The sequence below is a fragment of the Burkholderia stagnalis genome (assembly GCF_902830275.1).
GTDB lineage: Bacteria > Pseudomonadota > Gammaproteobacteria > Burkholderiales > Burkholderiaceae > Burkholderia > Burkholderia stagnalis.
Map to the genome: position 1 here is coordinate 57,672 of NZ_CADESW010000004.1, position 54,883 is coordinate 112,554.

Annotated in this window: 56 protein-coding genes, 1 pseudogene and 1 riboswitch (2 of these 58 only partly in view); of the genes and pseudogenes, 20 read left to right on the top strand and 37 right to left on the bottom strand. The window is 69.0% G+C overall.

From position 1 onward, the window contains the following. On the bottom strand, positions 1–531 hold the 5' portion of the coding sequence (locus tag HWY45_RS09385) for a LysR family transcriptional regulator (RefSeq protein WP_059885930.1). It extends 405 nt beyond the left edge of the window; the window shows 531 of its 936 coding nt (coding positions 1–531); its start codon is at positions 529–531; the stop codon falls past the left edge of the window. 280 nt (positions 532–811) lie between these two features. On the opposite strand from HWY45_RS09385, the gene HWY45_RS09390 reads away from it, so the two are divergent. The 3 genes from HWY45_RS09390 (at position 812) to HWY45_RS09400 (ending at position 2,308) form a co-directional block, all read left to right on the top strand. Further along, a complete protein-coding gene (locus HWY45_RS09390) occupies positions 812–1,276 on the top strand; it encodes a RidA family protein (RefSeq protein WP_059885932.1) in 465 nt (154 codons plus the stop codon). A 190-nt stretch (positions 1,277–1,466) separates the two neighbouring features. After that, positions 1,467–1,886: an organic hydroperoxide resistance protein gene (locus tag HWY45_RS09395; RefSeq protein WP_059560927.1), complete on the top strand. Its 420-nt coding sequence runs from the start codon at positions 1,467–1,469 to the stop codon at positions 1,884–1,886. 89 nt (positions 1,887–1,975) lie between these two features. Further along, positions 1,976–2,308 (top strand): DUF4148 domain-containing protein, encoded by a 333-nt coding sequence (locus HWY45_RS09400; protein WP_059885934.1) that lies wholly within the window; start codon positions 1,976–1,978, stop codon positions 2,306–2,308. A gap of 144 nt (positions 2,309–2,452) precedes the next feature. On the opposite strand, the gene HWY45_RS09405 is transcribed toward HWY45_RS09400, so the two are convergent. The 3 genes from HWY45_RS09405 to HWY45_RS09415 all read right to left on the bottom strand — a co-directional run bounded on the left by HWY45_RS09405 (position 2,453) and on the right by HWY45_RS09415 (position 3,574). Beyond that, the gene (locus tag HWY45_RS09405) at positions 2,453–2,920 is read right to left on the bottom strand and encodes a MarR family winged helix-turn-helix transcriptional regulator (protein ID WP_059806741.1); all 468 of its coding nucleotides are present in this window, start codon (positions 2,918–2,920) and stop codon (positions 2,453–2,455) included. 139 nt (positions 2,921–3,059) lie between these two features. Beyond that, positions 3,060–3,203, bottom strand: coding sequence for a hypothetical protein (locus HWY45_RS09410; RefSeq protein ID WP_170304057.1), 144 nt, complete (start codon positions 3,201–3,203; stop codon positions 3,060–3,062). Then, positions 3,200–3,574: a GFA family protein gene (locus HWY45_RS09415; protein WP_059885936.1), complete on the bottom strand. Its 375-nt coding sequence runs from the start codon at positions 3,572–3,574 to the stop codon at positions 3,200–3,202. Before HWY45_RS09415 ends, HWY45_RS09410 begins: the two co-directional genes overlap by 4 nt. A 456-nt stretch (positions 3,575–4,030) precedes the next feature. Between HWY45_RS09415 and HWY45_RS09420 the strand changes: the two genes are divergently transcribed. From HWY45_RS09420 to HWY45_RS09430, 3 genes are all read left to right on the top strand, one after another. After that, entirely contained in the window at positions 4,031–5,173 is a 1,143-nt protein-coding gene (locus HWY45_RS09420; RefSeq protein WP_059885938.1) for an RNA ligase RtcB family protein, read from the top strand. Further along, positions 5,173–5,787 carry a peptide chain release factor H gene (gene prfH / locus HWY45_RS09425; RefSeq protein ID WP_081059907.1) on the top strand — a complete coding sequence of 205 codons (615 nt, stop codon included), beginning with the start codon at positions 5,173–5,175 and terminating at the stop codon, positions 5,785–5,787. The genes HWY45_RS09420 and prfH overlap by 1 nt, the downstream gene beginning before the upstream one ends. Positions 5,788–6,082: 295 nt before the next feature. Then, entirely contained in the window at positions 6,083–7,528 is a 1,446-nt protein-coding gene (locus HWY45_RS09430) for an MFS transporter (RefSeq protein ID WP_059885941.1), read from the top strand. Between the two features lie 60 nt (positions 7,529–7,588). On the opposite strand, the gene HWY45_RS09435 is transcribed toward HWY45_RS09430, so the two are convergent. From HWY45_RS09435 to HWY45_RS09455, 5 genes are all read right to left on the bottom strand, one after another. Continuing rightward, complete coding sequence (locus tag HWY45_RS09435; protein ID WP_059560783.1) at positions 7,589–9,172, bottom strand: isocitrate lyase; 1,584 nt, start codon at positions 9,170–9,172, stop codon at positions 7,589–7,591. Positions 9,173–9,460: 288 nt separating this feature from the next. Beyond that, on the bottom strand, positions 9,461–10,357 hold the full coding sequence (locus HWY45_RS09440) for a LysR family transcriptional regulator (RefSeq protein ID WP_059885943.1): 897 nt from the start codon (positions 10,355–10,357) through the stop codon (positions 9,461–9,463). A gap of 170 nt (positions 10,358–10,527) precedes the next feature. Beyond that, positions 10,528–10,911, bottom strand: coding sequence for a VOC family protein (locus HWY45_RS09445; protein WP_059885945.1), 384 nt, complete (start codon positions 10,909–10,911; stop codon positions 10,528–10,530). Positions 10,912–10,952: 41 nt separating this feature from the next. Beyond that, positions 10,953–11,909, bottom strand: coding sequence for a hydroxymethylglutaryl-CoA lyase (locus HWY45_RS09450; protein WP_170304058.1), 957 nt, complete (start codon positions 11,907–11,909; stop codon positions 10,953–10,955). Positions 11,910–11,935: 26 nt separating this feature from the next. Beyond that, positions 11,936–13,126: a CaiB/BaiF CoA transferase family protein gene (locus HWY45_RS09455; RefSeq protein WP_059886209.1), complete on the bottom strand. Its 1,191-nt coding sequence runs from the start codon at positions 13,124–13,126 to the stop codon at positions 11,936–11,938. A gap of 266 nt (positions 13,127–13,392) precedes the next feature. Between HWY45_RS09455 and HWY45_RS09460 the strand changes: the two genes are divergently transcribed. Next, a complete protein-coding gene (locus HWY45_RS09460) occupies positions 13,393–14,373 on the top strand; it encodes a D-2-hydroxyacid dehydrogenase (protein ID WP_059885949.1) in 981 nt (326 codons plus the stop codon). Positions 14,374–14,474: 101 nt separating this feature from the next. Here the strand turns inward: HWY45_RS09460 and HWY45_RS09465 are convergent, their stop codons facing one another. The 13 genes from HWY45_RS09465 to HWY45_RS09525 form a co-directional block, all read right to left on the bottom strand. Continuing rightward, entirely contained in the window at positions 14,475–14,687 is a 213-nt protein-coding gene (locus HWY45_RS09465; RefSeq protein ID WP_059885950.1) for a hypothetical protein, read from the bottom strand. A 159-nt stretch (positions 14,688–14,846) separates the two neighbouring features. Next, positions 14,847–15,293 (bottom strand): hypothetical protein, encoded by a 447-nt coding sequence (locus tag HWY45_RS09470; protein WP_059885952.1) that lies wholly within the window; start codon positions 15,291–15,293, stop codon positions 14,847–14,849. A 177-nt stretch (positions 15,294–15,470) separates the two neighbouring features. Continuing rightward, positions 15,471–16,421 carry an ABC transporter permease gene (locus tag HWY45_RS09475; protein ID WP_059806760.1) on the bottom strand — a complete coding sequence of 317 codons (951 nt, stop codon included), beginning with the start codon at positions 16,419–16,421 and terminating at the stop codon, positions 15,471–15,473. Next, a complete protein-coding gene (locus tag HWY45_RS09480) occupies positions 16,421–17,293 on the bottom strand; it encodes an ABC transporter permease (RefSeq protein WP_059560768.1) in 873 nt (290 codons plus the stop codon). Before HWY45_RS09480 ends, HWY45_RS09475 begins: the two co-directional genes overlap by 1 nt. Further along, positions 17,290–18,369, bottom strand: a complete 1,080-nt coding sequence (locus HWY45_RS09485; protein WP_059885954.1) for an ABC transporter ATP-binding protein — start codon at positions 18,367–18,369, stop codon at positions 17,290–17,292. The genes HWY45_RS09480 and HWY45_RS09485 overlap by 4 nt, the downstream gene beginning before the upstream one ends. Before the next feature lie 125 nt (positions 18,370–18,494). Beyond that, positions 18,495–19,661 carry an ABC transporter substrate-binding protein gene (locus HWY45_RS09490; protein WP_059806768.1) on the bottom strand — a complete coding sequence of 389 codons (1,167 nt, stop codon included), beginning with the start codon at positions 19,659–19,661 and terminating at the stop codon, positions 18,495–18,497. A 275-nt stretch (positions 19,662–19,936) separates the two neighbouring features. Next, on the bottom strand, positions 19,937–22,048 hold the full coding sequence (locus HWY45_RS09495) for a TonB-dependent receptor (protein ID WP_330996074.1): 2,112 nt from the start codon (positions 22,046–22,048) through the stop codon (positions 19,937–19,939). A 305-nt stretch (positions 22,049–22,353) separates the two neighbouring features. Next, positions 22,354–22,929, bottom strand: a complete 576-nt coding sequence (locus HWY45_RS09500; RefSeq protein ID WP_059885956.1) for an RBBP9/YdeN family alpha/beta hydrolase — start codon at positions 22,927–22,929, stop codon at positions 22,354–22,356. A gap of 26 nt (positions 22,930–22,955) precedes the next feature. After that, positions 22,956–24,284: an MFS transporter gene (locus HWY45_RS09505; protein WP_059885958.1), complete on the bottom strand. Its 1,329-nt coding sequence runs from the start codon at positions 24,282–24,284 to the stop codon at positions 22,956–22,958. Between the two features lie 173 nt (positions 24,285–24,457). Continuing rightward, complete coding sequence (locus HWY45_RS09510) at positions 24,458–25,513, bottom strand: beta-keto acid cleavage family enzyme (protein WP_017332050.1); 1,056 nt, start codon at positions 25,511–25,513, stop codon at positions 24,458–24,460. Positions 25,514–25,557: 44 nt separating this feature from the next. After that, complete coding sequence (locus HWY45_RS09515; protein ID WP_059560750.1) at positions 25,558–26,406, bottom strand: TauD/TfdA dioxygenase family protein; 849 nt, start codon at positions 26,404–26,406, stop codon at positions 25,558–25,560. Between the two features lie 10 nt (positions 26,407–26,416). After that, positions 26,417–27,397, bottom strand: a complete 981-nt coding sequence (locus HWY45_RS09520) for a quinone oxidoreductase family protein (protein ID WP_059885960.1) — start codon at positions 27,395–27,397, stop codon at positions 26,417–26,419. A gap of 18 nt (positions 27,398–27,415) precedes the next feature. Further along, complete coding sequence (locus HWY45_RS09525) at positions 27,416–28,315, bottom strand: universal stress protein (RefSeq protein ID WP_059886213.1); 900 nt, start codon at positions 28,313–28,315, stop codon at positions 27,416–27,418. Positions 28,316–28,537: 222 nt separating this feature from the next. Between HWY45_RS09525 and HWY45_RS09530 the strand changes: the two genes are divergently transcribed. Together HWY45_RS09530 and HWY45_RS09535 are read left to right on the top strand one after the other, a co-directional pair. Beyond that, positions 28,538–31,240, top strand: coding sequence for a helix-turn-helix transcriptional regulator (locus HWY45_RS09530; RefSeq protein WP_059885961.1), 2,703 nt, complete (start codon positions 28,538–28,540; stop codon positions 31,238–31,240). Between the two features lie 311 nt (positions 31,241–31,551). Further along, positions 31,552–32,676 carry a porin gene (locus tag HWY45_RS09535; protein WP_059885963.1) on the top strand — a complete coding sequence of 375 codons (1,125 nt, stop codon included), beginning with the start codon at positions 31,552–31,554 and terminating at the stop codon, positions 32,674–32,676. 365 nt (positions 32,677–33,041) lie between these two features. Here HWY45_RS09535 and HWY45_RS09540 read toward each other — a convergent pair whose 3' ends face one another. Beyond that, the gene (locus tag HWY45_RS09540; RefSeq protein WP_196483088.1) at positions 33,042–33,929 is read right to left on the bottom strand and encodes a LysR family transcriptional regulator; all 888 of its coding nucleotides are present in this window, start codon (positions 33,927–33,929) and stop codon (positions 33,042–33,044) included. A gap of 96 nt (positions 33,930–34,025) precedes the next feature. Here HWY45_RS09540 and HWY45_RS09545 point away from each other — a divergent pair, with 96 nt between their 5' ends. From HWY45_RS09545 to HWY45_RS09555, 3 genes are all read left to right on the top strand, one after another. Further along, on the top strand, positions 34,026–34,634 hold the full coding sequence (locus tag HWY45_RS09545) for a short chain dehydrogenase (protein ID WP_059885965.1): 609 nt from the start codon (positions 34,026–34,028) through the stop codon (positions 34,632–34,634). A 132-nt stretch (positions 34,635–34,766) separates the two neighbouring features. Further along, a complete protein-coding gene (locus HWY45_RS09550) occupies positions 34,767–35,261 on the top strand; it encodes a DUF2199 domain-containing protein (protein ID WP_059885967.1) in 495 nt (164 codons plus the stop codon). 200 nt (positions 35,262–35,461) lie between these two features. After that, positions 35,462–36,166, top strand: a complete 705-nt coding sequence (locus HWY45_RS09555) for a glutathione S-transferase N-terminal domain-containing protein (protein ID WP_059806795.1) — start codon at positions 35,462–35,464, stop codon at positions 36,164–36,166. 67 nt (positions 36,167–36,233) lie between these two features. Here HWY45_RS09555 and HWY45_RS09560 read toward each other — a convergent pair whose 3' ends face one another. Beyond that, a complete protein-coding gene (locus HWY45_RS09560) occupies positions 36,234–36,731 on the bottom strand; it encodes a MarR family winged helix-turn-helix transcriptional regulator (protein ID WP_059806798.1) in 498 nt (165 codons plus the stop codon). A 136-nt stretch (positions 36,732–36,867) separates the two neighbouring features. Between HWY45_RS09560 and HWY45_RS09565 the strand changes: the two genes are divergently transcribed. Further along, on the top strand, positions 36,868–38,040 hold the full coding sequence (locus tag HWY45_RS09565) for an MFS transporter (protein ID WP_059885970.1): 1,173 nt from the start codon (positions 36,868–36,870) through the stop codon (positions 38,038–38,040). 33 nt (positions 38,041–38,073) lie between these two features. Here the strand turns inward: HWY45_RS09565 and cobM are convergent, their stop codons facing one another. The 4 genes from cobM to HWY45_RS09585 are packed head-to-tail and all read right to left on the bottom strand — an operon-like array spanning position 38,074 to position 41,891. Beyond that, on the bottom strand, positions 38,074–38,802 hold the full coding sequence (gene cobM, locus HWY45_RS09570; RefSeq protein ID WP_059560723.1) for a precorrin-4 C(11)-methyltransferase: 729 nt from the start codon (positions 38,800–38,802) through the stop codon (positions 38,074–38,076). Positions 38,803–38,845: 43 nt separating this feature from the next. Beyond that, positions 38,846–39,577, bottom strand: coding sequence for a cobalt-precorrin-6A reductase (locus HWY45_RS09575; protein ID WP_059885972.1), 732 nt, complete (start codon positions 39,575–39,577; stop codon positions 38,846–38,848). After that, positions 39,574–40,662, bottom strand: coding sequence for a cobalt-precorrin-5B (C(1))-methyltransferase (locus HWY45_RS09580; RefSeq protein WP_059886219.1), 1,089 nt, complete (start codon positions 40,660–40,662; stop codon positions 39,574–39,576). Before HWY45_RS09580 ends, HWY45_RS09575 begins: the two co-directional genes overlap by 4 nt. Continuing rightward, a complete protein-coding gene (locus HWY45_RS09585) occupies positions 40,662–41,891 on the bottom strand; it encodes a bifunctional cobalt-precorrin-7 (C(5))-methyltransferase/cobalt-precorrin-6B (C(15))-methyltransferase (protein WP_059886217.1) in 1,230 nt (409 codons plus the stop codon). Before HWY45_RS09585 ends, HWY45_RS09580 begins: the two co-directional genes overlap by 1 nt. 89 nt (positions 41,892–41,980) lie before the next feature. Continuing rightward, positions 41,981–42,172: riboswitch (cobalamin riboswitch) on the top strand. A gap of 107 nt (positions 42,173–42,279) precedes the next feature. On the opposite strand from HWY45_RS09585, the gene cobG reads away from it, so the two are divergent. The 5 genes from cobG (at position 42,280) to HWY45_RS09610 (ending at position 48,260) form a co-directional block, all read left to right on the top strand. Continuing rightward, a complete protein-coding gene (gene cobG / locus HWY45_RS09590; RefSeq protein WP_279607682.1) occupies positions 42,280–43,632 on the top strand; it encodes a precorrin-3B synthase in 1,353 nt (450 codons plus the stop codon). After that, entirely contained in the window at positions 43,625–44,251 is a 627-nt protein-coding gene (locus HWY45_RS09595) for a precorrin-8X methylmutase (RefSeq protein WP_059560717.1), read from the top strand. Before cobG ends, HWY45_RS09595 begins: the two co-directional genes overlap by 8 nt. Beyond that, complete coding sequence (locus HWY45_RS09600) at positions 44,248–44,982, top strand: precorrin-2 C(20)-methyltransferase (RefSeq protein WP_059560714.1); 735 nt, start codon at positions 44,248–44,250, stop codon at positions 44,980–44,982. The genes HWY45_RS09595 and HWY45_RS09600 overlap by 4 nt, the downstream gene beginning before the upstream one ends. Further along, the gene (gene cobJ / locus HWY45_RS09605) at positions 44,979–46,691 is read left to right on the top strand and encodes a precorrin-3B C(17)-methyltransferase (protein WP_059885974.1); all 1,713 of its coding nucleotides are present in this window, start codon (positions 44,979–44,981) and stop codon (positions 46,689–46,691) included. The genes HWY45_RS09600 and cobJ overlap by 4 nt, the downstream gene beginning before the upstream one ends. A 210-nt stretch (positions 46,692–46,901) precedes the next feature. Further along, the gene (locus HWY45_RS09610; protein WP_059807230.1) at positions 46,902–48,260 is read left to right on the top strand and encodes a chitinase; all 1,359 of its coding nucleotides are present in this window, start codon (positions 46,902–46,904) and stop codon (positions 48,258–48,260) included. A gap of 114 nt (positions 48,261–48,374) precedes the next feature. Here HWY45_RS09610 and HWY45_RS09615 read toward each other — a convergent pair. After that, positions 48,375–48,752: pseudogene (locus HWY45_RS09615) on the bottom strand (IclR family transcriptional regulator domain-containing protein); the annotation flags it as partial. Between the two features lie 109 nt (positions 48,753–48,861). Here HWY45_RS09615 and HWY45_RS09620 point away from each other — a divergent pair. Both HWY45_RS09620 and HWY45_RS09625 read left to right on the top strand, forming a co-directional pair. After that, entirely contained in the window at positions 48,862–49,314 is a 453-nt protein-coding gene (locus HWY45_RS09620) for a hypothetical protein (RefSeq protein ID WP_376697692.1), read from the top strand. Positions 49,315–49,824: 510 nt separating this feature from the next. Beyond that, a complete protein-coding gene (locus HWY45_RS09625; RefSeq protein ID WP_059885976.1) occupies positions 49,825–50,091 on the top strand; it encodes a hypothetical protein in 267 nt (88 codons plus the stop codon). Positions 50,092–50,100: 9 nt separating this feature from the next. Here the strand turns inward: HWY45_RS09625 and HWY45_RS09630 are convergent, their stop codons facing one another. The 8 genes from HWY45_RS09630 to cobN all read right to left on the bottom strand — a co-directional run. After that, positions 50,101–50,313, bottom strand: coding sequence for a hypothetical protein (locus HWY45_RS09630; protein WP_230942440.1), 213 nt, complete (start codon positions 50,311–50,313; stop codon positions 50,101–50,103). Positions 50,314–50,494: 181 nt separating this feature from the next. Then, positions 50,495–50,821, bottom strand: a complete 327-nt coding sequence (locus HWY45_RS09635) for a low molecular weight protein tyrosine phosphatase family protein (protein WP_059560687.1) — start codon at positions 50,819–50,821, stop codon at positions 50,495–50,497. Positions 50,822–50,832: 11 nt separating this feature from the next. After that, positions 50,833–51,405 (bottom strand): DUF1993 domain-containing protein, encoded by a 573-nt coding sequence (locus HWY45_RS09640; RefSeq protein ID WP_059806820.1) that lies wholly within the window; start codon positions 51,403–51,405, stop codon positions 50,833–50,835. 108 nt (positions 51,406–51,513) lie between these two features. Further along, positions 51,514–52,038 carry a GNAT family N-acetyltransferase gene (locus HWY45_RS09645; protein ID WP_059885977.1) on the bottom strand — a complete coding sequence of 175 codons (525 nt, stop codon included), beginning with the start codon at positions 52,036–52,038 and terminating at the stop codon, positions 51,514–51,516. A 188-nt stretch (positions 52,039–52,226) separates the two neighbouring features. Beyond that, positions 52,227–52,511 (bottom strand): hypothetical protein, encoded by a 285-nt coding sequence (locus HWY45_RS09650; protein WP_124480333.1) that lies wholly within the window; start codon positions 52,509–52,511, stop codon positions 52,227–52,229. Between the two features lie 119 nt (positions 52,512–52,630). Further along, the gene (locus HWY45_RS09655) at positions 52,631–53,197 is read right to left on the bottom strand and encodes a vWA domain-containing protein (RefSeq protein WP_059885981.1); all 567 of its coding nucleotides are present in this window, start codon (positions 53,195–53,197) and stop codon (positions 52,631–52,633) included. Positions 53,198–53,304: 107 nt separating this feature from the next. After that, a complete protein-coding gene (locus HWY45_RS09660; RefSeq protein ID WP_059885983.1) occupies positions 53,305–54,396 on the bottom strand; it encodes a magnesium chelatase ATPase subunit I in 1,092 nt (363 codons plus the stop codon). Beyond that, a protein-coding gene (gene cobN / locus HWY45_RS09665) for a cobaltochelatase subunit CobN (RefSeq protein ID WP_059885985.1) crosses the window boundary here: on the bottom strand, positions 54,393–54,883 show its 3' portion. Its footprint extends 3,313 nt past the window's final position; the window shows 491 of its 3,804 coding nt (coding positions 3,314–3,804); its start codon lies beyond the right edge, outside the window — the gene reads right to left on this strand; it ends in the stop codon at positions 54,393–54,395. Before cobN ends, HWY45_RS09660 begins: the two co-directional genes overlap by 4 nt.

A 54,883-nucleotide genomic window follows, 5' to 3' on the forward strand; every position in this document is an offset into this window, starting at 1 on the left:
GTAAGCGGGCGTCGCGACCGCGACGAGTTCCGCGTCTTCCAGCTTGCGTGCGATCAGGCTCGAATCGGCGGGCGCGCGGCCGCGAATCGCGAGATCGAATCCTTCTTCCGCGAAGTCGATGTTCCGGTTGCTCAGGTGCACGTCGACTTGCACGTCCGGATAGCGCTCGCGAAACGCCGGCAGCAGCGGCAGCACCCGATAGTGCCCGTACGGCGTCGGCATGCTGATCCGCAGCACGCCGGCGGGCGTGGCCTGCTGGCCCGTCGCCTCGCGTTCCGCGTCGACGAGCTGCGACAGCGCCTGGCGGCACTGCTCGAAGTAGCGCCGCCCCGCGTCGGTCAGGCGGATCTGCCGCGTCGTGCGCACGAAGAGCCGCACGCCGAGCCGCTCCTCGAGCCGCGCAACCGACCGGCTCACCGCCGCCGGCGTGACGCTCGCGGCCGTCGCCGCCTGCGTGAAGCTGCCGAGTTCCGCCGCGAGGCAGAACAGCTCGATGCTGCCGAGCAGCAGGTCGTCGAATTTGCGTTGCATGCGTGTTTTCCTGCGGCTTCCGGTGCGTTGCGGGCGGTGGGCGACGAGGGCGGCCACGCCCGATCGGATGAACGAATCGGATGAACGAGTGTGCACGATTATCGTGCGCGAAACCAGCGCGGCGGCGCGGCCGCCGCATTCGTTACATCGCGTCCGCAGTCATTTGCGCCGATGACATTTACCGCCCGCGCACGCGTGGCTACATTGACTGCAATGCGCGCGGACGTGCAGCAGCCGCTTCACGCGATCGCGCTCGCGATTCCACGGAAAGGAGAACGACATGACCGTCGAACAGAAACTCGCCGCGCTCGGCCTCAGCCTGCCCGAGCCGCCGCAACCGCTGGGCAGCTATACGGCGGTCAGCGAAGCCGGCAACCTGCTGTTCATTTCCGGGCAGGTGCCGCTTGCCGGCGGCTGGATGGTGTTCACCGGGCGGGTCGGCGAACAGCGGACCGTCGACGAAGGCAGGCAGGCGGCCCGGCTGGCCGCGCTGAACGTGCTCGCGCAAATCGACCGGCACCTCGGCGGATTCGACCGGCTGCATCACATCGTGCGCGTCGAGGGGCATGTGAGCTCCGCCGACGGGTTTCATGGCCAGCCGGCGGTGATCGACGGCGCGTCGGACCTGTTTGCGGCCGTGCTGGGCGACAAGGCCGGCCATGCGCGCTCGGCGTTCTCGCACCGCCAGTTGCCCGCCGATGCGTCCGTCGCACTGGTGGTGATCGCCGAGCTGCGGCCGGCGTGAATGCCGCCGGGATGCCCCCTGCCCGGCGGCGGACGGCGATCCGGATTCGAATGGGTTCCGGATCCCGCACAATAAATCGCGCGCGATTTAATCGAAACCGCTTGACATTGTGAGGCGCCTCCCCGAGAATGCATCGCATGCGATCGAATCGCATAAGCCAATACCCGAAACGACCCACGAAGGAGTCACCATGAGCAAGATCGAAAAAGTCCTGTACACCGGCAAGACGCACACGTCGTCGGGCGGCCGCGATGGCGCGGTCCGCAGTTCCGATGGCCGTCTCGACCTGCAGCTTTCGTCGCCCGGCAGCGCCGGCACCGGCACCAACCCCGAGCAGTTGTTCGCCGCCGGCTGGTCGGCCTGTTTCATCGGCGCGATGCAGCTCGCGGCGCGCGCGTCGAAGGTCGCACTGCCGGCGGACCTTGCGGTCGACGCCGAAGTGGATCTGGGCATGGGCGGCAACGCGTACTTCCTGCAGGCGCGCCTGAACGTCAGCCTGCCGGGCCTCGAGCGCGACGTCGCGCAGCGCATCGTCGATGCCGCGCACCAGACCTGCCCGTATTCGAAGGCGACGCGCGGCAACATCGACGTCACGATCAATATCGTCTGAGCACCCGAATCAATGAGTCGACGCGCGCGGCCCGCCGGGCCCGGCAGTCGACGCCCTGATCGTCACAACGTTTCCTGTCGAGGTACACCATGAAGAACCCGCTGATTGCCACCCTGCTCGTCGCCGTTTCGGCTTCCTTCACCGCATCTGCGTTCGCCAGCGACGAAGCGCAGACCGTGACCCGCGCCCAGGTGCGCGCCGAGCTGCGCCAGCTCCAGCGCGCCGGCTACCAGCCGGGCCGCGCGAACGATCCGCACTATCCGGAAGATCTGCAGGCGGCGCTCAAGCGCATTCACGCGAGCGACGCGGTGGCAGGCGACACGTCGGCCGCCGGGTATGGCGCCGAAGGCGAGGCGGCCGCGCAGTCGGGCGGCAAGCGCGTGATCCTCACCGCCGATCGTTCGATCTACTTCGGGCATTGAACGCGTGGAGCGGCCGCTGATGTCACGGCGCTGTCGCTGATGAATTTCGATAAAAATAGCGTATGCGATGTAATCGCATGCGCTATTTGTCTTTGGTGAAAGGGATGGCGAACGTGCGGAATGCCGGCTGGCGCCGGCCTCCCGTCACGCCTGTTCCTGCGCCTCGGTCGCGCGAATCAGGTTGTTGCGCAGCGTCGCGATCCCCTTCTGCATCTTCGCGAACTCGTCGGGCTTCAGCCCGGTCGCCTCGACCAGATCCATGTTGAGCCCCTTCTCGCGCAGGCGCCGGCCGGCCTTCGTCAGGCTGACGAGCACCTGGCGTTCGTCGGCCGGATCGCGCTGCCGCTGCAGGTAGCCCATCGCCTCGAGCTTCTTCAGGATCGGCGTCAGCGTATTGGATTCGAGGAACAGCTTGTCGCCAAGGCTGCCGACCGTCTGGTTGTCCTCTTCCCACAGCGCAATGATCGTGATGTATTGCGTGTACGTGAGGCCCAGCTCTTCGAGGATCGGCTTGTAAGCCTTGCCGAAGGCGAGATTCGCCGAGTAAACGGCAAAACACAGGAAGTCCGACAGCTTCGGCGCTGTGCGGGGATCCGTCTCGGTCGATTTCATCAGTTGCCTCCTTGGCAAAGATCGCGCGCGCGAATGTCGGCATTATATATCGCGTGCGATCTTATCGGAAGCAATAGGGATTGCCGGCGCGCGATGTGAGTCGCGGCCGGCGGGTGCGCGACAGCGCGGGGAGCGGCGATCAGCGGGGCGCGTTGTCGGGGCGGCTCGTTCTCTTGAGGAGCCGCAGCCGCTGTTCCGCGATCAGCGAACACTGGACCGGATGCGCGAGTTCGGTCGCGAATCCGCCTGCGACGAACAGCAGGACGGCAAGCAGGCGCTTCATGCGCCCTCCACCACGGACAGGCTCGCGCCGTCCGACACGGTCGCATCGAGCGCGTACGGGTCGACCCCGTCGAGACAACCGAGATTGACGCGCCAGCACGCCGGATCCCTGCGCGTCTGATGAAACGGATAGATGCCGCAGTGCTTGCAGAAGTAGTGCTTCGCGACGCGCGTGTTGAACTGATAGACCGTCAGTGCGTCCTGCCCTTCGAGGATCGTCAGTTCCTTGCCGTCGAACATCGGGCTCATCAGCGCGCCCCGGCGGCGGCACAGGCTGCAGTTGCAGCGCGCCGCCGGCGTGATGGCGGTGCGGACTTCGAACTTGACGGCCCCGCAATGGCAGGACCCCTTGTACAGCGCGGCTTGTGACATGTGACGCTCCGTTTCCAGGTGGTGGCTGTGTTATAGCCCACCCGGAACATCGCGTTGTATCGCCATGTATCGATGCCGCGCGCCGATACAGGACGTTTCATTTCACCTCCGCTCATGCTGCGCGATGACGACACGCGAACAGCGGACTCTTGCGGCTTCCTTTCACCGCATGCTAGAGTCGCGGCCATTCCATCCACCCACTCACCGCAAGGAGAAACCAAGATGATTGCAAGCCTGCCCTTCTCCCGTCGCGGGTCGTAGTCCGGGTTCATCGCGTCCGTTCGTTTCATCGTTCACGCATCGCAGCTGACTGCATCGTCGTTCCGGCGATGCCGCGGGTCGTCCTGATCCATTCGCGCTGCCGTTCTCCCCGACATTCGATGTCAGGCAGTGCATTCGCACGCGCTGCCCGTGCCATGGCCCGCCGTTCCTTTTTCTCATCGAACGGAATTTTCCATGGGCAATTCCCGGCAAGACCTGGCGGACGGCGTCACCCTGTACGCGTCCGCCGAAACCTGGATCGAAGGTGAAGCGATCCGGCAGCTGAAACTGGCTGCCACCCTTCCGGGCATGCGGCGTGTCGCCGGCATGCCGGATCTCCACCCGGGGCGCGGCTATCCGGTCGGCGCGGCGTTCTTCTCCACCGGCTGCCTGTATCCGGCGCTGATCGGCGGCGACATCGGCTGCGGCATGGCGCTCTGGCAAACCGCGCTCGACGCGCGGCGCGCCAGCGCGGTGCGGCTCGTCGTCCAGCTCGGCTCGATCGACGCGCGCCTCGACGACAGCTGGCAGTCGTCGATCGCCGACGCGGGCCTGGCCGGCCATGCGTTCGCCGCGTCGCTCGGCACGATCGGCAGCGGCAATCACTTCGCCGAGCTGCAGAAGCTCGACCACGTATACGACGAGGACGCCGTGCACGCGCTCGGCCTCGAACGCAACCGCTTGCAGCTGCTCGTGCACAGCGGCTCGCGCGGCTTCGGCCAGTCGATCCTCGAACGGCACATGGACGCGCACGGCTACAACGGCCTCGACGACACGCATGCCGATTGCGCGGCCTACCTGCAGCGTCACGACGAGGCGCTGCGCTACGCGGTGGCCAACCGCGAGCTGATCGCGCGCCGCATGCTCGCGCGCTGGCGCAGCGGCGGCCGGCGCATCCTCGACGTCAACCACAACCTGGTCGGCCGCGCCGCCGTCGACGGCGTGCCGGGCTGGCTGCATCGCAAGGGCGCGACGCCCGCCGACGCGGGGCCGGTCGTGATCCCCGGCTCGCGCGGCGACTACAGCTATCTCGTCGAGCCGTTGCCGCGCGACGACGCGGCGAGCCTTGCATCGCTCGCGCACGGCGCCGGGCGCAAGTGGTCGCGCGGCGACTGCCGGGGCCGGCTCGAACGGCGCTTCGCGCCGTGGCAGCTGACCCGCACGCGGCTCGGCAGCCACGTCGTCTGCGAGAACCGCGAGCTGTTGTATGAAGAAGCGCCGCAGGCGTACAAGCCGATCGACAGCGTCGTCGACGCGCTCGAAGCGGCGGGGTTGCTGCGCAAGCTGGCGCGGCTCGCGCCCGTGTTGACCTACAAGACGTCGGGAGCGTGCTGCTGATGATGCTCCAGATTTCTTCCGCACACGGGCCGGTTGAGTGCCAGCTCGCCGCGGCGAAGGCGCTGCAGCGCCTGCAGGTCGAAGCCGATGCGAGCCGCGTCGCATTGGCGGTGCTCGATCTGCAACCGGGCGATCGCCCGGGCACCGTGCGCTCCGCGCTGCTGGATCTCGACGGAGACGGCGCCGCGGCGCTCGCCGATCGCTGGGCCGGCACGCTGCAATGGATCTGCGCCAGCCCTTACCGCTTGCGTCATCCGCGCAAGAACTGGTTCGTCGGCGTGACCCGCTGCGCCGACGCGCCGCCGTTGCCGGCCGGCGAAGTGAGGTTCGAAGCGATGCGCGCGCGCGGTCCCGGCGGCCAGCACGTCAACAAGACCAGCAGCGCGATCCGGGCGACCCATGTCGCGACCGGCACGTCGGTGCGGGTCGAAAGCGAACGCAGCCAGCATGCGAACAAGCGGCTGGCGCTGCAGCTGCTGCACGCGCGCCTGCAGCAACAGGCCGACCAGCAGGCCGGGCACGCGCGCCAGCAGCGGCGCATGCAGCATTTCGCGCTGGAACGCGGCAATCCGGTGCGGGTGTTTCATGGCGTCGCGTTCACGCCGTCGCGCTGAGCAAGTGCCCATCGGGCCGCACGGGTTCGCTGCCGCACGCGCACAGGCGGCCGGCGGCTCCGCTCGCGCCGGCGTGCCGCCCTCGCCCGTCGCAACCGTTCCCGCATCCCGGGGACGGAACCCCATCCAGCCTTTCTGGCCGGGAAAGGATGCTTGAGACATCCGCAATTATCGCGAGCGCGGAATTCGCCCACTATCTCCCGGACGACCGATCACGCGGCCTGCGCGGCCTGTGATGCATCGGCCGCGAACGACCCGGCCCCGCGCCGCGGCAATCCGATAATCAGGAGACACGATGAACAGCCAATCCCTCGACCTGGGCGGCGACACGGGCCGGCCCGCGCCCGCCCGCGCCGCCGATGCCGACGCGGCCCGCCCTGCCGCCCGCGGCGTCACGCTCGGCGATTTCATGGACGACTTGCCGGTGGGCGCGCTGCACCGCTTCGTCGTCTGGGTGATCGGCGTCGGCCTGTTCTTCGACATGTACGAGATCTTCCTCGTCAGCACGATCGGCACCGCGCTGCAGACCGAATACGGGCTGAACCGCCAGAGCGCCGATTTCAAGCTGCTGCTCGCGTCCGCGTTCATCGGCATGTTCTTCGGCGCGCTGTGCCTCGGCAGCCTCGCCGACCGCATCGGCCGGCGCAAGGCGTTCCTGCTGACGCTGAGCTGGTACAGCGCGTTCTCGCTGGTCGGCGCGTTCTCGGTCAACGCCGACATGCTCGTGATCTGCCGCTTCCTGACCGGCATCGGCGTGGGCGCGATCTATCCGGTGGCGGACAGCTTCCTGTCGGAAATCCTGCCGAAGGCGCGGCGTGGCCGCCTCGCCGCCTGGGCGTACACGACGTCCTACGTCGCGGTGCCGCTGGTCGGCTTCCTCGCGGTCTGGCTCAATCCGCTGCATATCGGCGGCGTGGCCGGCTGGCGCATCATCCTCGCGATCGGCAGCCTCGGCGCCGTGTACGTGCTGCTGGTCCGGCACCGGCTGCCCGAGAGCCCGCGCTGGCTGCTCGCGCAGGGGCGCGCCGACGAGGCCCACGCGATGCTGCGCCGCTTCGCGGACAGCGCCGGCGTGCGCATGCCCGAACGGTTCGCCGCGCCGGCGCAGCCGCAGCGGCCGCTCGCGCTGCGCGAGCGCATCGCGCTGCTGCGCCGCAAGCCGTACGACACGCGCTACCTGATGCTCGCGATCTTCCACCTGTTCCAGGGCTTCGGCTATTACGGCTTCGGCACGCTGGCGGGCGCGGTGGTCAAGAGCCGCGGCTTCGACGTGACCGACAGCACGCTGTTCATCGCGCTGTCGTTTCTCGGCTACCCGATCGGCTCGCTGCTGTCGATTCCGCTGCTCAACTGGATCGAGCGCCGCACGCTGGTGATCGGGGCGATCCTGTCGATCGCCGCGTTCGGCCTGTGCTTCGCGTATTCGGGCAACACCGCGCTGATCGTCTGCTTCGGCGTGTTGACGACCTGCGCGTCGAACGTGTTCAGCAACGCGTACCACGTCTATCAGGCGGAGATCTTCCCGGCGCGCGTGCGCTCGACCGCGATCGGCAGCACCTATGCGCTGTCGCGCATCGTCAGCGGCGCGCTGCCGTTCATCCTGCTGCCGGTGCTCGGCCATTACGGCGCGGGCGCGATGTTCGGCGTGATTTCGGTCGCGCTCGGGATCGTCGCGGTGACGCTGCGCGTGCTCGGGCCGCTGACCACACGACGCAGCCAGGACGAGATCAATCCGGTGTGACTGGACAAAAAAAACGCCAACCCGTGAAGGGTTGGCGTTGTGCCTGCGGGGATGAACGTATCAGGAGAACTGGTTCATCGTGTTGTCCTTGCCCGCCGCCTTCAGGGCCGCTTCGCCGCTGAAGTATTCCTTGTGGTCGTCGCCGATGTCCGAGCCGGACATGTTCTGGTGCTTGACGCACGCGATGCCCTGACGGATTTCCTTGCGCTGCACGCCCGCCACGTAACCGAGCATGCCCTGGTCGCCGAAGTATTCCTTGGCCAGGTTGTCGGTCGACAGCGCGGCGGTGTGGTACGTCGGCAGCGTGATCAGGTGGTGGAAGATGCCGGCTTCGCGCGACGCGTCGGCCTGGAAGGTCCGGATCTTCTCGTCGGCGAGCTTCGCCAGTTCGGTCTCGTCGTATTCCACGCTCATCAGCTGCGCGCGGTCGTATGCCGACACGTCCTTGCCCGCGGCCTTCAGCGCGTCATACGCCTGCTGACGGAAATTCAGCGTCCAGTTGAACGACGGGCTGTTGTTGTACACCAGCTTCGCGTTCGGGATGACCTTGCGAATTTCGCTGACCATGCCGCCGATCTGCGCGATATGCGGTTTTTCGGTTTCGATCCACAGCAGGTCGGCGCCGTTCTGCAGCGACGTGATGCAGTCCAGCACGCAGCGCGCTTCACCCGTGCCGGCGCGGAACTGGAACAGGTTGCTCGGCAGGCGCTTCGGACGCAGCAGCTTGCCGTCGCGCTTGATGATGACGTCACCGTTGCCCAGCTGGTCGGCCGACAGTTCCTCGCAATCGAGGAACGCGTTGTACTGGTCGCCGAGGTCGCCCGGCGCGTTGGTCACGGCGATCTGCTTGGTCAGGCCGGCGCCCAGCGAGTCGGTACGCGCCACGATGATGCCGTCGTCCACGCCCAGTTCCAGGAACGCATAGCGGATCGCGCGGATCTTGGCCAGGAAGTCCTCGTGCGGCACGGTGACCTTGCCGTCCTGGTGGCCGCACTGCTTCTCGTCGGACACCTGGTTTTCGATCTGGATGCAGCAGGCGCCCGCTTCGATGAACTGCTTGGCCAGCAGGTAGGTTGCCTCGGCGTTGCCGAAGCCCGCGTCGATGTCGGCGATGATCGGCACGACGTGGGTGACGTGGTTGTCGATCTTTGCCTGGATGGCGGCCTTGGCCGGGCCTTCGGCCGCGTCCAGCTCGCGGAACAGGCCGCCCAGTTCACGGGCGTCGGCCTGGCGCAGGAAGGTGTACAGCTCGCGGATCAGCGCGCTGACGGAGGTCTTTTCGTGCATCGACTGGTCCGGCAGCGGGCCGAACTCGGAGCGCAGCGCGGCCACCATCCAGCCGGACAGGTACAGGTAGCGGCGTTCGGTGCTGTTGAAGTGCTTCTTGATGGAGATCATCTTCTGCTGGCCGATGAAGCCGTGCCAGCAGCCGAGCGACTGCGTGTACTTCGACGGGTCGGCATCGTAGGCGGCCATGTCGGCGCGCATGATCTTGGCGGTGTACCTGGCGATGTCCAGGCCCGTCTTGAACTTGTTCTGGGCACGCATGCGAGCGGCATACTCGGGATTGATCGCATTCCACGCGCTGCCGTGGGTTTCTTTCAAACCGGCAACTGCCTTGATGTCGTCTTGATACTGGGCCATGTCTATCTCCTGAGAGCAAAGCGCGATTGAGCAAAGGGTTCAGCGTGCCGCCCCGTCTGGCGAAGCGAACTGCATGACCAAATAGTAACGCCGCGCGAATGCGTTTCGGTGATGTCTTATATAAGACATAAGACGTTATTTTCTTTTATTTTTCAATGAGATAGGTCTTGCGTTTTGCGATGCAAAACAAGTTTTCAAGCGGCGAAAAAGAAAGGCGGCGGGAAGTCGATGTGAATTCCGCAATGCGAAACGCGCTTTCGGCTGCTGGAGGCGGCGGGTATCCCGCGCTCAGCGCGCCGACATGAAATCGAACAGCTTCGCGATATCCGTCGTCAGCACGCTGCCGGCCTTCACGCCGACCCACAGCGTGCGCATCGCCCACGCATCGTCGAGCTTCACCACGCACAGCCGCGAGCCGGCGCGCTCGGTGGTCACCGCGTCGCGCGGCAGGATGCCGATGCCGAGCCCCGCCTCGATCATCCGGCTGACCCCATCGAAATTCGACACCTGGATGCGCAGCTTCAGCGAGCGCTCGGCCGAGAACGCGGCGTCGGTCATCCGGGCCAGCAGCGAACTGCCGTCGCTGAGCCCGACGTAGTCGTCGTCCAGCGTATCGGCGAAACGCACCGCCCCGCGATCCGCGAAGCGGTGGCCGCGCGGCACCAGCAGCACGAGTTCGTCGCGACGGTACAGCCGGCGCTCGATGCCGGGCGCGGGCACGTTGTCGGCGAACACGCCGAGATCGGTCTTGCCCGATGCGAGCGCGTCGACGATCTCATGGCTCAGGCGCTCCTCGAGGCTCACTTTGATGCCGGGGTTGGACGTGAGGAACGCGGCGAGATCGACCGGCAGGAACTGGACGATCGCGGACGTGTTCGCCCACACGCGGATATGGCCGCGCACGCCGGCGACGTAGTCGCTCATCTCGTGCGCCATGCGGTTCACCTGGTCGATCACCTTTGCCGCATGGTCGAGCAGCGCGCGGCCGGCGGGCGTCAGCTCGACGCCGCGCGCGTGCCGCACGAACAGCGCGCTGCCGGTCACGCTCTCGAGTTCCGCGATGCGCTTGCTGACCGCGGACAGCGTGAGCTGGCCATGCTCGGCCGCCTTCGTCAGGCTGCCGTGCTCGGCGACCAGCGCGAATACCCGCAGCGACTGCAGATCGAAATGAAGCGGGTTGACCATGGCGAACGTTGTGTGGCGGGTGGGCGGGCAATCGGCGCAATGCGGCGCGGCGCGGCGTGGCCGATTGTCCGTCAATCGGCCGCGCGCCGAAAGTGCGGAAAGCCCGGCCGCGCAGGCGCCGTCGGCGGTCGGACGGCGGCGGGATCGCCCCGCCCGATGCGCGGGTCAGGTCAGATCAGCTCGGAGATCTCGATCAGGTTCAGGTCCGGATCGCGCACGTACACCGAGCGGATCTTCTGCGTCGCGCCGGTGCGCTCGACCGGCCCTTCGACGATCGGCCAGGCCATCCGGTTCAGGTGCGCGATCACGTCGTCGAGCGGCACCGAGGCGATGAAGCACAGATCGAGCGCGCCGGGCGCCGGCAGATGCGCCTTCGGCTCGAACTCCGCGCCGCGCACGTGCAGGTTGATCTTCTGGTTGCCGAAGCGGAACGCGATGCGCCCCGCGCCGAACGATTCGAGCCGCATCTGCAGCACTTCCGTATAGAAGTGCTTCGTCGCGTCGGGGTCGACGCAGGTCAGCACGAGATGATCGAGGTGGTCGATCAACGCCATGTGTGTCTCCTTTTGATGAGGATCGCAAGAGCCGTCGAGGCTCACGAAAACGCCCGTTGCGCCGGCATGCCGTCGGTGGCGAATGCCGGCGCGGGATGAAGATCCGAACGGCGGCCGGCCTTCAGGATCTGGCTCGGCACGTCGTGGCCGACGAGCGCCGGCAGCCGCGCGGCCGCGTCGAGCGCCGCCACGAGGTCGATGCCCGTATCGTAGCCGTCGAGCGCGAGCATGTGCACCAGTTCCTCGGTGCACACGTTGCCGGTCGCGCCGGGCGCGTACGGGCAGCCGCCGAGGCCGCCGAGCGACGCGTCGAAGCGCACGATGCCCGCGTCGAGCGCCGCGAGCGTGTTCGCGAGCGCCATGCCGCGCGTGTTGTGGAAGTGCAGCGTGAGTGCGCGCGCGCCGAAGCGGGCCATCGCGCGTTCGCACAGGTCGCGCACCTGCGACGGATACGCCATGCCCGTCGTGTCGCACAGCGTGAAGCCGTGCACGCCGAGATCCGCGAAGCGCTGCATCCACGCGAGCACGCCTTCGGCCGGCACGTCGCCTTCCATCGGGCAGCCCATCGCCGTCGACAGCGACACGTTGATCGCAACGCCGGTGCCGCGCACCGCGTCGATCACGTCGCGCAACTGCGCGAACGACTGCTCGCGCGTCATCCGCAGGTTGGCGCGGTTGTGGCTCTCGCTGACCGACATCACGAGATTCACTTCGTCGACGCGGCACGACAGCGCGCGTTCGGCGCCGCGCACGTTCGGCACCAGCACCGTATAGACGACGCCCGGTGCGCGCGCGATCCCGTGCATCACGGCCTCGGCGTCGCGCAGCGCCGGAATCGCCTTCGGCGACGTGAACGACGTCACCTCGATCTTCGCGTACCCGCATGCGCTCAGCGCGTCGACGAGCGCGATCTTGTCGTCGGTGTCGACGAAGCGCGCCTCGTTCTGGAAACCGTCGCGCGTCGCGACTTCGTTGAGATAGAGCCGTGTGCCTTTCATCGTCATGTCGTGTTGTCCGCCGGGGTTCAGATCACGCCGCGCGCGCGCCAGCCGTCGCGGGTCGCCGCATCGATGCCGAGCGAATCGAGCACTGCGTCGGTGTGCGCGCCGAGCGCGGGCGCGGCGTGCGCGATGCGCCCCGGCGTCGCGCCGAGCTTCGGCACGATGCCCGGCACGCTCACCGGCGTGCCGTCCGGCAGCGCGGCGTCGACGATCATCTCGCGCGCGCGGTAGTGCGGGTCGGCCGCGATGTCGGCGACGTCGTAGATGCGGCCCGACGGGATCCGCGCGTCGTTAAGCGCGGCCAGCACGTCGTCGAGGTCCTGGCGCGCGCTCCATTCGCCGATCGCCGCATCGATGCGCGCGACCTGCGCGACGCGGCCGTCGTTGTGCGCGAGCGCGGGATCGTTGCCGAGATCGGGCCGCCCGATCAGCTCCATCAGCCGCCGGAAGATGCTGTCGCCGTTGCCGGCGATCAGCGCGTAGCGGCCGTCGCGGCAGCGGTACGCATTGGTCGGCGCGATACCCGGCAGGCTGCTGCCGGCCGCCTCGCGCACCGCGCCGAACACCGAATACTCGGGCAGCAGGCTCTCCATCATGTTGAAGACCGACTCGTACAGCGCGACGTCGACCACCTGCCCTTTGCCGCCCTGCTGGTCGCGATGCCGCAGCGCGAGCAGCACGCCGATCACGCCGTGCAGCGCCGACAGCGAATCGCCGAGCGAGATGCCGACGCGCACCGGCGTGCGGCCCGGTTCGCCGGTCAGGTGCCGCAGGCCGCCCATCGCCTCGGCGATCACGCCGAAGCCCGGCCGGTCGCGATACGGCCCGCTCTGGCCGAAGCCCGACACGCGCAGCATGATCAGCCCGGGGTTGATCGCCGACAGCACGTCCCAGCCGAGCCCCCAGCCTTCGAGCGTGCCGGGGCGGAAGTTCTCGATCAGCACGTCGGCGTCGGCTGCGAGCCGGCGGATCACGTCCTGCCCTTCCGGCGTGCGCAGGTCGAGCGTCAGCGACGTCTTGTTGCGCGATTGCGCGGCCCACCACACCGACGTGCCGTCGTGCAGCATCCGCCACTTGCGCAGCGGGTCGCCGGTGCCCGGCGGTTCCACCTTGATCACGTCGGCACCGAACTCGGCGAGCATCCGGCCCGCGAACGGCCCGGCGATCAGTTGCCCGAGTTCCAGCACGCGGATGCCATCCAGCGGTCTCGTCATCGTCGTCTCCGAAAGCGTGTTGTCGATGACGGCGATCATGACCGGGATCGCGCGGCCGGAATATCGATCGATGCTCAAGCTGCCTTTCCGGAATGGAAAGGCTCGCGCGCTGCGTGGCGCGCCGCGCCGGGCCGACGGTTCGCGGCGGCTTTCCGGATCGGCAAGCAGGGTCGCGCAACGAGCAAGCCGCGCGGCCGCGCGACGCGCACAATCGTGCCCTTCCCGCGTCCGCCGGACGCAGGTCACCGACACCCACAGGCGCTGCCATGTCCCTCGCTTCCCCTCCGCTGAAGATCGTCTTTCTCGATCGCGCGACGCTGTCGCCGCGCACCGTCCTGAAGCCGTTTGCGTTTCCGCATGCGCTGCGCACGTTCGAGCGCACCGCGGCGAGCGAGGTGGCCGAGCGGATTCGCGACGCGGATATCGTGATCACCAACAAGGTGCGGCTCGACGCGGCGGCGCTCGCGGGCGCGCAGCGCCTGCGGCTGGTCGCGATCGCCGCGACCGGCACCGACAACGTCGACCTGCACGCGTGCGCGGCGCGCGGCATCGTCGTGAGCAACATCCGCGGCTACGCGGCGCGCACGGTGCCGGAGCACACGTTCGCGCTGATCTTCGCGCTGCGCCGCAGCCTGGTCGCGTATCGCGACGCGGTGCGCGCGGGCCGCTGGCTCGACAGCGGCCAGTTCTGCTTTTTCGATTTTCCGATCCGCGACCTGGCGGGGGCGACGCTCGGCATCGTCGGCGACGGCGTGCTCGGGCGCGCGGTGGCCGGCATCGCGCGCGCGCTCGACATGCGGGTGCTGTTTGCCGAGCATGGCGAGCGCGGCGATGCGGCGGCCGGCTACGTGCCGCTCGAAGCGCTGCTGCGCGACAGCGACATCCTGACGCTGCACTGCCCGCTCACGTCCGCGACCCGGCATCTGATCGATGCGGCCGCGTTCGCGCGGATGGCGCGCCGGCCGCTCGTGATCAACACCGCGCGCGGCGGGCTCGTCGACGAAGCGGCGCTCGTCGACGCGTTGCAGTCAGGGCAGATTTCGGGTGCGGGGTTCGACGTCGTCACCGAGGAACCGCTGCCGGCCGCGCATCCGTTCCAGGCGATCCTGTCGCATCCGGGGTTCATCCTCACGCCGCATGTCGCATGGGCGAGCGACGAGGCCATGCAGGCGCTCGCGGATCAACTGGTGGAGAACGTGACCGCGTTTCAGGGCGGTGCGCCGCGCAACGTCGTGACGGCCGAGTGAGGTGCGTGAAAACCGCCGGTCGGCGGTCAGGGGTGTTTCGCGGGGGAATCGGGGGCGGGCCAGGCGTGCGGCTGCACGCCGGCATCGATCCGTTGTCCGGCTCAGTACGCGGACATTTCGACGCAAGGATCGGCCGATGTCGGCGCGCAAACGACCGAATACTTCGCGCTTTCGCGCATCAGCGTTTCGCCTTGGTGCAGCGCGTCCTTGATCTCCGGATGCTGGGCGTAGGCGAGGAATGCGGAACACACGACTGCCGACATGCAGATCAGCGAAAAGGCAATTCTTTCAATGGCTTGGAAACGTTCAGGCATGATTCGACCTTTCTTCGAGGTCGACATTATATCTCGAATAAGGGTTTTCCCTGATGCCGGGGCGGTGTGCACGGGCGGCCCGATCCCGTGCACACCCGTGATGACATCAGTAGTCACTCAAACTTGACATTCAACGGAAGGGGCAAGCCCGTCGCCGCCTTACCGCACGGCCGACGCCGCGCTGGCCGGTGCGGCCGGCGGCCATGCCTTGCCGATCCGGTCGATCAGCGATTTCGCGGCGCCCGTCGCGAGCGCCGCGTCGACGCCCGACGTCTGCCATGCGCCGTCCGCGCCCTGCACGAACGTCAGCTCCGCGCGCGACGGCGCGTCGCCGGGGTCCGCGGCGCGCCACGTGAACACGACGTTGCACGTGTAGGTGCGCTCGCCGACCTTCCTGCAATCGCCGTCCGGCTTGACCGACACGACGTCGGCCGACACCGGCAGCGGCTGGCCGAGCAGCGCGTTGAGGCCGCCGTGGTTCTCGGCCTCGAGCGCGCGGCGCACGGCCGCGTCGACGTCGCGCGCGCCGGGGCCGTCATGGAACAGGTTGCAGGCGGCGAGCAATGTCGTCGAAAGGCCGAGCGTCAACAGCGTGGGAAACTTCATGGATATCCGTGGTTCGGTGGTGAGCGTCCGGGCGCGCGCGGCGCGCGCCACGAAGGCGCCGGCCGTGGGCCCGCATGCGACGTAGTCTGCAACGTTCGCGCCCCGTGTACGGTATCCATTTGTAACCAATTGCACGGCGGCCGGCGCATGCACGAGCGGCGTCGAATGCAACACCCCCTACTGCCGCTCCTGCTTCACGCGGCTCACGAGCTGCGTCGGGCTCACGAACTGCAGCGCAATCACGACCCATACGAGCGTGATGGCCATGTAGATCATCGCCATCGCGTCGATCGACTGCGGCGCACGCACGCCGGTCGAGAACACCGCATAGTAGAGCGCGACGACGAGCGTCTGCGTGCTCGGCCCGGCCGTGAAGAACGTCAGCTCGAACATCCCGATCGTGCGCACCAGCACGAGCAGCCCCGCCGCGAGCATGCCCGGCACCAGCAGCGGCAGCAGCACGTAGCGGAAATAGCGCCACGTGTTCGCGCCGAAGATGCGCGCGGCCGCCTCGAGGTTCGGGTCGATCTGCTCGATGAACGGCGTCATCACGAGGATCACGAACGGCAGCGCCGGCACGAGGTTCGCGAGGATCACGCCGGGCAGCGTGCCCGCGAGCCCGACCTTGTACATCACGGTCGCCATCGGGATGCCGTACGTGACGGGCGGCACCATCAGCGGCAGCAGAAACACCAGCAGCGCGAAGCGCTTGCCGGGAAACTGCACGCGCGCGAGCGCATACGCGGCCGGCACGCCCAACGCGATCGACAGCAGCACCACCGCGCCCACCACCTCGACCGTCACCCACAGCACGCTCGCGAGCTGGAAGTCCTCCCACGCCTTCGCGTACCAGTGCAGCGTGAAGCCCTGCGGCAGCGGCGTGCCGAACCAGCGCGTCGCGACGGAGTTCACCGCGACCGTCGCGATCAGCAGCATCACGTTCAGCAGGAACAGCGCCATCACGCCCCACACCAGCGCCTTCCACGCGCGGGCGCCCAGGGTGCCGCGCACCTTCTGCGGTTTCATCGCGTTGACGGGCCGCGTGCCGCCCTCGCGCCGCGCGTCGTGTCCGTCGTGCTCGCCGGGCTGCGCCGGCCACGTCCGCGCGGCATGATCGTCGGTCGCCATCAGCCCTTGCCTCCCGTCGCCGGCCCCGTATAGAAGAAACGGCGCGCGCCGAGCATCGACGCCACCACCACCAGCTGCACGAAGCCCATCACCATCGCGATCGCCGACGCGAGCGAGTAGTCGTAGCTCTCGAACGCGGCCTCGGCCGCGGCGATCGAGATCACGCGCGTCGGGCCGGCCGGCGCGCCGAGCAGCACGGCCGACGGGAACACCGAGAACGCCTGCACGAACGACAGGCACGCGGCCATCGTCAGCCCCGGCACCAGCAGCGGCAGGTAGATCTGCCGGAACTGCTGCCACGGGCTTGCGCCAAGGGTCGCCGCCGCGCGCGCGAGCGTCGGGTCGATGCCGCTGATGTACGACAGCATCAGCAGGAATGCGAACGGAAAGCCCGACACGATCAGCGACAGCAGCACGCCCCAGTAGTTGTGCGTGAGGCGCACCTCGTCCGTGTACAGGTGCAGCCCCTGCAGCGCCTGCGGGAACCAGCCGTTCGGGCCGAAGTACGTGAGCATCCCGTCGGCGATCAGCACCGTGCCTAGCGTGACGGGGATCACCAGCAGCGTCGTCACGACCTTCTGGTAAGGCGAGCTGCGGCGCAGCGCGAACGCGACCGGCACCGACACGCCGACGTTGATCAGCGTCGCCGGCACCGCGAGCTTCAGCGTGACGATCACGGTCGGCCACATCGCGGCGTCGGTGAAGAACTGCAGGTAGTTCGCGAGCGCGCCGCCGCCGCCGGTCGGCTGGAACGACAGCGCGAGGCCGTATGCGAACGGATAGATGAACAGCGCGACGATGAACCCGAGCGCGGGCGTGACGAGCCAGCCCTTCGCGTCGCGCGGCGCGCCGGGCGCGGCGAGCGTGCTCATGGCGTTTCCCTTGGGTAGACGAGCGTGCGCGACGGCGCGACGCGCAGCCGCAGCCGCTCGCCGTCGGCGAACTCGCCGGCCACGCGCGCCCAGATCCGGCCGAACGGCGCGGTGGCGAGGAGCAGCGAATCGCGGCCGCCGTACTCCACCGCGTCGACGGTGACGTCGAACGCGTTGTCGTCGTCGGCTGCGGCCCGCTCGAAATCGTCGGGGCGCAGCGCGACCGCGACGTCCTTGCGCTCGAAGCCGGCCATCGGCACGCCGGTGAGCCGCACGCCCGACGCGGCGAGCGCCACATGCTCGCCCGCCATCCCTTCGAGCGTGAACGGCAGCACGTTGCGATAGCCCATGAAGCGCGCGACGTGCAGGTTGCGCGGCCGCGTGTACACCTCCTTCGGCGACGCGACCTGCTGCACCACGCCCTCCTTCATCACGACGATCCGGTCGGCCATCGACAGCGCCTCGTCCTGGTCGTGCGTCACGTAGATCGTCGCGCGTTCGAGCTGCGTGTGGATGCGGCGGATCTCCGCGCGCATCTCGATGCGCAGCTTGGTGTCGAGGTTCGACAGCGGCTCGTCCATCAGCACGAGCGGCGGCTCGATCACGATCGCGCGCGCGATCGCGACGCGCTGCTGCTGGCCGCCCGACAGCTGGCCGGGCAGCTTGCCTTCATGACCGACGAGCTGCACGAGCTCGAGCGCCGCCTTCGCGCGCCGGCCGGTTTCCTGCCGCGACATGCCGCGCATCTTCAGGCCGAAGCCGACGTTGTCGAGCACCGACATGTGCGGGAACAGCGCGTAGTTCTGGAATACCATCCCGAAGCCGCGGCGCTCGGGCGGCAGCACGTCGATGCGCGCGTCGTCGAGCCAGATGCCGCCGCTCGTCAGCGGCTGCAGGCCTGCGATGCAGTTGAGCGCGGTCGACTTGCCGCAGCCGGACGGGCCGAGCAGCGCGATGAACTCGCCGCGCCGGATGTCGAGATCGAGCCCGCGCAGCGCGGCAACCTGCGCGCCTTCCGCATTGGTGAAGCTGCGGGATACCGCGTCGAGGCGCAGCTGTTCGAAAGTGTGCTTCATCACGTGTTCCTGACTGCCTCCGATGGCGCGGGCGCCGAAGCGCCCGCCTTGTCGTGTCGGACCGGAGTCGCGCTTCGGCGCGTACGCCGGCCCCATGCCGGGCAAGCGGGATCGCGGAGCGTGCGTTACTTCGACTTCTGCGCGCCGATCTCGCGGTCCCACTTCTGGAACGCGGCGACCATCGCCTGCGCGTTGAGCGGCTGCACGTGCGGGCGCTCGGCGAGCAGCTTCGCGTATTCGGGGCGGCCGAACTTTCGGATCACGTCCTGGCTGTGCGCGGGCGCCATCTCGAGCGTCACGCCCTTCACGGCCGGGCCCGGATAGAAGTAGCCGTCGTCGTAGGTCATCGCCTGCTGCGCCGGTTCGAGCAGGAAGCTCATCAGCTTGAACAGCACGTCGAGCTTTTCCTTCGGCACGCCCTTCGGGATCACCATGTAGTGCGCGTCGTTCACCCACGTCATGTTGTCGAACGCCTGCACCCGGAACTCGGCCGGCACGATGCCGAGCGCGCGCGGGTTCAGGTCCCAGCCGGTGACCGTCACCGTCATGTCGCGGGTGCCCTCGCCCAGTTCCTTCATCACCGCCGACGTGCCGCCCGGGTAGTACGGAACGCAGTCGTTCAGGGCCTTCAGGAACGCCCAGGTCTTGTCCCAGCCGTTGATCGGATCCTGCGGGTTCTTGTCGCCGAGCACGTACGGCAGGCCCATCAGGAACGTGCGGCCCGGGCCGGAGTTCGCCGGGCGCGCGTAGATCAGCTTGTTCGGATGCGCCTTGCACCACGCGAGCAGCTGCTCGGGTGTCTTCGGCGGATCGCCGACCTTCGCGGGGTTGTATTCGAGGAGCGGCCCGGCCGGCATGTACGTGACTTCGAGGCCGAAACCCTGCGCGAGGTCCTGCATCTTGCGCGGGCCCGGCGCGTATTTGTCGAGCACGCCGGGGAGCGCGCCGGCGTAGTCCGGCAGGATCTTCAGCCACAGGCTCTGCTCGATGCCGGCCGCGAGCGCGTCGGTGCCGGTCAGCACGAGGTCGATGTCGGCGCGGCCGGCGGCCTGCATCGCCTTGATCTTGCCCGGCAGCTGCGGCGCGGGCGCGTTCGTGAACGTGACGGACGACACGAGGTTCGGGTTCTTCTCGCGGAACGCCTCGATTGCCTTCTGCGTGAGCTGCAGGTTGCCCGCGACGTCGACGACGTTGATCGACACCGGCGCGGCGACGGCCGCCGCGGCGGACAGCGTGAAGCCAAGCGCCAGCGCGATGCGGCGGACACGGCGCGCGATCCTGGATGAGTTCATGTCTCCTCTCTTCTTGCGGTCAGGTGGATGGGACCATTCTTTCGGGAAATCATGACTTTGTTATACGATGTCCGTCAACAAAAAAGCACGGCGGACAGGATGGGAGTTTCCCTGACAAAACGCCTTCTGGATCGTCGTCGTGCCGGCGCGGCCGTACTTTTGTGTTTAGACGTCAGACAACAAAGAATCGAGAGATAGACCCGGTAAGCGCTGGCCGCGCGGCGCGGCGATCAGCGCAGGCAGTCGATCGAGCGCCTGCGCTGACGGCGGCCGTGTCAGAACCGCATCGTCGCGACGAGTTCCGCCGCGCGCGACGGACCGAGCAGCCACTGCTCGCCACCGTTCGACGTCGTCACCGCGTAGGTGCGATTCGCGAGATTGCGCAGGTACAGCGCGAAATCGGTGCGCGACGTCGCCTGCCACCGCAGCGACGCATCGAACACCGTATACGACGGAATCGACACGCGATTCGCGTCGTCGCCATACGTGGGCCCGACATAGCGCACGCCGGCGTTCGCCTGCCAGCGTTCGGCGAACGCCCAGCCGAGCCACAGGTTCGCGGTCTGCTGCGGCACGTTGGACGGCACGTTGCACGCGCGGGAATGCGCGACGCCGCCGATCGTCTGGTTGAATGCGTCGTAACGCGCGCGCAGCAGCGCGACGTTCGCGTCGACCGTCACGCCGCGCGGCAGCCGCGCCCCGCCCGTCAGCTCGACGCCGCGCGACGACTGCCGGCCGACCTGCTGGCGCAGCGCGGGATTGAACGGATCGGTGCTCAGGAGGTTGCGCTTCGTGATGTCGTAGACGGCGAACGTCCAGTACGCGCGGCCGTCGAAGAGCGTCTGCTTGACGCCCGCTTCCCACTGCTCGCCGGTCGCCAGCCGGAAGTTCGCCTGCGACGCGGACAGCGTCACGAGCGAGCCGAGCCCTTCCGCCCCCGTCGTGTACTGCGCATAGGCGGTGAGCGTCGGCGCGATTTCATAGACGAAGCCCGTGCGCCAGCCGAGATGCGCGAAATGCTTGTCGAAGCCGGCGCCGGTTGCCGCCTGCTCGCGGTGGTACGCGATGTGGTCGTAGCGCAGCCCGCTCACCCACGCGACGCGCGGCAGCAGTTCGAGACGGTTCTCGGCAAACACGGCCGCCTGGCGCGTGCGGGTGCGGAACTGCGGCACCGTCGGGTCCGGGCTCGTGAATGCGCCGGGATCGAAGCCGTGCGCGTTCACCGTCGATTCGCCGCCGTACGGCGAATTGTTGATCCCTTCGAACGTGATCTGGTTGAACTCCGTGCCGACGACGAAGCGGTTCGCGCGGCCGAACAGCTGCCCGTCGACGCGCGCGCTCAGCCGGTCGCCCACCTGCCGCTGGTGATGGTGGAGTTCGAGGTAGTCGCCGCGCGTGACGCGGCCGGTCGCGGCATCCAGCGCATACGCTTCCGCGTTGCGCCAGTGGCGATTGGACGTCAGGTAGTAGAACTGGTTGTCGATCGTCACGCCGGCGGCCGGCCGATAGGTGGCGGACAGCCGCGTCCACTGGTCGTAGTACGTGATCGTCGCGTCGCCGACGTTGTAGTTGACCTTGCGCAGCGTCGAATCGAGCACGCCGTTCGGGGCCGGCACGCCGAAGTACGTCGCCGGCATCTGGCGGCCGTAGTCGTAATCGAGCGTCAGCGTGAGGCGCGGGCTCACGTCGAACTTCAGCGCGCCGCCGAACGCGGTCGTGTGCGTATCGGCCCGTTCGGCGAGGCCGTTTGCGCGCGCGTCGCTCACGTAGAAGCGGTACGACAGGCGCGGGCCGAGTGCGCCCGTCGTATCGAATCCGACGCGCTTCGCGCCGTCGGCGCCGATGCCCGCTTGCAGCGTGGTCTCGCGCGTGCGCTGCGGACGCTTCGGCACGACGTTCACGACGCCGCCGATCGCCCCTTCGCCATACAGCACCGACGCCGGGCCGCGCAGCACCTCGATGCGATCGACCGACCACGTATCGAACGGGAACGTGATCGTGCCCGCAGCCGGCAGCAGCCGGACGCCGTCGAGCAGCGTCATCACCGATTCCTGGCCGCCGAAGCCGCGCACGCTGAGCGCGGTGCCGCCGTTGCCGGGCGCGGCCGCGTTGGTGAAACCGGTCGCACGCGTGACGGCGTCGAGAACCGTGCGGTCGCCGCGCGCCTCGATCGCATCGGCCGTGACGGTTTCGACGCTGGCCGGCGTGTCGAGGCTCGCGAGACCGAGCCGCGAGCCGGTTTCGAGCGGTTGCGTGAGCGGATCAAAGGGGACGTTTCGTGCGGTGACGTTGATCGTCGGCAGCGCGTGCGGGTCGTCTCGTGCGGCGGCGGGTTCGGCAGGTTCGACGGCGAGCGCGCCGGACGCCGCCATCGCGCAGGTCAGCATCGTCGTGCATCGGCGTCGGGCTCGCGCGCTCCAGGCGGCGTTGCGCAGGTGCGGCCTCGCCTGCCGCCGTTCGCCCCGTGCCGGCGGTCGTTTCGTTTTCGTCACGTCTGGTCGATCTTCGTGTGGTTACCGTCGCGTGCCAGGGGTGCCACGAGGTCGGGGCACGCCGGGCGGCGACGCGGATCGAGGATGATATTTCATATCATCAGACGTTGTCAGGTGATTGTCAGGTCTCGGGCACGCGTGATCGAGATCGACAGGTCATGGCCGGGCAACCGTTCCTACTCCAGGCCGGCGTCGGCGCATCAATGCCCGCCCGGCGCCAGCAATTCGGCAATCAACGCGGCCGCGCCCGGCCACTCGCCATAACCGGAAGCCGGGTTCAGATGGCCGACCTCGCCAAGATCGACGAGCCGGCTGCCCCACCCGGCCGCCAGCGCTTCCACGCGTTCGAACCGCGCCAGCGGATCGTTGCGGCTCGCGGCGACGAGGCTCGGAAACGGCAGCCGCTGCGTCGGCACGGGCGTCCAGCCGTGTGCGTCGAGCGCCTCCATCGTCGGATAGCCGTCCGGCATCGGCTCATCCAGATCGGCCGGCGTCGCGAGCAGCGCGCCTCGAATCGCGCGCGTCGCCTGCCGCGCCCAGTGCACGGCGATCATCACGCCCGCGCTGTGCGCGACGAGGACCACCGGGCCGTCGATGGCCGCGAGCGCGGCATCGAGCGCCGCGACCCGCGCGGCGCGGCTGAGCTTGTCGCGTTCGAGCGGCGCGACCGAGCGCGCGTTCGGCAGGCGCCGTTCGAGATGGGTCTGCCAGTGGTCTTCGACGTGATCGCGCAAGCCGGGCACGATCAGGATGGTGGGCGTTTTCGCCAGGGTCATGCAGCCTCCAGGGGAACCAACGGAAATCAGGAATGAACGGACGCGCGCCGGCTACGTTCTGCGCGTGCGAGATCGGCCACATAGCTCGCGCGCCCGATCGAGAAGACCGCCGCGGCCGCGAGCGGCACGACGGGAATCCATTGCAGCGCGACACCGAGCCCCACGTGATCGGCGACCCAGCCGGTCAGCAGCGGCCCGGGCGCCATGCCGAGCAGGTTGTTCGCGAGCGTGAGCGTCGCGAATGCCGACGCGTGGATCGCGGCGGGCGTCAGGTTCGCGACCATCGCGCCCGATGCGCCGGACGCGCCCGCGCCGACCAGCATCCCGACGCCGATCAGCGCGAGCTGCAGCGGCCCGGGCGGCAGCCGGAACGCGAGCGCGAGGCTGCCGCACGTCAGCAGGCAATAGGTGATCGCGGTCAGCCACTTGCGTGCGCCGTCGGCCTTGCCGATCCGGTCGGTGACGATCCCGCAGCCGACCATCCCGATGCCGGCGATCAGCACGAAGCCCGCCGCGAGCACCGCGGCCCGGTCGGGCGCCATCGCGTAGTCGCGGTTCAGGTAGCTCGGCAGCCACGCGAACAGCGCGCCCGGCACGAACAGGTGCAGCCCGCTGCCGATGTACGCGCAGATCACCGAGCGCGATGAAAACAGCCCCGTCATCAGCGCGCGCAGGCTGCCGCGCACGTCGCGCGGCGCATCCGGGCCGCGCCGGCACGGCTCGGGCCGGCACGCGGCGAGCCGCCGCTCGGTGACGGCGCAGCGGTACGCGACCAGCAGCACGAGCCCGAGCGCGGCCATCACGCCGAACGACCAGCGCCAGCCGAGGTGCGCGCCGACCACGCCGCCGAGCGCCATCCCGAACACCGAGCCGAACGCACCGCCGGCCATGAACGCGCCGGTCAGCGTCGCGCGCAGATGCACCGGAAAGATGCTCAGGATCAGCGCGATGCCGACGCTGCCGTACGCGGCCTCGCCGAGCCCGACGAACCCGCGCGCGACGAGCATTTCCGTGTAGTGGGTCGACAGCGCGCAGCCGAGCGTCGCGACGCTCCACAGCGCAGCCATCAGCACGATGCTGCGCACGCGTCCGAAGCGGTCGGCGAGCACCGACAGCGGAAACGTCAGCACGCCGACCAGCAGCGCGACGATCCCGCTCAGCGAGCCGAGCTGCGTATCGGTGAGCCCCCACGCGTGCTTCAGCAGCGGAAACACCGCGTTCAGCACCTGACGCGACATGTAATCGGACAGCAACAGGCCGACGGTCAGCCCGAACACGAGCCACGCGAATGCGGGCGCGCGGCCGCGAACCTCGGCCACGCCCTGCATCGACGGCTCGACATGATGGATCAGCATGCGTGTCTCCTCCGGTGCCGGACGCAGTGATGCGCTAGCGCGTCGGCACGGTTTGCGCGGCCCCGCTCCGTTTGCCGGAGTCCGCCCTGCGCGGTGCGCGCAGGGTGGGTGCCGCACGCTGAATGTTCGGCGGACGGCGGCCGCAGCGGCCATCCGCCCGGATGTGCGCCGCGTCAGGCCGCGCGCAGGGGCACGTTCACCTGGCCCGGCCGGCGGTTCGGCGCCATGCCGAGCTGCGCGAGCGTCTCGTCGACGCCGTCGTACTGCACGCCGATCCGGTAGATCGCCTTCGCCTCCCGGCCGGTCGCGATCTCGCGGCCGAGTTCGCGCGCGATCCGCGCGCACTGCTCGACCTGCTGCACCGACGTCATCCGGTTGCCCTTCTGGTCGATGATCGTGTCCTCGATCCCGCAGCGCGGATGCAGCCCCATCGCCATCGCGATCGTGTTGATCGGCAGCACGTTCTTCATCAGCGATTCGAGCGTGATGCACGCGCCGTCCGGGCAGCGCCGCACGAACTCCATGAAGTTGTACGGGTTCGGGCCGTCGAAGCCGCCGCCGATGCCGACCCACGTGACGTTCAGCGGGCCGCGATAGACGCCGCGGCGGATCATCCGCTCGAGCGTTTCCAGCGAATGCATGCCGGTGAGCTGGAAATGCGGCTGGATGCCGGCCGCCTGCAGCCGGCGCAGATGCTCCTCGACCCAGCCGGGGCCGGCCGGCACGGTCATCTCGCGATACGCCTCCCAGTACGCGGCTTCGTTCAGCGACGTGCCGGCGATGTCGCGGCGGTTCATCAGCTCGGTGATGTTCATCTGCACCGTGTTGATCGCGACCGTCACCTGGTCGGGCTTCGGGCTCAGCTCGGCGAGCATGTGGCGCGTGTCGTCGGACAGCCACTTCGCCTCCGCGCCGTCGCCTTCCGGCGCGAACGAGATCGAGCCGCCCACCTGCAGGATCATGTCGGGCACCGCGTCGCGCAGCCGGCCGAGCAGCTCGTTGAACTTCGACAGCCGCTTGCTGCCCTTGCCGTCCGGTTCGCGCACGTGCAGGTGCAGCACGGTGGCGCCCGCGTTGTAGCAGTCCACGGCCTTCTGCACGTGCTCGTCCATCGTCACCGGGATGTCTTCGGGGAAATCCGCCGGCATCCATTCGGGGCCGTACGGCGCGACCGTGATCACCACCTTGTCCTGGTTTTCCGGGTGCAGCGAATCGTCGAGAAATTGCATGTCGTCCTCCAGTTTGAATCGTCGTATGCGGGGGCGTGGCGGGCTCAGAACGGCGCGTCGCCGACGATCCCCGCGCGTTCCATCCTGCGCACGCACGGCGGGTAGTCCATCACCGCGTAGTGCTGGGTGCTGCGGTTGTCCCAGAGCGCGACGCTGTTCTTCCGCCAGCGCCAGCGCACCTGGTATTCGGGGATCTGCGCCTGGCTGACCAGGTACTGCAGCAGCTGGCCCGCGCCCGGGTTCGCGTCCTGCCCGAAGCGCACGCGCTCGGGCGTATGGAAATTCGTGAAGTGCGTCGTGAACGCATTCACGTACAGCACCTTTTCGCCCGTTTCGGGGTGCGTGCGCACGACCGGGTGCTCGGCGTCCGGGTACTGCGCCTTCAGCGCGAGCCGCTTGTCGATCGGCATCGCCGCGCCGAAGCTTGCCTCGATGCTGTGCCGCGCGCGCAGCCCGTCGATCTGCTGCTTCACGTGCGCGGGCAGGTTCTCGTAGGCGAGCACCATGTTCGCCCACAGCGTGTCGCCGCCGACCGGCGGGCACTCGACGCAGCGCAGCACGCAGCCGAACGGCGGCGCCACGCGCCAGCTCGCGTCGCTGTGCCACGCGTTCTCGTAGCGGTCGTTCGGCTGGTCCGGCGACTTGTAGATCCGCACGAGGCCCGGATGCTCGGGATCGCTGCCGGCGACCGGGTGATCCTCCAGCTCGCCGAAGCGCCGCGCGAACGCGACGTGCTCGGCGCGCGTGATGTCCTGGTCGCGCAGGAACAGCACGCGGTGGGTCAGCAGCAGCGCGCGGATCTCGGCGAACAGGCCGTCGTCGTGCACGGCATCGGCGAGGCTGACGCCGTGCAGTTCCGCGCCGATCGCGCAGGTGAGCGGTTCGACTCGCATGGCCGCCTCCTCAGATCTCGAAGACCGACGAACCCGTGGTCCGGCCGCTCTCCAGGTCGCGATGCGCGCGCGCCGCGTCCTCGAGCGCGTAGCGCTGGTTGATCTCGATCCGGATCCGGCCGGCGGCGACATGGCCGAACAGCTCGCCCGCCAGTTCCGCCTTCTCGGCCGGATCGGCGATGTAGTCGGCGAGCGCCGGGCGCGTCAGGTAGAGCGACCCCTTCATCGCGAGCAACTGCGGATTGAACGGCGGAATCGGGCCCGACGCGGTACCGACGCACACCATCAGCCCGCGGCGCTTGAGCGCATTCAGCGACGCGTCGAAGGTGTCCTTGCCGACGCTGTCGAACACGACGTCGACGCCCCTGCCGTCGGTCAGTTCGCGCACGCGCTGCGCGATGTCCTCGCGGCGATGGACGATCACGTGGTCGCAGCCGTGCGCCCGCGCGATATCCGCCTTCGCGTCGCTCGATACCGTGCCGATCACGGTCAGGCCGAGCAGCTTCGCCCATTGCGACACGATCAGGCCGACGCCGCCGGCCGCCGCGTGCAGCAGGATGCTGTCGCCTGCCTTGAACGCGTGGATGCGGCGCAGCAGGTAGGCGGCGGTGAGGCCGCGCATCGTCATCGCGGCCGCCGTGTCGCACGCGATCGCGTCGGGCAGCCGGATCAGCGGCGCGGCCGGCACCAGGCGCTCGGTGCTGTACGCGCCGAGCGTGTCGAGGAAGCCCGTATAGGTCACGCGATCGCCGACCGCCACCTGCGTGACGCCCGCGCCGACGGCCTCGACCACGCCCGCCGCCTCGACGCCGATGCCGGACGGCAGCGGCACCGGATACAGGCCGCTGCGGAAATAGGTGTCGGCGAAATTCAGCCCGACCGCGGCGTGCTTCACGCGCACCTGGCCAGGCCCCGGCTCGCCCACCTCGACGGTTTCCCGGCGCAGCACTTCCGGGCCGCCCGTCTCGTGAAATCGCACTGCATGTGCCATGTCTGTCTCCGTGGTAGATCAGTCGGATGCGCGTCGCGCATCGTCGGTTTCGTTTGTATTCGTGTTCATGTCGGCGGGCGGGCCCGCGTCGAGGGCCGCCCAGTCCGCGTCGCTCAGGTAGCGCCGCGCAGCCGGGAAGATCACGCCCTCCTTGCGTCCCATCTGTTCGAAGACGCCGCGCGCATAGCGCGCGAGCGCCGCGTCGAACGCAGCGGCCCCGGCCTGCGGCGGCACGTCCTCCGCCATGCCCGCCAGTGCATCGAGTGCCTGCGCGTCGCGCCGCTGCTGGCGCGCCAGTTCGTCCAGCTCCGCCGCCACGCACTCGGTGCGCGCGCGCAGCATCGCGAACAACTGCGCCTCCGTGACGTCGCCGCGATCGGGCCGTTGCTTGCCGGCGAGATCCGCGAGCACGCGCCGCATGGCGGCCGCGCGCTGCTCGGGTTCGCCGGTTGCGGCGCCGCATCGCATCAGCGCATGCAGCAGCGCGGCGACCGCGCGATGCGCGTCGAGACAGCGGGCGATCACCCGCGCCGCCGCCGGCGGCGAGGCCGCACACACGAGCACCGGCACGGCGCTCGCCGCGAGCAGGTCGTGTAGTCGCGCGCCCGCCGCCGCGTCGGCGCTGCCCGGCAGTGCGGCCACGCAGATCAGGTCGCAGCCGTGGCGGCCGGCCAGTTCGTCGAGCGTCGCGCCGTCCGCCGACGCAATCGCATGCGACACCCCCTGCGCGCGGGCGGCCGCTTCCACTTTGGCACCCTGCTCCGCGGCCTGCGCTCCGGGTAAATACGGGCCCGGCGCGGCGCCGGCCAGCACGAACGTGATGCGCGCGCCGATCGCGCGGGCCAGTTCGAGCGCATGGCCCACCGCGTCGATGCCGCCGGGCGCGCACTCGACCGTCACGAGCAGGTGGCGATACATCGCGCGGCTCACCCGGCGCGCGGCACGCCGGCCGGCGTGGCGGTGAAGTCTGTCGGCATGGCATGCTCCTCGTGCTTGTGTCGGAACCCATGCTATCGACGCGGCGCGGTACCGGCCCCACTCGCGACGGGGGGGATTGACGCGCGCGGCGGGTTCGGCCGATCCTTCCCCCACGATCCACACCGGACGCCGGCCCTGCCCGGCTGCCGACCTGCTCCCCCGATGGCCCACCCTGCGACCCGCGACGACACCGCCCCCACCGAGCTGGTACTGAAGACGACCGCGCCGCGCGTATCCGCGCAGCTTGTCGCGCGCGCACGGCTGAGCCTGTCGGCGGCAGGTTTCGGCGATCGCCAGGTGACGCTCGTGCAGGCGCCGGCCGGCTACGGCAAGACGTCGCTGCTCGCGCAATGGCGCCGCGAATACCTGGCGCTCGGCCATGCGGTCGTCTGGCTGTCGGCGGACGAGCGCGACGACGCGCCGCGCCTGCTGCAAGGGCTCGTGCAGGCCGTGCGCACCGGCTGCGCGCGCCCCGGCTTCGGCCGCCTGATCGCGAGCGGCGCGCTGGACGCGGCGCGCGCGCTCGAAGGCGTGACCGCGTGGCTCGCCGAGGTCGCGCAGCTGTCGATCGATGCGCTGCTGATCGTCGACGAAGCCGAGCGGCTGCCCGCCGCCGGCCTCGACGCGCTGACCTACGTGCTGCACAACGCGCCGCAGAACCTGCGCGTCGTGGCGGCCGCGCGGCGCGGGCTCGACCAGGCCGCGGGCGACCTGCTCGCGGGCGGGCAATGCACGCTGGTCGGCGCCGACTGGTTGAGGTTCACGCTCGACGAGACGATCGCGCTGGTGACCGGCCGCTTCGCGCAGCGGGTCGACGCCGACGCGTGCGCGCGCCTGTTCGAGCTTGTCGACGGCTGGCCGCTCGGGCTGCAGCTCGCGATGGCGGCGATGGCGCGCGCGGCCGACCCGCGCCAGGCCGTCGATGCGCTCGCCGCGCGCGCGGGCGGCACCCGCGACCGGCTCGTCGAGCTGCTGCTCGCGAACCTGTCGGCGGACGACACGGCGTTCCTCACGCGCATCAGCGTCGTCGACCTGCTGCACCCGGCGTTGTGCGACGCATTGCTCGGCAGCGGCGACGCGCCCGCGCGCCTCGCCCGGCTCGCGCGCGACACGCCGCTGTTCATCGCATCGGACGACAGCGACTGGTGCCGGCTCCATCCGCTCGTGCGCGACGCGCTGCGCGACCGCCTCGCGGCGTGGCCGGACGCGGAGCGCGACGGCCTGCACGCGCGCGCGGCCGACTGGCTCGACGCGCACGGGATGACCGGCGAGGCCGCGCGGCACGCGTATGCGGCCGGCCGGCTCGATACGGCCTATGCGCTGGCGCGGCGCTGCCTCGAGGATGCGCTGAAGGCCGGCCGCATCAACGACGTGCTCGACTGGCTCGAACGCCTGCCCGACGCCGAGCTCGACCAGCGCCCGCCGCTGCGGATCGCCGTGGCGTGGGCGCTCGCGCTCGGCGAGCGGCACGTCGAGGCGCAGCGGCAGATCGACGGCATCCTCGCCGCGCCCGACACGCCGAGCGCGATGCGTTACGAATGCGCGCTGATCCTGAGCGCGGCCGCGTATTACGCGGACGAGATCGACCGCTTCGTCGAGCTGTTCGAGCCGTGGGCCGCATTCGTGCCGCCCGCCGCGTCATGGCTTGCACAGATGCACGCCAACCGGCTGTCGGCGCGCGCGATCATCCTCGGCGAGCCCGCGCAGGCGCGGCGTTTCCAGCAAGGCGCGCCGCGCGGCGAAACCGCGGCCGGGTTCGGCTACGTCGCGCGCTGGGGCGAGCTGATCGCGGGCTTCAGCTACCTGTCCGAAGGGCAGCCGCAGCTGGCCGACGACGTGCTCGCCCCGGCGCTGACCCGCGCCGAAGCGGACCTCGGCCGCCGCCATCCGCTCACCTGCATGTTCGCGGCGCTGTGCGCGGCGATCGCGTACGAGTCGGACCGGGTCGACCAGGCCGCCGCGCTGCTCGCGAACCGGCTCGACGTGCTCGAGCATTCGGGCATTCCGGATACGGTGCTGCTCGGCTACTGCACCGCCGCGCGCATCGCGCTGCTGCGCGGCGTCGAGCATCGCGCGATCGACCTGCTCGAGGCGCTGGACGCGATGGGCGTCGCGCGGCGGCTGCCGCGCCTGTCGGTCGCGAGCCTCGCCGAGCAGGTGCGGATACATGCGGCGCGTTACCGCGAGGCGACCTGCCATGCGCTGGTCGAGCGGATCGACGCGATCGCGGCCGCCGCGTTTCCCGCGCACGGGCCGCTGTGGCGGCGGCCGGTGGTGCTGCTGCAGGCCACCGCGCATGCCGGGGCCGCGCTCGCGGCCCGCCGCTGGGACGACGCCGACGCGGCGCTCGACGAGGCCGCCGTGCTCGCGCGCGAGATGAACGTCGGCCGCGCGCGCATCGAGATCATGGCGCTGAAGGCGTTCGCGCTCGAGCAGTCGGGCCGCGACGGCCGCGCGCTGCTGGTCGAGGCGATCAACCTCGCCGACGTGTTCCGTCTCACGCGCACGCTCGCCGACACGCACCCGGCCGTCGCCGACTGGGTGCGGCGCGTCGGCGACGAGGACGCCGCGCTCGGCGGCCACGCGCAGCATGCGTTGCCGACGCCGCGCATCGTGCCGCCGGCGCCCCGCGCGGCGGCCGGGCCGCGCGCGGTGCCGAGCGTCGTGCTGACGCCGAAGGAGCGCGCGATCCTCGAGCTGCTGGCGCGGAACCTGTCGAACAAGGAGATCGCGGTGGCGCTCGCCGTCGGCGAGGAAACCGTGAAGTGGCACCTGAAGAACCTGTTCGGCAAGCTCGATGCGAGCTCGCGCAAGCACGCGGTGCGCCGCGCGCTCGTGCTCGGGCTGCTGGAAAGCGCGTCCTAGCTCCTCCCCGCCTCATTTCGCTTCTCCGAAACCCTGCCCCCCGCGCGTGGGGGGGAATGCCCGTCCGTCGTTGCGTAGTCTTTCCCGCATGACGCAACAGGATGTCGCCCGCGACGTCCGCCCGACGGAGCCGTTCCATGCCGCACTTCGAGTCCTTCGCTGATTCCGCTGATTCCGCTGATTCCGCTGATTCCGCTGATTCCGTGCGCCGCATCGACGGGTGCCGGTTGCGTGCCGCCTGACACGTTTCATGCATCGCCCCGGGCGGGCTCGATCCCGTCCGGAGATAACACGATCCCTGGAGACTTTCGATGAAGACGAAACTGGCCGCGCTCGCCGCGCTTGCCGCCTGTTCGGCGGGCGCGCACGCGCAATCCTCCGTGACGCTGTACGGCGTGATCGACACCGGCCTGCTGTACCAGAGCACGTCGGCCGCGTCGTTCAGCCCGAACGCGCCGAACACCGGCAAGGTGTTCCGGATGAAGGACGGCGGCATCTATTCGAGCTTCTGGGGAATCAAGGGGCGCGAGGACATCGGCGGCGGCTATGCGATCAACTTCAAGCTGCAGGGCTCGTTCGACAGCGGCACCGGCCGGCTGCAGCTGAGCGACACGCCGGGCGCGGTCGCGATTTTCAACCAGGTGGCGTCGGTGGGCGTGTCGGGGCCGTTCGGCACGTTCAATGCAGGGCGGCAGATCGTGCCGATGATCTATGCGATGGCCGACACGGACGTGCGCAATGCGCAGTTCTTCGGCAGCATCCTGACCGCATGGCTCGGGATCAATACCGCGGCCGGGTGGCCCGGTACGAGCACCAACGGCGCGATCGGCGCGCTGTATGACAGCAATGCGCTCGTTTATCAGTCGCCGACGTTCGGCGGCGTGTCGGTTGCGCTCGAGTTCGCGCCGGGCGGCGTCGCCGGGCAATTTCAGGGCGGCACGCGCGAGTCGGTCGTGGTCAAGTATGCGAATTACGGGCTGAACGTCGCGGCTGTTTACTACAACGGCCATGATGCGAATCCGGCGCCGGGGTCGACGCCGACCGGTGTGAACAACAACCGGTTCGTGTACGTCGGCGCGAAGTACACGCGTGATGCGTTCTCGGTGTCCGCGTCGTATGCGAACGGCAAGAATCCCGCGCATTCGGATCGGGCGAACTTCGACATGATGTCGGCGGGCGTCGGGTATCGCTTCACGCCCGCATTGCAGATGACGTCGGCCGTGTATTACCTGAAGGACCGCAATCGGTCGGCGAACAAGTCGACGTCGATCGTGCTCGGGGCTGATTACAGCCTGTCAAAGCGCACGATGGTCTATGCGCAGGTCGGTCATGTGAACAACCGCGGCACGATGGATCAGATGCTCGTGTATGGGCAGCCGGTTGCGCCTGGGGTGGGGACGACGGCGGGGATGATTGGGTTAAGGCACAACTTTTGACGGAGGTGTCCGGCGGTGACGCGTCGACCGCCGTATTTCGACGCCGGATTGCCGACCATCGATGCAATACCGACACACATGGATGTCGCGCACCGCCCCTTCTCTGCCGCTCACCCAGGGCGCTTCCAGGCTGAAGTGAGAGGAACAATGGCCCTCGATGAGATTCAAAGCCGTTCGTTGAACGTCCAGTGCCTCAAACGCGCTGCTTGCGCGCGCCTGATCCAATTCAAAATGGAGAATCGGCAGAAACGCCGTCCTTGATAAATGAGGCACTGAGCTGCAAGCCGGTTTCAGTTGAATACCACCAAGCGCTCGAAGCGACCCACATGGGCCGCGTCGTTGGACGAAAAATGGCATGCACCGCATCAATTTGAGACAGCATCTGCAATGACGCCTGTCAGCCATTGTCGGGATACGATACCTGCGGCCCTACGATGCCAGCCCACGGCCACATCAAACCGCAGCGGCAGAGCCTTCATGTCGATTACCTGAAAATCGCCAGTCGATGCAATCGCCGAGGGCACAAACGCCACGGCATCGTTGACGGACATGAATGCCTGCAATGACGTATAGCACGGCATTGTCGCAACGACTCGGCGTTTTATATTCCTGGCGTCAAGAAAGTCGCCTATGCGATTTCCAAGGTTTCCGGGGCTGCTCGAAAAATCGACATGCGGGAATCGCGAAGTGTCCTCAAGGCAGCTAATTTTGTCGGTTAGCGATGAATTTCTCCCCACTACGCAGCAATAATGGTCCTGTCTAATTTTTGTGCGAATTAATCCGTCATCAACGTAATCCGAAAACCCAATTACCAGGTCGGCCTCACCATTTGCGAGTGTCTGGAAATGTTGCGACGGATTGAAGTCTATAATGTCAAGCCTGATCTTTGGCGCAAGCCTGGCGAGCTTTAGCGATAGCTTGGGGATGATTGAAAGTTGTGAATACTCGTTGGCTATAATCGTGAAGACCTGTTTGCTTGCAAGCGGGTCAAAAGGAAAATCGCCGAATATGGCGTCAACGTCATCGATGATTTTCTCAATCTTCGCTGCCAACTCGTAGGCGTATTCGGTCGGCTGCAAGCCCGCACTCAGGCGCAGAAATAGTTCTTGAGGGAAAATCTCCCGCATACGTTTCAGGTATGCGCTCACCGCTTGCTGGGAAATATCCAGCTTACGGGCCACCTTTGATACGTTCCTTTCTCGGACTAGATGCAGCAAGACGCGCATGTGCCGGATGTCCAGCTTTTCCACCATGATGCGTTGTATCTCATACAATAAGATGATGATATGAATTGTATCATTGCGCGCCTAGAATTGGGTTTTCGGCAAATCGACGATTAAGGCGACGACATGAAAACGGTCATCCTCATTGGCGCCCAAGGAAAAATGGGCCAAGCTGCACTGACAGGTCTCAAGAGCCACAAGCTCATTACCGCCAGCCGTTCTGGTGAAGGCTGCGACTATATGGTGGATATTACTAGGAAAGATTCGATCAAGGCGCTTTTTGAAGTGGTCGGCCATTTCGACGCCGTCGTCAATACCGTGGGGTATTGCGAATATGCTAATTTCAGCGAAATGACGGATGAACAGTGGGATGCCACCATCCAAAGCAAACTTCTCGGCCAAATCAATCTGGTGAATGTGGGCCTGAACTACATTAACGATGGCGGCTCGTTCACCCTGATCTCCGGCATTCTTAATATGAAGCCTATTCCTCTGGCAATCGCTGATGCGACTACCAGCGGTGCCATTGACACCTTCGTACAATGCGTTGCGCACGAGCTTCCCCGTGGCATCCGCATTAACGTTGTAAATCCGACAGTTCTGGAAGAAGCGTGGGATGTTTACGGCGAAATGATGCCGGGCTTCCAGCCTGTGCCGAGCACGCTGGTTGGTAAGGCATTCGAGCGGTCCGTTGACGGCTTTATCACGGGGAAAGTGCTGGTCGTGGACGCATAATACGGTCCCGGCCTATGATGAAACGCCAGCATCGGCCGGCCTGACGGTCCGGCCGATGCTGGCGAGCGATCTGGATGCGGTCTCGCACATTCAGTGTGAAGCCTACAAAGAGGCTTCTTAGAGCCGGATGAGATGTTGCGCGGTAAAACTCACCACGGCATTCCGAGCTTTGTCGCTCCGGCACCTTTCAGCTATTACCAAATCCCGGACGAAGAAAGAGCGCATCGCTGCTCGCTCGGCAGCGACGACTGCGTGATCGACGAAACCCTGTTCTTCGTCCGCGGCAACATCGAGATACCCGTGCACGGCTTCGCCGAGCCGTTCACGTGGGGCGTATGGCTCTCCGTCAGCGAAGCGAGTTTTCAGGAGTGGGTCAGGACATTCCACGTTGCAAAGCGATCGCACGTGGGTCCGTTCTTCGGCTGGCTCAACACGCAGTTGTCCGTCTATCCGGATACGATCAATCTGAAGACGATGGTGCATCTGCGCAATGACGGCATCCGTCCGTATGTCTCAGTCGAACCCACCGACCACCCGCTGGCATTGGAGCAACGCCACGGCATTTCGCGCGAACGGGTTGCGCAGATCTATCGCGACGTCACGCATCCCGACGACTCGGCGCGATAGCCACGCCACGGCGCGGCACATCGGCCCCGTTTATACCCACCACCAGCAACAATCTCCCGAATCAGCTACAGTGGCCCCTTTGGCGCGCCCCGCCGCGCCCGCCCTCGCGTGCCGCCGCCGCTCCCGCTTCCGCGAACGGCCCGCCACGCGCGGCGGCGCAGCGGATCGCAGATGATTCACCCCGACGAGCGAATCCTGTCATGCCCGATCTGTCCGCCTTCCCGATCACGCAAAAGTGGCCGGCCCAGCATCCCGACCGCCTCCAGCTCTACTCGCTGCCGACGCCGAACGGCGTCAAGGTGTCGATCATGCTCGAGGAAACCGGCCTGCCGTACGAGCCGCACCTGGTGAGCTTCAGCACCGACGACCAGCTGTCGCCGGCGTTCCTGTCGCTGAACCCGAACAACAAGATCCCGGCGATCATCGACCCGAACGGCCCGGACGGCAAGCCGCTGCCGCTGTTCGAATCCGGCGCGATCCTGATCTATCTCGCCGACAAGACCGGCCAGCTGATCCCGAAGGATCTCGCGCGCCGCTACGAGACGATCCAGTGGGTGATGTTCCAGATGGCCGGGATCGGCCCGATCTTCGGGCAGGTGGGCTTCTTCCACAAGTTCGCGGGCCGCGACTACGAGGACAAGCGTCCGCGCGATCGCTACGTCGACGAATCGAAGCGCCTGCTCGCGGTGCTCGACGCCCGCCTCGCCGATCGCCAGTGGGTGATGGGCGATGACTACACGATCGCCGACATCTCGATCTTCCCGTGGGTGCGCAACCTGATCGGCTTCTACGAAGCGGGCGACCTGGTCGGCTTCAGCGAATTCCGCCACGTTGCGCGCGCGCTCGACGCGTTCGTCGCCCGCCCGGCCGTTGCACGCGGCCTCAACATTCCGGCGCGTACCTGACGCGCACGGCCGGCCCCGCGTTCATCGCGGCCGGCAGGATGCCAACCCGCCGCGCGATGCGGCGGGATTAACCCCCTTCCTCGCCCAATCCCCCCAGCAGCTTGCCCAGCAGCCGCGCGAGCTGCGCCTGCTCCGCCGCCGACAGCGCCGCCAGCAGCGCGCGCTGGTTGTCGATGTGTGCGACGACCGCGTCGTCGATCAGCGCGCGGCCGGCGTCCGTCAGCGCGACGAGCGTGCCGCGCCCGTCGGCCGGATTCGGCCGGCGCTCGACCCACCCCGCCTTCTGCAGCCGGTCGATGCGCGCGGTCATCCCGCCCGACGACATCATCAGCGCGTCGTACAGCGCCGTCGGCGTCAGCGCGAACGGCGCGCCGCTGCGGCGCAGCGTCGCCAGCACGTCGAATTCGCCCGGCTGCATCCCGTAGCGCTCGAACAGCGGATTGAGACGGTCGCGCGCGATCACGAGCGCCGCTTCCTGCAGCCGCCCCATCACGAGCATCGACGACGCGTCGAGATCCGGGCGCTCCACGCGCCATTGCGCGACCGCGTGCTCGGCCCGATCCACTCGGTTCATTAACCCTCCTCGGCGAACAAGTTATCTTGACGTCGAGATAAATCGGCATTTATCTTGACGTCGAGACAATCTACACGAAAACGCGCGACGTCGGTGTCGACGCCGCGCACGACCTGAGGGCCATACGATGCATCGCTTCACTTCCCCCGGATGGCGGCTCGCCGCCATCGTCCTCGTCGGGCTGAACCTGCGCCCGGCGCTCGCCGCGGTCGGCCCGCTGCTCGACATGATCCAGCGCGCGACCGGCATCGGCGACAGCACTGCGAGCCTGCTGACGACGATCCCGATCGTGCTGATGGGCCTCGGCGCACTCTGCGCGCGGCGGCTGCAGCGCGCGACCGGCATCGCGGGCGGCGTGTCGCTCGGCATCGCGCTGATCGGCATCGCGTGCGCGGCGCGCGTCGGCGCGCAGCAGGCGTGGCTGCTGCTGGCCAGCGCATGCTGCGCGGGGTTGGGGATCGCGATGGTGCAGGCGCTGCTGCCCGGTTTCGTGAAGGCGAATTTCTCGACGCGGGTGGGCGGCGTGATGGGCATCTATTCGACGTCGATCATGGGCGGCGCGGTGCTCGCGAGCGTCGCGGCGCCGCTGGCGGCCGCGCGCTGGGGCTGGCTCGCGGCGCTCGCCGGCTGGGCGCTGCCGGCCGTCGTCGCCGCGCTTGCATGGCCGGTGGCGAGCCGCGGCGGCACGGCCATCGCGGCCGCGTCGCCGCTCGGCGCGCGGCCGTCGCGTTCGCCGCGCGCGTGGCGGCTCGCGCTGTTCTTCGGGATCGCGACCGGCGCGTACACGCTGGTGCTCGCGTGGCTGCCGCCGTATTACATGCGTCTCGGCTGGTCGCCCGCCGCGGCCGGCGGGCTGCTCGGCGGCGTCACGCTGGCGGAGGTGGTGGCGGGCTTGACGGTGTCGGCGACGATCGATCGCGTGCCCGATCGCCGGCCCGCGCTGCTCGCGGCGATCGCGGCGCTGTTCGTCGGGCTCGTGCTGATGCTCGCCGCGCCGCAGGCGCTGGCGCTGCCGGTCGCGCTGCTGATGGGCGCGGGCATCGGCGCGCTGTTCCCGCTGTCGCTGATCGTCACGGTCGACCATGCGGCCACGCCCGCCGACGCCGCGTCGCTGACGGGCTTCGTGCAGGGCGTCGGCTACCTGATCGCGGGGCTGTTCCCGTTCGCGGCGGGCGTGGTGCGCCAGCATCTCGCGGACCTGACGCCCGCATGGGCCGCGATGGCGTGCCTGTGCGTCGTGCTATGCGCGCTGGCTGCCGGCTTCGGGCCGCAGGTCGCGCGGCGTGTTGCGCGCGCGTGAGCGCAGGCGAACGTTCGACGGCGGGCGCGCGACCTACTCGGCGCTCGCGTAAAGCGTCGAATCGGCGAACCCTTCGGCATCGAGCACGCGCCCGATCAGAATCAACGCAGTGCGCTCGATCTGCGTGCCCTGCACCTTCGCGACGATATCGCCGAGCGTGCCGGTGACGCGCGTCTCGTCCGGCCAGCTCGCGCGGTAGATCACCGCGACCGGGCAGTCGGGCCCGTAGTGCGGCAGCGTCTCGTCGACGATGCGCGCGAGATGCCGCACGCCGAGATGGATCGCGAGCGTCGCGCGATGCGCGGCGAGTGCGCCGAGCGCCTCGCCTTCGGGCATCGTCGTCTTGCCTGCGTAGCGCGTGAGGATCACCGTCTGCGCGATGCCGGGCAGCGTCAGCTCGCAGCCGAGCGTCGCCGCGCACGCGGCGGTGGCCGTCACGCCCGGCACGATTTCATACGGAATCCCGAGCGCTTTGAGCCGGCGGATCTGCTCGCCGATCGCGCCGTACAGCGACGGGTCGCCGGAATGCACGCGCGCGACGTCCTGCCCTTTCGCATGCGCCTGCGCGAGCAGCGCGACGATCGCGTCGAGATCGAGCTCGGCCGTGTTGACCACCTGCTCCGCGCGATGGCCGTCGAGCACGGCCGCGGGCACGAGCGAGCCCGCATACAGGATCACCGGGCACGTGCGCACGAGGCGCTGGCCCTTCACCGTGATCAGCTCCGGGTCGCCGGGACCCGCGCCGATGAAATACACCGTCATCGAAAATACTCCGTCAATGGATGGGCGGCCGGGTTGCGCGCCGTCACGCGCGCAAGCCCGGATCGAGCGCATCGAGCAGCGCGTCGGCCGAGTCGAATTCGCGGTCGACGTCGGGCAGCGGCGGCCGGCGCAGCATCACGACCGGCAGCCGGCGTTCGCGCGCGACGTCCAGCTTCGCCTCGGTCGCGGCGCCGCCGCTGTTCTTGCTGACGACTACGTCGATGCCCGCGAGCGCGAACAGCGCGCGTTCGCCGTCGAGCGTAAACGGCCCGCGCGCGGCGACGATCTGTGCGTGCGCGTTGCCCGGATGCGGATCGAGGCAGCGCACGAGCCAGAACTGGTGCGGCGGGATCGCATCGAGATGCGCGAGCGGCTCGCGGCCGAGCGTGAACAGCGGCCGCCGGAACGGCGCGAGCGCGGCTTCGATGCCGGCCCAGTCGTCGGCCATCCGCCAGTCGTCGCCCGGCTGCGGCTGCCACGGCGCGCGGCGCAGCGCCCAGCACGGCACGCCCGCGTCGCGCGCGGCGGCGGCCGCGTTCGCGCTGATGCGCGCCGCATAAGGATGGGTCGCGTCGATCACGAGGCCGATGCCGGCGTCGCGCAGATAGGCGGCCAGGCCGGCCGCGCCGCCGAAGCCGCCGACCCGGACCTCGCACGCGAGATCGGCCGGCACCTTGCCGAGCCCGGCGAGACTGTACACGTCGCGCGGGCCGAGTGCGCGCGCGATCTTCAGCGCATCGCCGGTGCCGCCGAGCAGCAGGATGCGCGCGCTCATCGCGCGACCCCGACGAAGCGGCCCTGCCGGTCGATCGCGAACATCTCGACGGCGACCGATGCGGGCACGATGTCGCGCGCGACGGCGAGCGCTTGCGCGCAGACGAGGTCGCCGAGCTGCACGCCGTCGGCAAGCGCGAGCTTCAGCGCTTCCTGGCTCGTGTTCGCGGCGCGCATCGCGGCCTGCAGCGCGTCGCTCGCGCCGGCTTCGGCCGCCCATTGCGCGAGCAGCGGCAGGTCGATGCTCGAATGGCGGCTGTGCAGGTCGAGATGGCCGGCCGCGAGCTTGCTGAGCTTGCCGAAGCCGCCGCACATCGACAGCCGCGCGATCGGCGCGCGCCGCAGATGCTTCAGCACCGCGCCCGCGAAATCGCCCATCTCGATCAACGCCATGTCGGGCAGCTGATAGTGCGCGCGCATCGCGTCCTCGCTCGCGTTGCCGGTGCACGCGGCGATGTGTTCGATGCCGTTCGCGCGCGCGACGTCGATGCCCTGGTGGATCGACGCGATATAGGCGGAGCACGAGAACGGCCGCACGATGCCGGTCGTGCCGAGGATCGACAGCCCGCCGACGATGCCGAGGCGCGGGTTCATCGTCTTCAGCGCGAGCGCCTCGCCGCCCTCGACGCCGATCGTCACGTCGAAGCCGCCCGCATAGCCGTGCCCGGCCGCGAGCGCTTCCAGGTGGGACGTGATCATCTGGCGCGGCACCGGGTTGATCGCCGGTTCGCCGACCGGCAGCGTGAGCCCCGCGCGCGTGACCGTGCCGACGCCGGGCCCCGCATGGAAGCGCACGCCGGGCGCCGCCGCGAGCGCGACGCGCGCGAACACCAGTGCGCCGTGCGTGACGTCCGGATCGTCGCCGGCATCCTTGATCGTGCCGGCTTCGGCGCCCTCGGCGGCGAGCCTGCAGAATTCGAGACGCATCATCACGCGCTGGCCCTTGGGCAGCACGATCTCGACCGCGTCGTCCGCCGCGCCCGTCAACAGCAGCCGCGCGGCCGCCAGCGACGTCGCGGTCGCGCAGCTGCCGGTCGTGTAGCCGAAGCGCAGCGGCGCCGGCTGTTCGGGGGTTTCGTCGCGCATCATGCCGCCGCGTCGGGTGCGCCAGGCGCGGGCTTGCGCGTGTCGTACAGCGTGACGGGCAGCGCCTGCCGCCAGGTGTCGAAGCGGCCGAGCGGCTCGGCCTGCGCGAGCGACACGCGCGTGAGCGTGCCGCCGTGGCGCTCGCGCCACGCGGCGAGCGCCATTTCACCCTGCAGCGTGACGGCGTTCGCGACGAGGCGGCCGCCGGGCTTCAGCGCCGACCAGCACGCGTCGAGCACGCCGGGCACGGTCGCGCCGCCGCCGATGAAGATCGCGTCGGGCGCGGCGAGCCCCGCGAGCGCGTCGGGCGCGCGCCCGGCGACGAGCTGCAGGCCCGGCACGCCGAGCGCGTCGCGATTGTGCTCGATGAAGCGCTGCCGCTCCGCGTGCGACTCGATCGCGATCGCCTGGCACGACGGATGCGCACGCATCCATTCGATGCCGATCGATCCGCAGCCGGCGCCGACGTCCCACAGCAATTCGTCCGGCGCGGGCGCGAGGCGCGCGAGCGTCAGCGCGCGCATGTCGCGCTTGGTCAGTTGCCCGTCGTGGCGATAGGCGTCGTCGGGCAGGCCCGGCGTCAGCGCGCGCCGCGGCGCGTCGGGCGCCGCACGGCAGTCGATCGCGACGAGGTTCAGCGCCGCGGTTTCGTCGACGGACCACGCATCCGCGATGCCGTCGACCCGGCGTTCGAGCGGGCCGCCGAGATGCTCGAACACGCTGATCCGGCTCGGCCCGAAGCCGCGCGCGGCCAGCTCCGCCGCGACGGCGGCCGGCGTGCGGCCGTCCGCGCTCAGCACGAACAGGCGCCGGCCCGGCAGCAGGTGGCGCGCGAGCGTCGCGAGCGGCCGGCCGACCAGCGACACCGCGCCGACGTCCTGCAGCGCCCAGCCGAGGCGCGCGGCCGCCAGCGACAGCGACGACGGCGCGGGCAGCACCCGCCACTCGCCGGGAGAAAGCCGGCGCGCGAGCGTCGCACCGACGCCGAACAGCATCGGGTCGCCGCTCGCGAGCACGCACACGGGCGCATCGCGGCGCGCGAGCACGCCCGCGACGTCGAACGGCTGCGGCCAGGCCTCGCGCGCGGCCGTGACCCGCGCGGGCAGCATGTCGAGGTGCCGTGGCGCACCGATCACGCGCGTCGCATCGAACAGCGCGCGCCGCGCGGCGCGGCCGAGCCCCGAATAACCGTCGTCGCCGATGCCGACCACCGTCAGCCACGCCGTCATGCGCCCTTCTCCATCGTTCGATTCCGTCATGTTGCTGCACGCGGCCGCCATGACGCCGCGCATAGGTCTTCGTTGCGAAAAAAGGCATAATACAGCGTTCGTTCGCCGGTGCCCCTCGGGGCCGAAGAGGGAACACAGGGCGCGCACCGCGCCGCTGTGGCTGCCCCCGCAACTGTAGGCAGCGAGCCCGTCTCCACCTTGGCGCCACTGGCTAGTCCGGGAAGGCCCGGAGCGGGCGTCGACCTGTCAGCCAGGAGACCTGCCGGCCTGAAAGTGCGTGCGTGCCAGCCGGCATCGGGCGGGGTGTACCGATGCGATGGCCGCGGCGCGACACTGCTCGGATGCCCCGTTGAGCTCCACCCCCATTCCGTCCCCTGCTTCGCCCACCGTGCGCCCGTCGGCCTGCCCGGGGCTCGTGCGCGTCGTCGCCGCGGCCGACGGCGGCCTGTGCCGGATCAAGCTGCCGGGCGGCCGGTTCGACGCGCGGCAGGCGCGCGCGATCGCCGCCGTCGCGCAGGCGCACGGCTCCGGCGTGATCGAGGCGACCAACCGCGCGAACCTGCAGGTGCGCGGCATCCGCGCCGGCGAAGCCGGTGCGCTCACCCGCGCGCTGCTCGACGCGGGGCTCGGCCCGCTCGTCGACGCCGACGGCGATGCGGCCGCGCTCGCGGCCAGCGACGACGTGCGCAACCTGATGCTGAATCCGCTTGCAGGACGCGACCCCGACGCGCTCGTCGACAGCGCTGCGCTCGCCGCGCCGCTGCTCGACATGCTCGCGCGCGAGCCGCGCCGTTTCGAGCTGTCGCCGAAATTCGCGATCCAGCTCGACGGCGGCGAGCGCATCGCGGCGCTCGATCATCCGCACGACATCTGGCTCGCCGCGTGGCGTCGCGGCGACGGCGCAGTGCGCATCGCGGCCGGGCTCGCCGGCTGCCCGCCGGTCGCGGCCGGCGCTGCGCCCGCGCTCGTCGACGTCGCACCGGCGGATACCGTCGCGCTGGTCCGCGCGCTGCTGCTCGCGTTCCTCGATCTCGCGCCGGCCGACACGACGCGCATGCGTGCGCTGCTGGCCACCTGCGGCGCGCACACGCTGCTCGCGCGCGCGCAAGCCACGCTCCCGTTTCCGCTTGCCGCCGATCCAGCGCTGCAAGACTGGCGGCGTGCGCCGTCCGATCCCGCGCTGCGCTTCGGTGCGCAGCCGGTGCGCGACGCGGGGCGCTGCAGCGTCGGCGCGCAGTTCGCGCTCGGCCGTCTCGACGGCGCGCGGCTCGAGCGGCTCGCGGCCCTCGCCGACGCGCACGGCGACGGCACGCTGTCGATGACGCCGTGGCAAGGCGTGTTCGTGCACGGCGTCGCGACGGGCGCGGCCCCCACGGTGCGCGACGCGCTCGCCGCGCTCGGCCTCGTCGTGTCGCCCGGCGATCCGCTCGCGCGGATGGTGGCCTGCGCGGGCAGCGCCGGTTGCGCGAAGGCGCGCGCCGACACGAAGCGCGACGCGCTCGCGCTCGCCGCGCGCATCGGCACGGTGCGCGACCTGCACCTGACCGGCTGCGAGCGCCACTGCGCACTGCCGCATCCCGCCGCGTACACGCTCGTCGCGGTCGGGCCGGCGCACTATGACCTTTACCGGCGCGACGGCGCAGCGGGCCTCGGCACCGCGCTCGCGCGCCACTTGACGATCGATGAAGCCGCGGCCCGCCTGGGCGAGGCGCGGCCAAGCCAGGACCCCTACGATGCTTGACTACATACGCGACGGGCAGGAAATCTACCGCCAGTCGTTCGCGACGATCCGCGCCGAGGCCGACCTGTCGCGCATCCCGGCCGACCTCGAAAAACTCGCGGTGCGCGTGATCCACGCGTGCGGCATGGTCGACGTGGTCGACGATCTGCGCTTCTCCGCCGGTGCGGGCGCAGCGGGCCGCGCGGCGCTGGCCGCCGGCGCGCCGATTCTCTGCGACGCGAAGATGGTGGCCGAAGGCATCACGCGCGCGCGGCTGCCGGCCGGCAATCGCGTGGTCTGCACGCTCGGCGAGCCCGAGGTGCCCGACCTCGCGCGGCAGCTCGGCAACACGCGCTCGGCCGCCGCGCTCGAACTGTGGCGAGCGCAGCTCGCGGGCAGCGTCGTCGTGATCGGCAATGCGCCGACCGCGCTGTTCCACCTGCTCGACATGATCGACGCCGGCGCGCCGCGCCCCGCGCTGATCCTCGGCTTCCCGGTCGGCTTCATCGGCGCGGCCGAGTCGAAGGCGCTGCTCGCCGCCGACAGCCGCGGCGTGCCGTACGTCGCGCTGCTCGGCCGGCGCGGCGGCAGCGCGATGGCGGCCGCCGCGGTCAACGCGCTCGCGACGGAGGCCGAATGACGGCCGCGCGCGGGCGCCTGTTCGGCCTCGGCGTGGGCCCGGGCGACCCCGAACTGATGACGCTGAAGGCGGTGCGGCTGCTGCAGGCCGCGCCGGTGGTCGCGTACTTCGTCGCGAAGGGCAAGAAAGGCAATGCGTACGGCATCGTCGAAGCGCATTTGCTCGACGCGCAGGTGCAGTTGCCGCTCGTCTATCCGGTGACGACCGAAGCGCTGCCGCCGCCGCTCTGCTACGAAACCGTGATCGCCGATTTCTACGACACGGCCGCCGAAGTCGTGGCCGCGCATCTCGACGCGGGCCGCGACGTCGCGGTGATCTGCGAAGGCGATCCGTTCTTCTACGGCTCGTACATGTACCTGCACGACCGCCTCGCGCCGCGCTACGACACCGAAGTCGTGCCCGGCGTGTGCTCGATGCTCGGCGGCACGGCCGTGCTCGGGCAGCCGCTCGTGTACCGGAACCAGAGCCTGTCGGTGCTGTCCGGCGTGCTGCCCGAGGATGAGCTGCGCACGCGGCTCGCGCAGGCCGACGCGGCCGTGATCATGAAGCTCGGCCGCAACTTCGACAAGGTGCGGCGTGTGCTCGACGAGCTGGGCCTCGCGAAACGCGCGCTGTACGTCGAGCGCGCGACGATGGCGAACCAGCGCATCGTGCCGCTCGACGCGGTCGACCCGATGGCGTCGCCGTATTTCTCGCTGCTCGTCGTGCCGGGGGAAAAATGGCAAGGATGACCACCCCGCCCGCGATCGTGATCCTCGGCGCGGGCGCGCTCGATACCGCGCGGCGCATCCAGGCGCGCTATCCGGGCGCGCAGGTGCATGCGCTGGCGTCGCGCGTCGCCGCCGACGTGCCGTTCGACGAACTCGGCGCGCATCTGCGCGAACTGTATGCGCGCGGCTTGCCGATCGTCGCGCTGTGCGCGGCCGGCATCGTGATCCGCTGCATCGCGCCCGCGCTCGCCGACAAGGGCGTCGAGCCGCCGGTGCTGGCCGTCGCGGAGGACGGCTCGGCCGTCGTGCCGCTGCTCGGCGGCCTCACCGGCGTGAACGTGATCGCACGCGAGCTGGCCGACTGGCTCGGCGTCGCGCCCGCGATCACGACGAGCGGCGAGCTGCGCTTCGGCGCATGCGTGCTCAATCCGCCCGACGGCTACGCGCTCGCGGATCTCGCGCAAGGCAAGCGCTTCGTGTCCGACCTGCTCGCGGGCGCAGCGACCCGCGTCGACGGCGCGGCACCATGGCTCGACGACGTCGCGCTGCCGTGCGACGACGCGGCCACGCATGCGATCCGCGTGACGCCGCTCGCATGGCGCGGCGCGCAAGACGAACTCGTGATCCATCCGCGCAGCGTCGTGGTCGGGATCGGCGTGCAACCGGTCGCGCCGAGCGCCACGCTCGACGCACGCGTGCACGCGCTGCTCGATTTGCACGGCCTCGCGCCGCAGGCGCTCGCGGCCCTCGTCGCGCCGGCCGCGCTGATCGGCGATGCCGCGCTCGAAGCGGCTTCGGACGCGCTCGGCGTGCCGCTGCGTTTCGTCGATGCCGACGACGCCGATGCCGACGCACAGGCAGCCGCCGTGCTCGAACGCGCGCTGCGCGTGCCGCACACGATGCACGCGCCGCACGACGGGCTGGCCTGCGCGGTGGCCGCGCAGCCCGTCGATCCGAACACGCTGGGCCGCGCGCGCGGCCGCCTCACCGTGGTCGGCCTCGGGCCCGGCGGCGCGGCATGGCTCACGCCCGCCGCGCGCGCCGCGCTCGCGGACGCCACCGACATCCTCGGCTACACGACCTACGTGAACATGGCCGGCCCGTTTCGCGCCGAGCAGCGCGTGCACGGCACCGACAATCGCGAGGAGATGCAGCGCGCGCGCCATGCGTTCGAGCTGGCGGCCGAAGGCCGTCGCGTCGCGGTGGTGTCGTCCGGCGATCCGGGCGTGTTCGCGATGGCCGCGGCCGTGCTCGAAGCGCTCGACGAGGCGCGCGACCCGCGCTGGGCGGCGGTCGCGCTGCGCGTCGAGCCCGGCGTGTCGGCGTCGCTCGCGACGGCCGCGCAGGCCGGCGCGCCGCTCGGCCACGACTTCTGCGTGATCTCGCTGTCGGACAACCTGAAGCCGTGGGACGTGATCGAAACGCGCCTGCGGCATGCCGCCGAAGCCGATCTCGTGATGGCGTTCTACAACCCGATCTCGCGCGCACGGCCGTGGCAGCTCGATCGCGCGCTCGACGTCGTGCGCGCGCAGCGCGCGGCGGACACCGTCGTCGTGCTCGGCCGCGACATCGGCCGGCCCGGCGCGACGCTCGTCAACACGACGCTCGGCGCGCTGCGCGCCGATCAGGTCGACATGCGCACGATGGTGATCGTCGGCTCGTCCACCACGCGGCGCTTTTCCGTCAACAATGGACGGGATTGGGTCTACACCCCGCGCTGGTATCGCTGAACGCGCGCCGGGCCGCGTGCCCGGCGCCGTATCGAATGCATGCGATTGTTTCGCACAGCGATTCAAACAAAATTAAAACGTAATTAAGGATTCACGATTGATCTGCAATCCTCCAAGATGAGCGCGCCGCGATCCGGGTCCATCCCATGCCCGGCCGATTGCGGCGGTGATGCGCAGGCCAGCGTATCGCTCATCCACATGGAGAACACAATGCAAAACAGCGTGTTGTCGCATCTCATCCCGCGCGCGATCGCCGCGGGCTGCCTGCTCGCCGGTGCGAGCGTATCCCAGGCAGCGGGCGCATTCGCGCCCTACGTCGACGTGACGCTCTACCCGACGCCACTCGTCGACAGGATCGGTGTTCAGCAAGGCATCCAGCAATTCACGCTCGCGTTCGTGGTCGCGGGCAACGGCTGCACGCCGTCGTGGGGCGGCGTGCAGGCGATCGGCAACGGCGCGACCGGCGACCTGCTGACGTCGATCGGCACGGCCATCACGAACTATCGCGCGAAAGGCGGCGAGGTTGCCGTGTCGTTCGGCGGCGCGAACGGCACGCCGCTGATGAGGGCGTGCACGAGCGTCCCCGCGCTGAAGACAGCACTCCAGACCGTGATCGACACGTACAGCCTCACGCATGTCGACTTCGACATCGAGGGCGCGTCGCAGCTCGACGCGGCGGCCGTCGCGCGCAACTTCCAGGCGGTCGCGCAGCTGCAGGCCGACTATGCGGCGAAGGGCAAGCCGCTGCACGTCACGCTGACGCTGCCGACCATGCCGACCGGGCTCATCCAGGACGGCCTGAACGTCCTCACCGCGGCGATCGCGAACAAGGTCAACCTCGACGCGGTGAACGTGATGACGATGGACTACGGCCCCGCCGGCATCGACATGGGCGCGGCCGCGATCAGCGCGGCGCAGGGGCTCTACTCGCAGCTCGACACCGCGTACAAGTCCGCCGGCCAGCCGAAGAGCAGCGCGCAGCTGTGGCAGATGGTGGGCGTCACGCCGATGATCGGCGTGAACGACACGCAGGGCGAGACGTTCACGCTCGACAACGCGCAGAGCGTGCTGAACACGGCCATCAACAACGGCTACGGCTTCATCAGCTACTGGTCGTCGACCCGCGACAAGCAGTGCGACAGCAACACCGGCTATGCGTCGCCGATCTGCTCGGGCGTCACGCAGCAGCCGTACGCATTCGCGTCGATCTTCAAGAAGCTCGACGCCAAGTGGGGCACGGGCGTCACGCAGGATCCGAACTACGGCGGCGGCTCGGACGGCGGCGGCACGCCGCAGCCGGGCGCACCGTGGTCCGCGAGCCAGGTCTACACGGCGGGCGCGACGGTCACGTACCAGGGCGTGACCTACCAGGCGCAATGGTGGACCAAGGGCGACATCCCGGGCCAGGCATCGGTGTGGAAGGCCGTGAACGGCGGCACGCCGGATTGGTCGGCGGCCACCGCCTATCAGGCCGGCGCGTGCGTGATGTACCAGGGCGCGAAGTACTGCGCGAAATGGTGGACCCAGGGCGATACGCCGAGCGCGGGCGGCGTGTGGGCAAGAGCGTGATGCGGCGCGTTCCGGCCGCGTGACGTGATGCGGGCCGCGTCGGCATCGGCCGGCGCGGCCCGTGGCGCGCACTGCGCGGGTGTCGGGCGGGACGGCCCCGCCCCGACGCCCGCGTCAGCGCCGATCGTGTTCGGCGAGCAGGCGCGGCTTTGCGGCGACGTGCGCGGCGACGTGCGCGTCGTAATGCAGGCGAATGCGTTCCGTCGGCCCGACGATCGACTGCCCGTACCAGTCGCCGTCGATCGGCAGCGCGATCGCGACCGCCGACAGTTCCGGCGCGCTTTCGCCGACGTTGTCGGCCCATCCTTGCGTGCGGCTTCGCGCGGCGTGTTCGACCAGTGCGGGCCGGCTCGTGGTCGTCGCATTCGTGAAGCGCTCGAACGACAGCTGGCCGCCGAGCGCCTGCTGCGCATCGGCCGGCAGCTCCGCGAAGATCGCCTTGCCGATCGAGTTCGCGTGCAGCGGACGCAGCTCGCCCGGCTGGCGCGTATAGATGCGCAGCCCCGCCGGCGCGCCTTGCTGCCCGTGTTCCGTCATGTGTGTCGCTCCCGGTTCCTGGTTTCGGCATCGGCGAACTATTCTTGTATGTGAATTTGTATTCTTGTATGAGAATTTCGATGTCAAGCAAGAGAAGACCGGATGCGATGGCCGCGCGCCGGGTGGCGTCTGTCCGGTTGCCGGGGCACGCCGCCCTTCGCTAAGCTGGCGTTCCGACGCCTCCCCACCCGAATCCGGGGACTTCATGAAACGCATGCTGCTGGCCGCCGTGACGTTCGCGGCGACGCTGACCGTCGCTCACGCGCAAACCCAGACCTACCATTTCGGAGAAGGACAGATGCAGCCGCAAGGCGCGGCGCAACCGGCGCAACCCGCGCCGCTGCCGGGCGCGACACAGGGCACACCGCTGCCGCAAGGCTCGGCGCCGACCGCGCGGCCCGCGCCGCGACGGGCGCATGTGACCCCGCATCGGCATTACCGGCACGCGGTGGTCAAGCAGCGCCACCACGCGCGACATGTCAAGCGGACGCGGCGCGGCGTCTACAAGCACACCTGATTCGGCCGGCCATGCCGGTCGACGACATTCATGTGACGTTCACGGGCCTGTCATGCGTTATTTCGGATGGCGATGCACCTGGCGCTCGCACGTCCGCGCAATGTGACCTATGCTTTCGGCAACGTATCGATTTCACCCATGAACCGGCCGGCGCGTTTTCGCTCGTCACGCGCCGCGCAAGCATCGTGTACCGGCATGACAGCCGCGCCCCGCCGATCGCGGGCGCGGTGTCACGACACCATTGGCCGTCCGGCACGGCCCGGCGCGATCGCTGTCGCAAGAGGCGGCACGCCACGAATCATCCGAGGAAACCGCATTGGAGCATTCCGCGCCGCCCCGTGTGAAGCATCACGCCCGTGCCGGCCGAACGGATGCCGGATCGTGCGGTTTTCCTGCCCGTCGGCTCAGGGTCGGCGGTAACCGGCGCGAATCACGCGTTGCATCCGGGCCGTCGAGCCCGGTTGCAACCGTGAAGCACACCCGACCTCCTCCACTGACAGCGAGCCCATCATGACGAGCCTGTACAACTACCGCGGGTACACGATCGAAGTCCGCTGCGAGCATCAGCCGGGCGCGGAAGCGGACACGCATGCGCCGGCCCCCGGCTATGTCGCCGTGGTCCAGGTGCGCGCGGGCGATACGTCGTCGATCTTCTTCTCGCCGGTGAGGCTCGCGGACGACTACGGCAAGCCGTTCGCCGACAGCCTCGATGCGCTGAGCGCGGGCCGCACGGCGGGCGAGATCATCGTCGACGATCTGTTGTCGAGCGCTGGCTGAAGGCGCGCGTCAGCGCAACCGTTTGCGCGTCAGTTCGCGTCCTTCGTAGACGATGAGGAAGATGCCGAGCATCGTGGCGCCGACGGCCACGTATTCGCCCAGGCCGCTCGTGCCATGCTGGAGCGCGGAATTGATGCCGAAGCCGATGCCGACGGCAATCAGCGCGAGGCCGGCGAGCAGCCCGCCGATCGGTCCCGTGTGGGTTTTGTTGAAGGTGCTCATGTTGTTACGCCCGTAGCCCATCTTGTTCTGATCACGTGCGGCGCGTACGGTGCGGGGACCGGCACGGCGCCAAGTTTTCGTGATTCGACTATATCCGGACATAAATTGCGTCAACGCATGCGGCGGATCTTTTCGATGAAGTGTTGCGGCGAGCCGACGTCGTTATTGCGCGGCGCGCCGCTCACGATCGCAGGAAAGCTCCGGCCTTTCGCTCGAGCAGCGCGATCAGCTCCGGCTGCATGAACGCGTACTTGTCGGGAATGTCGAGGCACACGATCTTCTTGTGCCGCAAGTCCGCGCCGAATTGCCTCGACAGCTTCGCCTTATGCACGCGCTCCATCACGAAAATGACGTCGGCCCATGCGATCTGCTCGCGCGAAACGATGGACTCGGCGTCGGGCGCGACGCCGGCCGAATCCGTTTCGATGCCGGGCCACGCTGCAAATACGGCTTCCGCCGTCGGGCTGCGCAGCCGGTTGCGGCTGCAGATGAAGAGTGCTCGCGTCATGCCTGATGCGATCAGCCTTGCGGCATCGTGCCGGGACGGAGGTACGCCAGCATGTAGGACACGTAGTCCGCCTTGCCGAGTTCGACGCCCTGGTTGCGCAGGATCGCGTACGCGGTGATCACGTGAAAGTAGAACTGCGGCAGCGCCCAGTCGCGCGCGTATTGTTCGCCCGTCATGTCGAAGACGACGCCGTTGGGCAGTTCGAGCGCGATCGGCAGCGCACCGCCTTCGTCCAGCGCGGTCGGCGACAGGCTGTCGAGCAACGCAAGCGCATCGGCAATGCGCGCCTTCGCGTCGGCCCACGTGCCCGGCTGCGCGTTGGCGTTCCATCCTTCCTGCCGTATCGCCAGCAGCGTGTCCGGAAGCGGTTCGCCGCGCAGGCGGCAGACCGGTTCGAGCGCCTGAAAGCACGCGAACCGGACCTGAGCCGCGAGCGGATACATGTCCGCGGCAAGCCGCTCCGACAGCAGTGGATCGGGCTCGGCGCCCGCCGCCTGTCGATGGGCGGCAGCCTTGTCGAGCCACGACGACAGGCCTTGCAGGAACTGGGTGAAGGTGGGGATGAGAAGCTGGGTGGGCGACACGTAATCCTCCGATGAAATCAGGGCGGCACAACGATACCAGCGGGTAATGATTCGTGGCAATCGCATGACGGCCGTCGCGGCGAAACGCGCGGGTGCGACGCGTGCGCGTCAACGCAGCGCAAGCCTGAACCCGTATACCTTCAGCGTCTGCAGGGCAACATCGAGTTCCTCGGCGCGCACGAAGCCTAGTTTTTCATACATGCCCCAGGCAAGCTGCATCGGCTTCGTCGTGTGGAGCACGACCGCGGCATGGCCCCGCCGACGGGCGAGATCGATGCACGCCAGCGTCAGTGCCTTGCCCGCCCCGCCACCGCGAAAGGCCGGATCGACGCCGAGCAAGCGGATACCAGACGCGTTTCGGATACCGTTGACCGCGTCGCTCGACCCATATTCGGCCATGTCGCCGAAATACACGACACCGCCGATGAGTTCATCGCGTTCGGACACGGCAACCAGAACGCGCGCGTCCGGCTTCTCCGTGAAACGCGCGATGTTCGCGAGCATGTCGTAGTAGCCCGGCTGCTCGTCGGGGGACGGGAAGCCGGGCAATGCGGCATAGGCCTTCACCAACAATTGCCCAAGCCGGGGCAGTTCGTCGGCGCGCGCGTCGCGAATGGAGAAGCCGGGATTCATGGGTCAAGCGTCACGGTGTGCACGTTGTTGTGTGGACGGTCGGGCAAGGGTATACGGGGTCGGGCAGGCCGCACCTTGTGGCGACTTGCCAAACGGGAAGCGCCGAACCACATTCCGGATTCGGCCGTCTTTTCGGTCTTTGGTCATGCAATTTTCAGTCGGATACCGTTGATGGGAAAAGGCAAGTTTCAATCCCCGACAGTTCGATAACCCTGATGATGCAAATGCCGGTACACCCAGCGATTCCCGTGGCGCGCACAATAGACACTTTTTACCGTCAGCAGCAACAAGGCCAGAATCACGAAGGCCACATGATCGCGAGTGAGAAGCAGACCGGCGACGGCATCAGCCGCAAACAATCGCCCTCCTTGAACGATCAGCCCTTCGGAGTAGGCCCACATCGTGCTGAATATCAATGCCCACCAGTTAAAGCCGCAATTCACGCTGCGTTCGGGCATGATCGAATGGATCATGAGTCGGGTCGACGTCATCGCGCCTGGAAGAAGAGAATATTCACAGAGCAGTTATCGTCCTGAATGCGGCGCGCTTTAATTTCTTCGGGAGCGCATCGTCCCGGTCCTTCACCCGCCACTCAACCGCGCACCAGACCCTGCGCAGCCACCCACTCCGCCCCCCACGCCGCCGCGATCCGCTCCCCCCGCCCGACCCTTACCGCCGCATCGTCAAAATCGACGAACACGACCTGATCCGCCGCCTCCGGCCGCGCCGGCATCTCGCGCGTGCGCCCGTCCGACAGCACCCACAGCCACCGCTGCTTGTCCGGCTCGCGGCGCGCCTCCCGCGCGAGCAGCCTCGCGGCCGCATCGACCCCATCCGCGAACGGCGTGCCGCCGCCGCCCACCGGTTCGAGCCAGCGCGCATTCCACCACCTCGGCACTGCCGGCCCGAACCGCCGCTCGGCCCCCGAACCGCCAAAGCAAATCAACGCCGTTTCCGCCCGCGCCCGCGCGGCCTCGTCGAAATACGCGACGATCAACCCCTTCGCCGCCGCCAGCCGCTCGAACGACAGCATCGACGCCGAGCAGTCGAGCACGAAGCAATGCAGCGCGCGCGGCGCGCCCGCCGGTTTCCGGAACCGCAGATGATCGGCCTGCAGGCGCTCGCCGCGCTTGACCGCGAACGTCGCCGGCCACGCCACGGCGGCAACGCCCGCGCCGGTGCGCGCGACGCCCGGCGTGTACTCCGTTGCGCCCTGCTGCCATCGAGTGCCGCGAAGCGAAGTCGCGGCGGCGCCGGCTCGATGGCTCAGCGTTTTTTTAGTGGCAGCGGCAGCGGAATCACCCCCTTCACCGCGTGCAAACCGGCCGGTTCGGGCGGCAGGTAGCCCCAGTCGCCTTGCGAGCCTTGCGAATCCGCATCGCCCGAATGCGCGGCATCCGGCGGCGTCTCCCGCCCGCCGTGCGGAGGATTCGGCGGCGACGTCGAACCTGACGCATCATCGCCGGCCCCCGCCGCAGCCGGCGGCGTCGCATGCGTGCCCCGCCGATGCCGCAGCACCGATTCCGCGACACGGTCGACATGGTCGACCGTCACCGCATCGGCGCCTTCGAGCGCCGCGAGCGCGCGCGCCGCGCGCAGCATCACGAGATCGGCGCGCAGGCCGTCGACCGCCGCATCGATGCACAGCGCGCTGACCCGCGCATGCACCGCATCGTCGAAGTCCAGCGCGGCAAGCGCCCCGCGCGCCACCCTCACCCGCTCGGCCAGCTCGCGCTGCGCCGCCTCGTGCCGCGCCCGGAACGCATCCGGCTCGAGATCGAACGCGAGCCGCGCCTTCACGATCTGCTGGCGCTGCGCGGCGTCGAAGCAATTCCCGAGCTCGACCATCAGCCCGAAGCGATCGAGCAATTGCGGCCGCAGTTCCCCTTCCTCCGGATTCATCGTGCCGACCAGCACGAAGCGCGCGTCGTGCGCGTGCGACACGCCATCGCGCTCGACGATGTTGACGCCGCTCGCGGCGACGTCGAGCAGCGTATCGACGAGCCCGTCCGCGAGCAGGTTCACTTCGTCCACGTACAGCACGCCGCGATGCGCGCGCGCGAGCAGCCCCGGCCGGAAGCGCACGCCGTTTTCCGCGAGCGCATGCGCGAGATCGAGCGTGCCGGTCACCTGCTCGTCGCTCGCCGACAGCGGCAGCGTCACGAACTCGCCTTCCGGCAGCAGCTCGGCCAGCGCACGCGCGGCGGTGGATTTCGCGGTGCCGCGCGGCCCGCTGACGAGCACGCCGCCGAGCGACGGATCGACTGCCGCGAGCAGCAGCGCCTGTTGCAGCGCGGCTTGCCCGACGAGCGCGGTGAACGGAAACACCGCGCGCTGGCGGTGCGTCGGATCGGTCATCGCCGTGCTCCTTCCTGGTGGTGTTCGCTCGCGAGCCAGACCGCCTCGATCCGCTCGCGATAGTCGCCCGGCTGTTGCCACAGCCCGCGCTGCATCGCCTCGACGAAGCGCTCGCAGATGCCCTGCAGCGCGCGCGGGTTGTGCCGCTCGAGGAACGCGCGCGTGTCGTCGTCGAACAGGTATGCGTCGGCGACGAGCGCGTATTGATGGTCGGCCAGCACGCGCGCGGTCGCGTCATAGCCGTACAGGTAGTCGACGGTCGCGGCCATTTCCGCCGCGCCCTTGTAGCCGTGCCGCTTCACGCCGTCGAGCCACTTCGGGTTGACGACGCGCGAGCGGATCACCCGCGCGATTTCCTCGCGCAGCGTGCGCATCTTCGGCGCGGCCGGGTTCGCGTGGTCGCCGTGATACAGGCTCGGCTGGCGGCCCGACAGGTGCCGCACCGCGGCCGTCATGCCACCCTGGAACTGGTAGTAGTCGTTCGAAT

What these genes read in the sequence shown, in the direction of transcription:
- HWY45_RS09410 (WP_170304057.1), bottom strand. Translation starts at nt 3,203, where the DNA reads ATGAAGCGCCTGCTTGCCGTCCTGCTGTTCGTCGCAGGCGGATTCGCG.
- HWY45_RS09580 (WP_059886219.1), bottom strand. Translation starts at nt 40,662, where the DNA reads ATGCGCGACGAAACCCCCGAACAGCCGGCGCCGCTGCGCTTCGGCTAC.
- HWY45_RS09435 (WP_059560783.1), bottom strand. Translation starts at nt 9,172, where the DNA reads ATGGCCCAGTATCAAGACGACATCAAGGCAGTTGCCGGTTTGAAAGAA.
- HWY45_RS09585 (WP_059886217.1), bottom strand. Translation starts at nt 41,891, where the DNA reads ATGACGGCGTGGCTGACGGTGGTCGGCATCGGCGACGACGGTTATTCG.
- prfH (WP_081059907.1), top strand. Translation starts at nt 5,173, where the DNA reads ATGATGCTCCAGATTTCTTCCGCACACGGGCCGGTTGAGTGCCAGCTC.
- HWY45_RS09440 (WP_059885943.1), bottom strand. Translation starts at nt 10,357, where the DNA reads ATGGTCAACCCGCTTCATTTCGATCTGCAGTCGCTGCGGGTATTCGCG.
- HWY45_RS09515 (WP_059560750.1), bottom strand. Translation starts at nt 26,406, where the DNA reads ATGCGAGTCGAACCGCTCACCTGCGCGATCGGCGCGGAACTGCACGGC.
- HWY45_RS09495 (WP_330996074.1), bottom strand. Translation starts at nt 22,048, where the DNA reads ATGCTGACCTGCGCGATGGCGGCGTCCGGCGCGCTCGCCGTCGAACCT.
- cobJ (WP_059885974.1), top strand. Translation starts at nt 44,979, where the DNA reads ATGACCACCCCGCCCGCGATCGTGATCCTCGGCGCGGGCGCGCTCGAT.
- HWY45_RS09405 (WP_059806741.1), bottom strand. Translation starts at nt 2,920, where the DNA reads ATGAAATCGACCGAGACGGATCCCCGCACAGCGCCGAAGCTGTCGGAC.
- HWY45_RS09420 (WP_059885938.1), top strand. Translation starts at nt 4,031, where the DNA reads ATGGGCAATTCCCGGCAAGACCTGGCGGACGGCGTCACCCTGTACGCG.
- HWY45_RS09565 (WP_059885970.1), top strand. Translation starts at nt 36,868, where the DNA reads ATGCATCGCTTCACTTCCCCCGGATGGCGGCTCGCCGCCATCGTCCTC.
- HWY45_RS09470 (WP_059885952.1), bottom strand. Translation starts at nt 15,293, where the DNA reads ATGAAGTTTCCCACGCTGTTGACGCTCGGCCTTTCGACGACATTGCTC.
- HWY45_RS09535 (WP_059885963.1), top strand. Translation starts at nt 31,552, where the DNA reads ATGAAGACGAAACTGGCCGCGCTCGCCGCGCTTGCCGCCTGTTCGGCG.
- HWY45_RS09510 (WP_017332050.1), bottom strand. Translation starts at nt 25,513, where the DNA reads ATGCAATTTCTCGACGATTCGCTGCACCCGGAAAACCAGGACAAGGTG.
- cobM (WP_059560723.1), bottom strand. Translation starts at nt 38,802, where the DNA reads ATGACGGTGTATTTCATCGGCGCGGGTCCCGGCGACCCGGAGCTGATC.
- HWY45_RS09480 (WP_059560768.1), bottom strand. Translation starts at nt 17,293, where the DNA reads ATGAGCACGCTCGCCGCGCCCGGCGCGCCGCGCGACGCGAAGGGCTGG.
- HWY45_RS09430 (WP_059885941.1), top strand. Translation starts at nt 6,083, where the DNA reads ATGAACAGCCAATCCCTCGACCTGGGCGGCGACACGGGCCGGCCCGCG.
- HWY45_RS09520 (WP_059885960.1), bottom strand. Translation starts at nt 27,397, where the DNA reads ATGGCACATGCAGTGCGATTTCACGAGACGGGCGGCCCGGAAGTGCTG.
- HWY45_RS09475 (WP_059806760.1), bottom strand. Translation starts at nt 16,421, where the DNA reads ATGGCGACCGACGATCATGCCGCGCGGACGTGGCCGGCGCAGCCCGGC.
- HWY45_RS09460 (WP_059885949.1), top strand. Translation starts at nt 13,393, where the DNA reads ATGTCCCTCGCTTCCCCTCCGCTGAAGATCGTCTTTCTCGATCGCGCG.
- HWY45_RS09500 (WP_059885956.1), bottom strand. Translation starts at nt 22,929, where the DNA reads ATGACCCTGGCGAAAACGCCCACCATCCTGATCGTGCCCGGCTTGCGC.
- HWY45_RS09455 (WP_059886209.1), bottom strand. Translation starts at nt 13,126, where the DNA reads ATGACGAGACCGCTGGATGGCATCCGCGTGCTGGAACTCGGGCAACTG.
- HWY45_RS09575 (WP_059885972.1), bottom strand. Translation starts at nt 39,577, where the DNA reads ATGAGCGCGCGCATCCTGCTGCTCGGCGGCACCGGCGATGCGCTGAAG.
- HWY45_RS09490 (WP_059806768.1), bottom strand. Translation starts at nt 19,661, where the DNA reads ATGAACTCATCCAGGATCGCGCGCCGTGTCCGCCGCATCGCGCTGGCG.
- HWY45_RS09635 (WP_059560687.1), bottom strand. Translation starts at nt 50,821, where the DNA reads ATGACGCGAGCACTCTTCATCTGCAGCCGCAACCGGCTGCGCAGCCCG.
- HWY45_RS09395 (WP_059560927.1), top strand. Translation starts at nt 1,467, where the DNA reads ATGAGCAAGATCGAAAAAGTCCTGTACACCGGCAAGACGCACACGTCG.
- HWY45_RS09505 (WP_059885958.1), bottom strand. Translation starts at nt 24,284, where the DNA reads ATGCTGATCCATCATGTCGAGCCGTCGATGCAGGGCGTGGCCGAGGTT.
- HWY45_RS09390 (WP_059885932.1), top strand. Translation starts at nt 812, where the DNA reads ATGACCGTCGAACAGAAACTCGCCGCGCTCGGCCTCAGCCTGCCCGAG.
- HWY45_RS09525 (WP_059886213.1), bottom strand. Translation starts at nt 28,315, where the DNA reads ATGTATCGCCACCTGCTCGTGACGGTCGAGTGCGCGCCCGGCGGCATC.
- HWY45_RS09485 (WP_059885954.1), bottom strand. Translation starts at nt 18,369, where the DNA reads ATGAAGCACACTTTCGAACAGCTGCGCCTCGACGCGGTATCCCGCAGC.
- HWY45_RS09530 (WP_059885961.1), top strand. Translation starts at nt 28,538, where the DNA reads ATGGCCCACCCTGCGACCCGCGACGACACCGCCCCCACCGAGCTGGTA.
- HWY45_RS09450 (WP_170304058.1), bottom strand. Translation starts at nt 11,909, where the DNA reads ATGAAAGGCACACGGCTCTATCTCAACGAAGTCGCGACGCGCGACGGT.
- HWY45_RS09660 (WP_059885983.1), bottom strand. Translation starts at nt 54,396, where the DNA reads ATGACCGATCCGACGCACCGCCAGCGCGCGGTGTTTCCGTTCACCGCG.
- HWY45_RS09650 (WP_124480333.1), bottom strand. Translation starts at nt 52,511, where the DNA reads ATGATCCATTCGATCATGCCCGAACGCAGCGTGAATTGCGGCTTTAAC.
- HWY45_RS09540 (WP_196483088.1), bottom strand. Translation starts at nt 33,929, where the DNA reads ATGGTGGAAAAGCTGGACATCCGGCACATGCGCGTCTTGCTGCATCTA.
- HWY45_RS09545 (WP_059885965.1), top strand. Translation starts at nt 34,026, where the DNA reads ATGAAAACGGTCATCCTCATTGGCGCCCAAGGAAAAATGGGCCAAGCT.
- HWY45_RS09445 (WP_059885945.1), bottom strand. Translation starts at nt 10,911, where the DNA reads ATGGCGTTGATCGACCACCTCGATCATCTCGTGCTGACCTGCGTCGAC.
- HWY45_RS09465 (WP_059885950.1), bottom strand. Translation starts at nt 14,687, where the DNA reads ATGCCTGAACGTTTCCAAGCCATTGAAAGAATTGCCTTTTCGCTGATC.
- HWY45_RS09555 (WP_059806795.1), top strand. Translation starts at nt 35,462, where the DNA reads ATGCCCGATCTGTCCGCCTTCCCGATCACGCAAAAGTGGCCGGCCCAG.
- HWY45_RS09550 (WP_059885967.1), top strand. Translation starts at nt 34,767, where the DNA reads ATGTTGCGCGGTAAAACTCACCACGGCATTCCGAGCTTTGTCGCTCCG.
- HWY45_RS09610 (WP_059807230.1), top strand. Translation starts at nt 46,902, where the DNA reads ATGCAAAACAGCGTGTTGTCGCATCTCATCCCGCGCGCGATCGCCGCG.
- HWY45_RS09600 (WP_059560714.1), top strand. Translation starts at nt 44,248, where the DNA reads ATGACGGCCGCGCGCGGGCGCCTGTTCGGCCTCGGCGTGGGCCCGGGC.
- HWY45_RS09415 (WP_059885936.1), bottom strand. Translation starts at nt 3,574, where the DNA reads ATGTCACAAGCCGCGCTGTACAAGGGGTCCTGCCATTGCGGGGCCGTC.
- HWY45_RS09625 (WP_059885976.1), top strand. Translation starts at nt 49,825, where the DNA reads ATGACGAGCCTGTACAACTACCGCGGGTACACGATCGAAGTCCGCTGC.
- HWY45_RS09645 (WP_059885977.1), bottom strand. Translation starts at nt 52,038, where the DNA reads ATGAATCCCGGCTTCTCCATTCGCGACGCGCGCGCCGACGAACTGCCC.
- HWY45_RS09400 (WP_059885934.1), top strand. Translation starts at nt 1,976, where the DNA reads ATGAAGAACCCGCTGATTGCCACCCTGCTCGTCGCCGTTTCGGCTTCC.
- HWY45_RS09630 (WP_230942440.1), bottom strand. Translation starts at nt 50,313, where the DNA reads ATGAGCACCTTCAACAAAACCCACACGGGACCGATCGGCGGGCTGCTC.
- HWY45_RS09595 (WP_059560717.1), top strand. Translation starts at nt 43,625, where the DNA reads ATGCTTGACTACATACGCGACGGGCAGGAAATCTACCGCCAGTCGTTC.